Below are 57,671 nucleotides of genomic sequence, written 5' to 3' on the forward strand. Positions count from 1 at the left end.
GCAGCAGCAGGCCGGCAATCGGCAGGATCGCGATCGGCAGCATCAGCGCGCGCCCGAGGCGTTGCAGGCCTTCGATGAAAAGTTGGTACATGGCGGTTCTCCGTGGATTTTTGTTGTTCTTTAGCTCAGAGGCCAATGCTGGTGACAGGCGTGACGCACCGCGCCGGCGCTGCTCAGCTTGAGCAAGTCCAGGCTGATGCGCCGGCATTCGCTGGCGTCGAGATGACGCACGCGGTCCTTGATTTCACCGACCTGTACCGGGCTCACCGACAATTCACTGACCCCCAGGCCGATCAACACCGGCGTGGCCAACGGATCGGACGCCAGTGCACCGCACACGCCCACCCAACGGTTGTGCAACGCCGCACCGGCACAGGTCTGGGCGATCAACCGCAGCAGCGCCGGGTGCAGTGCATCGACGCGGGCGGCGAGCCCGGCGTGGTCGCGGTCCATGGCCAGGGTGTATTGCGACAGGTCGTTGGTGCCGATGGACAGGAAGTCCGCGTGTTCGGCCAGTTGCTCGGCCAGCAGCGCGGCGGCCGGAACCTCGATCATCACCCCCAGCTCCGGGCGTTGCGCCAGGCCGAGTTCACCGCACAAGGCATCGAGGCGTTGGCGGATATGCAGCAGCTCATCGACTTCCGTGACCATCGGCAGCAGGATCCGGCAGCGTGACAACGGGCGCAGGTGCAGCAGCGCGCGCAGTTGCTGGTCGAGCAGTTCAGGGCGAACCTGGGCCAGGCGAATGCCGCGCAGGCCGAGCACCGGATTGGCCTCGGCGGGCAGCGGCAGGTAGTCCAGTTGCTTGTCGCCGCCGACGTCGATGGTGCGGATGATCACCGACTTGTCGCCCATGGCATCGAGCACCGCTTGATAGGCGTGGTGCTGTTCCTGTTCGTCCGGGGCGGTGTGGCGGTCGACGAAGAGAAACTCGGTACGCAGCAAGCCGACGCCGTCGGCGCCATTGGCCAGTGCGTCTGCCGCTTCCGTGCTGGACGCCACGTTGGCGGCGACTTCGATGCGCAGGCCATCGGTGGTCAGCGCGGGTGTGTGCGCTTGGGCCTGCTGTTCGGCCCGGCGTTGTTGCTGTAGCTGTTGCAGCTGGCGCACGTCCGCCAGGCGCTGTGTGCTGGGTGTCAGTTCGAGGCGGCCGCCGTCGGCGTCCAGCACCACCGGTTGCCCCTGTTGCTGATCGAGCAGCGTCGAGCCCAGTGCGACCATGCACGGCAGGCCTTTGCCCCGGGCCAGAATCGCCACGTGGGAGGTCGCGCCGCCTTCGGCCATGCACAACCCGGCGACGCCTTGCTGGCTCAGTTGCAGTAAATCGGAAGGCGTCAGTTCATGCGCCGCGACGATGGCGCCGGCCGGCACATCGTAATGCCAGGTATCGCCGAGCAATGCGCGCAGCACCCGTTGCTTGAGGTCGCGCAGGTCGTTGGCGCGCTCGGCCAGCAGCGTGCTGCCGGTTTGCTGGAGGACTTCGCATTGCACGTCGATGGCTTGGCTCCAGGCGTGCGTCGCGGCCGTGCCCTGGGCGACGGTTTGACTGGCGGCGTCCAGCAGGGCCGGGTCTTCGAGCAGTGCCAGGTGTGCGGAGAAAATCGCCTCTTCGGCGGTGTCCTTGTGTTTTTTCGCCTGGGCCAGCGTGTGCTCGATTTCGCTGCGCACCTGGCACAGAGCTGCATCCAGAACATGCTGTTGTTGCTGCGGATCATGCTGGCCGGCATCCAGCGGCAGGCTGATTGCATTCAGGCGAAACAGCGGCCCGCCGACCAGGCCGGGTGCCGCGCAGACGCCGTGCAACACGCCGGCTTCGGCGGGGCGATTGCGTTGGGCAATCGTGGCTGGCGCGGCGGCGTGGCTATCTTCGGCCAAGGCTGTGGATAACGCGGTCAGCAAGGCTTGCAGCGCGGCTTCGGCATCTGGCCCCCGACAACTGACCTGGACCTCCGCCTGCTCGCCGACGGCCAGCCCCATCAGGCCGATCAGGCTGTCGCAGGTGGCCGACTTGCCGGCGAAATGCAGCTGCGATTTGCTTTTGAATCCTTGCGCGGTCTGACGGATCAGTGCGGCTGGCCGCGCATGCAGGCCGCCACGGTGAGCAATGCGCCCGTGACCGACAATCTCGGCGCCGGCAAAATCGGCATCAACCTGTGCGCTCGACGTCTGTCGACGAATGATGTGCAGCAGCGGCTCGCCGACCTTTACCGACTTGAGGGTGATGGGCCGTGCCTGAAAGTCCTGGCTGTTGGTGAGGATCAGCAGGCTGACCAGGCTCTTGCACTGTTGCGCGACCTTGTCGAGGTCGTAGCGCAGCAACGGTTGGCCGTTGGCGACGCGCGCGCCTTCCTTGACCAGCATCGAGAAGCCCTGGCCCTGCAACTCGACCGTGTCGAGGCCCAGGTGCAGGAGCAGTTCTGCGCCGTTGTCGGCACGCAGGGTTACCGCGTGACCGGTGCGGGCGACATGCACCACCACGCCGGCGCAGGGTGCGTGGAGCGTGTCGTTGAGCGGATCGATGGCGATGCCGTCACCCATGGCGCCGCTGGCAAACACCGGGTCCGGGACTTTGGCGAGCGTGAGCACCGGGCCGCTGAGCGGGGCGCTTAAGGTCAGCTCTTTATTGTTGTTATGCATGGCTCGGTCTCATCAGGAAATCGTTTCGAGTCGGACTCAATGGGTGCGTGTCACTTTGCTCAGGTGTCGCGGCTGGTCCGGGTCCATGCCACGGGCCACGGCCAGGCCGGCGGCCATCACGTAGAAACTCTGGATCGCCAGAATCGGGTCGAGGGCCGGGTGTTCGGCGCGGGTCAGCGTCAGGTCGCGTTCAAGCACGTCATCCGGCGCGGCCAGCAGGACACGGGCGCCGCGCTGGCGCATGTCGGCGGCCAGGCTCAACAAACTGGCCTGTTCGGCGCCCCGTGGGGCAAACACCAGCAGCGGGTAGTTGTCGCCGATCAAGGCCATCGGGCCGTGACGGACTTCGGCGCTGCTGAAGGCTTCGGCCTGGATCGCCGAGGTCTCCTTGAACTTGAGCGCCGCTTCCTGGGCGATGGCGAAACCGGCGCCACGGCCGATCACCATCAATCGCTGGCAATCGCGCAAGGCGTCGATGGCCGGGCTCCAGTCCTGTTGCGCGGCGTCGCGCAGGCCGTCGGGCAAGGCAGAGCCGGCCTCGAGCAATTCGGCGTCTTCTTTCCAGTGGCCAATCAACCGGGCGCTGGCGCTGAGGGTGGCGATAAAACTCTTGGTCGCAGCGACGCTGCTTTCGGTGCCGGCACACAGCGGCAGGCTGAATTCGCAGGCGGCTTCCAGCGGCGAGTCTTCGACGTTGACCAGCGAAATGCTCAAGGCACCGCGCTTGCGCAACAGGCGCAGGCTGTTGACCAGGTCCGGGCTTTGCCCCGATTGCGAAAAGGCGAATGCCACCTGGCCGCTGACCTTCAATGGCGCCTGCTGCATGGTCACCACCGACATCGGCAGCGACGCCACCGGGATGCCCAGCAGTTGCATGGTCAGGTAGGCGAAGTAGCTGGCGGCATGGTCGGAGCTGCCGCGCGCCACGGTCATGGCCACTTGCGGCGGCTGACGACGCAGGCGCCCGGCGATCTCGATCATCTGCGGGTCGAGTGTTTGCAACTGGGCCTGCACGGCCTGGAACGAGGACAGCGCCTCTTCAAGCATTTTTGAAGTCAATGTCTTCTCCTTCGACCATGACAGCGGTCAGTTTCAGTGAGCGATCCAGCCGCACGCAGTCGGCCCAGGCCCCCGGTTGCAGGCGCCCGCGTTCGGTGATGCCGAGGTAGTCGGCGGGGAATTGCGACAGGCGCTGCGAGGCTTCGGCGATGGACAGGCCGATCTTCACCAGGTTGCGCAGGGCCTGATCCATGGTCAGCGTGCTGCCGGCCAGGGTGCCGTCGGGCAGGCGCACGCCGCCCAGGCATTTGGTCACGGTGTGGCTGCCGAGTTTGTACTCGCCATCGGGCATGCCGGCGGCGGCGGTCGAATCGGTGACGCAATACAGGCACGGAATCGAACGCAGGGCCACGCGGATGGCGCCGGGGTGCACGTGCAGCAAGTCCGGAATCAGTTCGGCGAATTTGGCGTGGGCCAGGGCTGCGCCGACGATCCCCGGTTCGCGGTGATGCAGCGGGCTCATGGCGTTGTAGAGGTGGGTGAAACTGCTGGCACCGGCCTCCAGCGCGGCCACGCCTTCCTCATAACTGCCCAGAGTGTGGCCGATCTGCATGCGAACGCCGCGGTTGCTGAGGTCGCGGATCAAGGCGTCGTGACCGGCGATTTCCGGGGCAATGGTGATCACCCGGATCGGTGCGAGCGCCAGGTATGCTTCGACTTCAGTCATCAGCGCGGTGTGGGCGAAGTTGGGTTGCGCGCCGAGTTTGCCAGGGTTGATGTAGGGGCCTTCGAGGTGCACGCCGAGCACCCGGGCGCAGCCTTTGGGTCGCTGCTCACAGAATTCACCGACGGCCTTGAGCACGTGCAAGATCTCTTCGTTCGGTGCGGTCATGGTGGTGGCCAGCAGCGACGTCGTGCCGAAGCGCACGTGGGTTCGGGTGATGGTTTCGAAGGCCGACGCGCCTTCCATGATGTCTTTGCCGCCGCCTCCGTGCACGTGCAGGTCGATAAAGCCCGGCAGCAGGTACGGCAGATCATTGTCCGCCGGATCGCAGGGCTGGCCTTCGATCGACACGACTTTACCGTGCTCGTGGACCAGTCGGCCGCGAACCCAGCCGTGGGCGGTGAGGATGTTGTCTTCGGACATGTCTGGATCTCGGTGTTTAGCGACGCAGCTCTTTATCTACGAAGCTCTTTATCTTCGAAGCTCTGCGACAAAGTCGTAGTAGTCGTTACGGCAATAGGTGTCGGTGACTTCGATGGGCGTGTTGTCTTCGAGGTAGCCGACCCGGGTCATCAGCAACATGGCGGTGCCGGGGGCGATGCCCACCAGTGCGGCGAACTCGTCCGAGGCGTTGATCGCCTGGATGTGCTGCAGGGCACGGACCACCGGTTTGCCGATGCCGTCGAGGAACTCGTAGAGGGAATCGCCCACCGCCTGCGGCTTGGGAATGATCGAGGCGGGCAGGGTGCTCATCTCGATGGCCATCACCGTGTCGTCGGCCTTGCGCAGGCGTTTGAGGCGCGCAACCTTGTCGTTGGGCGACAGGCCGAGGCGAATCAGCTCTTCGTGGGTCGGCAGGGTGATTTCCCGCTCCAGCCATTGCGAACCGGGCACGAAACCCTTGAGGCGGAGCATTTCACTGAAGCCGGAAAGGCGCGACAACGGTTGTTCGAGGCGCGGCGTGATGAAGGTGCCGGAGCCCTGGTTGCGGCGGATCAGGCCTTGTTCGAACAACACTTCCAGCGCCTTGCGGGCGGTGACGCGGGAGATGCCCAGCGTCTCGCTCAAGTTGCGTTCCGATGGCATAGCCTGCTCGGCTTTCCACTGGCCGGCATGGATCGCCGCTTCCAGGCTGCGTGCCAGTTGCAGGTACAACGGTGTGGGTTGGGTGTCGTCGGGGCGCAGGGCCTGGAGATCGTTCATGGCGGGTGTCCGGGGCGGATATTGGAATGTTTTTGCCCGTGAATGGGCGAAAACTAATACCACTTGAATACCATGTCAACGCCAGGGCTTTACCGCAGGCGAGCAAGAACACGCCGATTATGGCCGGCTGGAGGTGGGTTGGTTTGAAGTGGTATTAGAGGTAGGGTTTAAAGCGACAAAGATCGCAGCCTGCGGCAGCTCCTACAGAGCGAAATGGTATTCACCCAGTAGGAGCTGCCGCAGGCTGCGATCTTCTAAATTTATTTTTCGAGAGCGACCAACGGTCGTGGGGAATTACGGGCGGATTTCGATCATCGTGCCGTCCGGCACCAGATTCCAGACTTCGCGCATGTCCATGTTGCGCATGGCGATGCAGCCGTCGGTCCAGTCCAGGGTGTGGAACAGGTCTTCGGGGGTGTCTTCGCTGTCCGGGGTGCCGTGGATCATGATCATGCCGCCGGGCTCGACGCCTTCACGACGGGCGCGGGCAGAGTCGCTGATGTTCGGGTAGGAAATGTGCATCGCCAGGTTGAAGCGGTCGCTGATCTTGCGCCAGTCGACCCAGTAGAAGCCTTCCGGGGTGCGCTTGTCGCCTTCCATCAGCTTCGGCCCCTTGGGACGCTTGCCCAGGGAAATGCGATAGGTCTTGAGCGGCTTGCCGTCATTGATCAATTGCAATTGATGGGAAGACTTGAGAATCAGGATTTTCTCGATGACCTTGCCGTCCAGGGTTTCCACGGCAGAAGCCTGGGATACCGTGACGAACGACAAACAGAACAGGGCAAGCAACCAGCGCATTGAAACGATTCCCCAGGAGGTGTCGCGACTATTTATTTATAATAGATGTTTTTAGTTGGCAGGCTGAGCAAGCGGCGGGATCGATTCAGACCGTACGGGATAGACCTCGGTCCGCCGGTCAGCGAAGAAGCATTCTAAGGTACGGCCCACCGTGCGGAAAGCCAGCTCATCCCAAGGAATGTCCGCTTCGTCGAATAGTTGTACTTCCAGGCTCTCGGGGCCGGCAGAAAAATCCAGGTCCGCCAGCTCGGCACGGAAGAACACATGCACCTGACTGATGTGTGGCACGTCGATCAGGGTATAGATGCTCAGGTTGCGCACCCGGGCGCAGGCTTCCTCGGCGGTTTCGCGAATGGCTGCCTGCTCGATGGTCTCACCGTTCTCCATGAAACCGGCGGGCAGGGTCCAGTAACCGCGGCGCGGCTCGATGGCCCGCCGGCACAACAACACCTTGGTGCCCCAGGTCGCCACGCAGCCGGCGACGATGTTGGGGTTCTGGTAGTGAATGGCCTGACAACTGTCGCAGACAAAACGCAGGCGCGAATCGCCTTCGGGAATGCGCTGGGTCACCGGGTTACCGCACTGGCTGCAAAATTTCATGCTGGGGTTCCTGAATGCTGCGCCTATCTTGGCGTGCGGCAGTGTCTGTCGGCAAGTTGTCGTTTCGCGACATGGGGCGGTTGCGGGGGTTGGGCGACCGCAGCGATTGGTGCATGATGCCGGGTAGGGCACAGATCGAGAACACTCATGCTGGACGAGCTACTGCATCGGGTTAGTAACCACACACCACGCACATTGGAGACCGACCGTCGTTTTCCCGAGGCCGCGGTGCTGGTGCCTATCACCCGCAGTGACGAGCCTCAGCTGGTGTTGACCCTGCGTGCCAGCGGCCTGTCGACCCATGGCGGCGAAGTCGCCTTTCCCGGCGGGCGCCGTGACCCCGAAGACCCCGACCTGATTTTCACCGCCCTGCGTGAAGCCGAAGAAGAGATCGGCCTGCCACCGGGGCTGGTCGAGGTGATCGGCCCGCTCAGCCCGCTGATCAGCCTGCATGGTATCCAGGTCACGCCCTATGTCGGGGTAATCCCTGATTTTGTCGAATACCGGGCCAACGATGCCGAGATCGCCGCGGTGTTCAGTGTGCCCCTGGAGTTCTTCCGCAAAGACCCCCGCGAACATACCCATCGCATCGATTATCAGGGCCGCAGCTGGTACGTGCCGAGCTATCGCTTTGGCGAATACAAGATCTGGGGGCTGACGGCGATCATGATCGTCGAGTTGATCAACCTGCTGTATGACGCCAAAATCAGCCTGCATCAGCCTCCCAAAAGCTTTATCAATATCTGACGCCATCGTTCGAATGGCCTGAATCCTGATTTTGCTGAAAAAAAGCCTGCCTGAGCCTTGAGGAATACCACAATGAAATACCGCCTGGGCGACGCCCGCGTCGAAACCCATCCACAGAGCTGGGTCGCACCCAATGCCGTGCTGGTGGGCAAGGTCAAGCTGGAAGAGGGCGCCAACGTCTGGTTCAACGCCGTATTGCGTGGCGACAACGAATTGATCCTGATCGGCAAGAACAGCAACGTCCAGGACGGTACCGTGATGCACACCGACATGGGCTACCCGCTGACCATCGGCACCGGCGTGACCATCGGCCACAATGCCATGCTCCACGGCTGCACCGTCGGCGACTACAGCCTGATCGGCATCAACGCGGTAATTCTCAATGGCGCGAAGATCGGCAAGAACTGCATCATCGGCGCCAATTCGCTGATCGGCGAAGGCAAAGAGATTCCGGACGGATCGCTGGTCATGGGGTCGCCCGGCAAAGTGGTGCGCGAATTGACCGAGCCGCAAGTCAAGATGCTGGAAGCCAGCGCTGCTCACTATGTACACAACTCGCAGCGCTATGCCCGCGACCTGGCCGAGCAGGAAGAATGACTGCCACCGAGCGCCCGGTAGCATCGCCCTGCGTGAATATTTGTGCGCTGGACGACGATGATATCTGCACCGGTTGCCAACGCACGGTGGAGGAGATTACTCGCTGGAGCCGCATGGACAACGACGAGCGACGCAAGGTGCTGGGGTTGTGTCATGAGCGGGCCAAGTCCAGTGGGTTGATCTGGATGCTGCCTTCCAAATCCGATAACTGAGTGGCGGAGCTTCTGTGGCGAGGGAGCTTGCTCCCGCTGGGTTGCGAAGCAACCCCAAAAATCTCAAGTGAATGTGCTGATTTCGGGGCCGCTACGCGACCCGACGGGAGCAAGCTCCCTCGCCACAGGTTATTTGTGTACCGAAGATGAAGTACCCTGTGCACAAAATTGACAGGTACTTGTACACGCCATGCTCTTCCTGATCGCCTACATCAGCAGCGTCGTGCTGATCAACTACGCCTTTTCCACCGCGCCGCACCTGGACATCATCTGGTCGGCCTGGGGCGGGCTGGTTTTTGTGTTGCGCGACATGGTGCAAGCTCGGTTCGGGCATGGCGCTCTCGCGGCGATGCTGGTGGCGCTGGTGTTGTCCTATGTCACCTCCGATCCGTCCATCGCCCTGGCCAGCGCCACGGCGTTCGCGGTTTCCGAGTGCATCGACTGGCTGGTGTTCAGCATCACCAGGCGCCCGCTGCATGATCGCCTGTGGATAAGTTCGGCCCTGAGCATTCCCCTCGATACCTTTATCTTTTTCGGCATGATCGACGCCCTGACGCCGGGGGTGATCCTCACCGCCCTGGGTTCGAAATTCGCCGGGGTCACCGCCGTGTGGCTGATCATGGCCTGGCGCCTGCGCAAACAGGCTGTCGTCGGCTGAAGTTCATGTAAAATGCCGCGCTTTCTCCCCATGGGAAGCGCGCATGGCGACGCGTCCCTCGATGATCCGCTCCTTGAGGACCTTCAGATGACCCGTATCGGAACTCCATTGTCGCCCACCGCGACCCGCGTATTGATGTGTGGCTGTGGCGAGTTGGGCAAGGAAGTGGTGATCGAGCTGCAACGCCTGGGCGTTGAAGTAATTGCCGTGGACCGCTACGCCAACGCGCCGGCCATGCAGGTGGCGCACCGCAGCCACGTGATCAACATGCTCGATGGTGCTGCGCTGCGCGCCGTGATCGAAGCCGAGAAGCCGCACTTCATCGTCCCGGAAATCGAAGCCATCGCCACCGCGACCCTGGTGGAACTGGAAGCCGAAGGCTTCACCGTGATCCCGACCGCCCGTGCTGCGCAATTGACCATGAACCGCGAAGGCATCCGTCGCCTGGCCGCTGAAGAGCTGGACCTGCCGACCTCGCCGTACCACTTCGCCGACACCTTCGAGGACTACAGCAAAGCCGTCGAAGACCTCGGTTTCCCATGCGTGGTCAAGCCGGTCATGAGTTCCTCGGGCAAGGGCCAGAGCCTGTTGCGTAGCGTCGATGACGTGCAGAAAGCCTGGGACTACGCCCAGGAGGGTGGTCGTGCCGGTAAAGGTCGGGTGATCATCGAGGGCTTCATCGATTTCGACTACGAAATCACCCTGCTGACCGTGCGCCACGTCGGCGGCACCACCTTCTGCGCGCCGGTCGGCCACCGTCAGGAGAAGGGCGACTATCAGGAATCCTGGCAGCCGCAAGCCATGAGCCCGGCTGCCCTGGCTGAGTCCGAGCGTGTCGCCAAAGCAGTGACCGAAGCCCTGGGTGGCCGTGGTCTGTTCGGCGTCGAGCTGTTCATCAAGGGCGATCAGGTGTGGTTCAGCGAAGTCTCGCCGCGCCCGCACGACACCGGCCTGGTCACGCTGATTTCCCAGGACCTGTCGCAGTTTGCCTTGCACGCACGGGCCATTCTCGGTCTGCCGATCCCGTTGATCCGTCAGTTCGGGCCTTCGGCTTCGGCGGTGATCCTGGTGGAAGGGCAGTCGACCCAGACCGCATTCGCCAACCTCGGCGCTGCCTTGAGCGAGCCGGATACCGCGCTGCGCCTGTTCGGCAAGCCTGAAGTCAACGGCCAGCGCCGCATGGGCGTGGCACTGGCCCGCGACGAATCGATCGACGCCGCCCGCGCCAAGGCGACCCGTGCTTCGCAAGCGGTTGTTGTAGAGCTGTAAGTACCTTCACGGGCCGGCCTGCATCCCTGTAGGAGCGGGCTTGCCCGCGAATGCGATCTGACATTCAGCAATGATGTCGACTGACACACCGCCTTCGCGGGCAAGCCCGCTCCCACAGGTTCGGTGCCATTCATCAGGTCTGGGTCAGCCTATAATTTGTGGATGCTCCAGACCCTTTATCAAAGTTTCAGGCCTGTACCCATGAATTCCCAAAGCATCATCGTCCCGAAAATCTCCACCCTGCCGGTGCACGAACCCCGGGCCAGGGCCGTCGTGCGCTGGCTGGTGCGCAAGAACATCATCGAGGAACAGCTGACCACTTGCGGCCGCACCGGCAATCGCATGGCCCACGCCATCGCCGAAGGTGCCCGCGCAGTGGTGCTGCACCCCGAAGCCCTGCCGTTCGGCGAACCGATCAATGGCCTGGAGATCATCACCAAGCGCTGCATCTATACGCCAGCCAAGGGTTTCCTTGAAGAGGCGGGCTGCGCCGAGTGCCGCAAGGAAGTGGGTGAAGCCCTGTTCGAAAGCCTGGAAGACTGGATGCCGGGGCGCACCGACAACTTCACCTGCCCCGAATGCGGGCATGAAGACGACATCAACGGCTTCCTGTTCCTGCAGGAATGCGGCTTCTCCAACCTCGGTTTCATCTTCAATAATTGGGCCGAAGCCGGGTTCAAACAGCGCTTTCTCGATGAATTCGCCGATTGGCTCGATCAGCCGGTCAGTTGGGTGAAAGTCGAATTGTAGGCGCCGCCAATCTCCGTATATCAGTAATGCCAATAATAGACAGAGTTTTACATTGAACCCGAGGGGGTGTCTGACTATAATGGCGCGCTTCCATTTTCCCGCTCGGGAGCCCCCGCGATGCTGCGTATCAGCCAAGAAGCTCTGACATTCGACGACATTCTCCTAGTGCCCGGTTATTCCGAGGTGCTTCCTAACGAAGTCAGTCTCAAGACCCGCCTTACCCGTGGCATCGAGCTGAATATTCCACTGGTCTCCGCCGCCATGGACACCGTCACTGAAGCCCGTCTGGCAATCGCCATGGCTCAGGAAGGTGGTATCGGTATCATCCACAAGAACATGACCATCGAGCAGCAAGCTGCCGAAGTCCGCAAGGTCAAGCGTTACGAAGCCGGTGTGGTCAAGGACCCGATCACCATCGTCGCCGACGCCACCGTGCGCGAGTTGTTCGAACTGACCCGCATGCACAACATCTCCGGCGTTCCGGTGCTGCACAATGGCGACCTGGTCGGCATTGTCACCTCCCGTGACGTGCGTTTCGAGAATCGTCTGGAAGCCACTGTCCGTGAAGTGATGACGCCTAAAGAGCGTCTGGTCACGGTCAAGGAAGGCGCCGACAAGAACGATGTGCGTGAACTGCTGCACAAGCACCGCATCGAACGCGTGCTGATCGTCGACGACAAATTCGCTCTCAAGGGCATGATGACCGTCAACGACATCGAAAAAGCCAAGGCTTACCCGCTGGCCAGCAAGGACGATCAAGGTCGTCTGCGCGTCGGCGCTGCAGTCGGCACCGGTAAAGACACCGGCGATCGCGTTGCCGCGCTGGTCGCTGCCGGCGTTGACGTGGTGGTGGTCGACACCGCTCACGGTCACTCCAAGGGCGTGATCGATCGCGTTCGCTGGGTCAAGCAGAACTTCCCTGAAGTGCAGGTCATCGGCGGCAACATCGCCACCGGCGCTGCCGCCAAGGCCTTGGCCGAAGCTGGCGCTGACGCAGTCAAGGTCGGTATCGGCCCTGGCTCGATCTGCACCACCCGCATCGTCGCCGGTGTCGGCGTGCCGCAAATCAGTGCCATCGCCAACGTTGCCGCTGCCCTTGAAGGCACTGGTGTACCGTTGATCGCCGACGGCGGCATCCGTTTCTCCGGTGACCTGTCCAAGGCCATCGTGGCCGGTGCTTCCTGCGTGATGATGGGCTCGATGTTCGCCGGTACCGAAGAAGCGCCAGGCGAGATCGAACTGTTCCAGGGCCGTTCGTACAAGGCTTATCGCGGCATGGGGTCACTGGGCGCCATGTCCCAGGCTCAAGGTTCCTCCGACCGTTACTTCCAGGACTCCTCGGCAGGCGCCGAGAAGCTGGTTCCGGAAGGCATCGAAGGGCGTGTTCCGTACAAGGGCACCCTGAGCGCCATCATCCATCAGCTGATGGGCGGCCTGCGTTCCTCGATGGGCTACACCGGCAGTGCCGACATCGAAGAGATGCGCACCAAGCCTGAGTTCGTGCGGATCACCGGCGCTGGCATGGCCGAATCCCACGTTCACGACGTGCAGATCACCAAGGAAGCGCCAAACTACCGCGTAGGTTGAGCCTTCAAGCAACAAGCTAAGCAACCGGGGCTGTTTTATTCAGCCCCGAGTTGTTTCTGAATCACGACTGTTTCTGAATGACTTAGACGAGACTGAATCATGGCCCTCGATATTCACGCTCACCGCATCCTGATCCTCGACTTCGGTTCCCAGTACACCCAGCTGATCGCCCGCCGCGTGCGTGAAATCGGCGTGTACTGCGAACTGCATCCGTTCGACATGGACGAAGATGCGATCCGCGAATTCGCTCCTAAAGGCGTCATCCTCGCCGGCGGCCCAGAGTCGGTTCACGAAGCCAACAGCCCGCGCTGCCCGCAAGCCGTTTTCGATCTGGGCGTGCCGGTCTTCGGTATCTGCTACGGCATGCAGACCATGGCCGAGCAACTGGGTGGCAAGGTTGAAGGTTCCGAGCTGCGTGAGTTCGGTTATGCCCGCGTTGACGTAGTCGGCAAGAGCCGCCTGCTCGACGGCATCGAAGACCACATCGACGCCGATGGCCTGTTCGGCCTCGACGTGTGGATGAGCCACGGTGACAAAGTCACGAAGATGCCGGAAGACTTCCACATCCTGGCCAGCACCCCGAGCTGCCCGATTGCCGGTATGTTCAACGATGCTCGCGGCTACTACGGCGTGCAGTTCCACCCGGAAGTGACCCATACCAAGCAAGGCGGTCGTATCCTCTCGCGCTTCATCCTCGACATCTGCGGCTGCGAAGCCCTGTGGACGCCATCGAAGATTGCTGAAGACGCCATCGCCCAGGTTCGCGCCCAGGTCGGCACCGACAACGTCCTGCTCGGCCTGTCCGGCGGTGTGGATTCGTCCGTGGTTGCCGCGCTGCTGCACAAGGCCATCGGCGACCAGCTGACCTGCGTGTTCGTCGACAACGGCCTGCTGCGCCTGCACGAAGGCGAGCAAGTGATGGCCATGTTCGCCGAGAACATGGGCGTCAAGGTGATCCGCGCCAACGCCGAAGAGCAGTTCCTCGGCAACCTGGCCGGCGAAGCCGACCCGGAGAAGAAGCGCAAGATCATCGGCCGTACCTTCATCGACGTGTTCGATGCCGAATCCTGCAAGCTGGACAACATCAAGTACCTGGCCCAGGGCACCATCTACCCGGACGTGATCGAGTCGGCTGGCGCGAAAAGCGGCAAGGCCCACGTGATCAAGTCGCACCACAACGTGGGCGGCCTGCCGGAAGAAATGAACCTCAAGCTGGTTGAACCCCTGCGCGAGCTGTTCAAGGACGAAGTCCGTCGTCTGGGCCTGGAACTGGGCCTGCCGTACGACATGGTCTACCGTCACCCGTTCCCGGGCCCGGGCCTGGGTGTGCGCATCCTCGGTGAAGTGAAGAAGGAATACGCCGACCTGCTGCGTCGTGCCGACCACATCTTCATCGAAGAACTGCGCAAGGCCGACTGGTACCACAAGGTCAGCCAGGCATTCGTGGTGTTCCAGCCGGTGAAATCGGTAGGCGTGGTGGGCGATGGCCGTCGTTACGCCTGGGTCGTGGCCCTGCGTGCCGTGGAAACCATCGACTTCATGACCGCGCGTTGGGCGCACCTGCCTTACGAACTGCTGGAAACCGTCAGCGGCCGCATCATCAATGAAATCGAAGGCATCTCCCGCGTCACCTACGACGTGTCGAGCAAGCCGCCAGCGACCATTGAGTGGGAATGATCGAATTGAACCTGTGAAACCAGGTTCAAATCGATAATGCCAAGCGAAGCCCCGGGTCGAGAGACTCGGGGCTTTTTGCATTTCAAGGGACGCGTGTGGGTTTCAAGCCATTGCGGCGCAATGCATCCGAAAGGTCGGCCAGGCTGGCAAATTGCTTATTATTGATGCTGCCCCACTGTGGGCGCTCGATGTACACGCCTGTGGCGTCGGCGTGGATCAGTGTGCGCACCAGTGAGCCGTCCCGGGCGCGGTGAACCAATTCGAGCTGGTTGCCGTACTTCTCGATGCTGAGCATGCCCGGTTGATTGAGTGCAGCCTCGAGTACCAGTTCCCTGGCAAGCTCTGGGGATTCCACTTGCAGGAGCAGGTCGTTCTTGATGGTGAACACGGTGCTGTCTGTTCTGCTGGTTCCGGACTCTCCCGGATCTGGCTCAATGCTCGTGGGCTGGGCGACCTCGCCACTTTTTACCCGCAGTCCGATGCCCCCTTCCAGTTCGCTGACACCCGCGACGCCTTCCCAGGTATTGGAGTGGGTATTGCCAACCAGTGCAATCCAGCGATGAGGGCCTCTAGCGGCCTGATCAGCATCGATAATGATCTTGGCAAAGTAATTCATCATTTTGTGCCGGTGGGCGTGTGCTGTCTCGAACATGTTATCGACGCGATAGCTGGCGGCACAGTCGATCGCCTGTACGCGAATGTGGTTTTTCTGCGCGGCCTTGACCACTTTCATAAAGGTGAATCGGCCAGAGGGATCGGTGTGATGACCTATATCAAGGTTCTTCAGGTAACTTTTCAGGCTTTTCGACATTACGCCGCTCTTGTTGAAAACATCCAGGTCTACCTGATGGAAGTCGTTGAGCAGGTGTTCCATGTACAAGGTTTTAACCTTTTGTTTGCTGAGTATTTCCATGTTCTCGATCAGGAACTGTTTGCTGCCAATGCTGGAGTGGCTTTCGCCGACTACAAGGGCGGGTGACTCTTCGAACAGCGTCTCGATGATGTCCTTGGTTCGGCTTACCGGGCCAAAGGTCGGAATGGTCGGCCTGGGAGGGAGTTCCGGAAGGTTTTGATAGTAGGCCTCTGCGTCTCGAAACAAGGTTTTTCTCAGGGCCTTGAACTGCATCAGAGCGCCTCCGGGATTAAAGATGTCGTCGAAAGCGTCACTGAGTTGATTGACTTTGTAAACGTCAGTGACGATAGGCAGCAACTCGGCCCGTAACGCCTGGGGCACGTCATAGACAGTGGTGGGGCTGGCTACGTTAGGTAAAGGTTCTGGCGTCCTTCCCCATGGCCAGCATCCGAAAATGCTACCGCCGCCATACAGCCCGGGCCGTGTCAGGAGTTCCCATTCACCCGCGGCGTTCAAGCGAACCGGCAGGTTGCGGTAAAACGAGAACGGATTGGCGGGATCGATGATGACCCAGGTCTTCAACTCGTTGACGTAGCGCACCAGGTAGTAGTCGCCATTGATCCTGATGTAGTTGCCGCCCGTCGCCGGCTGATAAATGTTGCGGTACTGGCCTTCCTCGGCCGCTACCTCCAGCCCATCGAGTACTTCATTGGTCTCGAACGGGGCCAGCGGGTTTTCGCCTTCCAGGACATAGGCTCGGCCAGGAGCGGCAACGGTGATTTTCGGAGGGGCGCCATTGGGGTGTTCGTTTTCGGCGGCGAGATTCTCCTGGGGGGTGAACTCATCGTTGGCTTCACCGACCTCCGCTACCTCGACCGCGCCGCCGAGCGCCAGCGCATTGAAGAGGGTATCGATGCTGCTGAAGATGGCGCCGAGTACACCGGCCTTGCGCTCCTGGGTATTCTTCCCGTTGACGGCCAGGTCGATGTTCAGGCCGATGTTGGCCAGGCCGGCGCCGACAGCCGCCAGGGCAACCGGCCAGCCCACCACGGCCATCGCCCCAAAGAGGCGGCTGAAGGTGCTCAGGTAGCCGATCCACATCTTTTCCCGCAGGTCGCCATTGGAGCGCAGGGACAGATCGGCATCGTCGAACATACGTTCCCTGACCGAGTCACGGATCCAGCTGAAGACGTCACCCTCGATGTCGGGCGCGTCCTGATCGAACAGGCTGCTGTCGTATTTGCCCCAGGTCGAGTACAGCAGGTCGATCGTGTGATTCAGGCCGACGTTGTCGCCATCCTGTTGTTGGGCCGACAGGGGAAAGTGCGCCATGAACCGGGCGCGATTATCCGGGTGGTTGTTCTGGCACAACAGCCACCAGTGCAGGTCGTGGGAGGTTTCGAATACATGGAAGGCATCTGTTTCGCCAGGGGTATACAGGATCTGCCGACCCTGGCGGTCGATGATGCGCAGTATGTCGCAGGCGAAGTAGTTGCCGATGTACAGCGGCGCGACCCGCAGGCCTTCGGCAGGCGGCTCATGGGCGTGGAGCATGTCGAGGGTGATGGGCCAGGAGAGATGGCCGGCCACGGCCTTGAGCACGGTCTTGAGGTTCTCGTTGCTCAGGCGTGAGCCATCGTGCTCCTCCAGCGCCTTGGAAATGAAATTGAGCTTGGCCAGGGTTCGGAAGTTGTCCGAATGATTGCGCCAGAAGGCGCCCATCTTGTCCCAATAGCGGTCGTGAAAATTGATGCGCCACAGGTCCTTGATGACCACGCTTGGGTACATCTTCACTTCGTTGGTTTCGTTGTAGATCCGGGCGTTCGCCCCCTCGTTGTAGAAACCGCCGTCACTGTCCAGCAAGTCGGCGTTGTCCTGGTCGTGGGCTTGAAAGCGCTGGATCACCAGTTGCGGCAAGGTCAGCGACTCAATGGGCTTGGGGTAGTGCTCCCAGAACAGGAAGGCCTTGTTGCTGGACACCGAGGTGTTGTCGAAACGGTGCCACCAGACCCGGTCCGGATCGATGTGCTGGATGCCGTATTTGTCCAGAATCCCCCGGGCTTCGATATGGGCCATGTCGTGCATGTCGGGGCATGCTTCCACGAACGGGACCACCAGGTCGTTGAGGGCCCGCACGTCGTCGGGGTTGGGAAGTAGGAATTGTGAGTTTGTATCTGAAGAATTCATTTCTCTCTCCTTGAGAAATGGATGGGTTTGAAGTCGGCACTATGCGCTGCGGACTACAGCCGGATCTGTAGGAATGACGGCGCACGGTGCCCGGTATTGATGGATCTGTGTTGTCAGAGGCAGAGCTGAACAGATTGCAGCCCCGCTGCGGCCCGTCGTCACGCCCGCTTTGCTGTTTCTTTCACAACTGCGGGTGTATCGTATTCGCCTTTTGCGGGCCCCGGGCCTGTCGCTGATACGTGAGGTAGTTGAGTTCATGTCGTTTACCCGTCGCCAAATCCTCGGTGGCCTGGCCGGTCTTGTTGTCGTTGGTGTCGGTGCGGGGGGCGCGTCGCGCTACTGGCTGGGCAAGATGGCTGACGCCGAGGCGGGCCACGATTACGAGCTGATCGCAGCGCCGCTGGACGTGGAACTGGTCGCCGGGCACAAGACCCAGGCCTGGGCCTTCGGTCCGTCGGCGCCGGGCACCGAATTGCGGGCGCGCCAGGGTGAATGGCTGCGGGTGCGCTTCATCAACCATCTGCCGGTCGCCACCACCATTCACTGGCATGGGATCCGCCTGCCGCTGGAAATGGACGGTGTGCCTTACGTGTCGCAATTGCCAGTGTTGCCGGGTGAATACTTCGACTACAAATTCCGCGTGCCGGATGCCGGCAGCTACTGGTATCACCCGCATGTGAACAGCAGTGAGGAACTCGGCCGTGGCCTGGTCGGCCCGTTGATCATCGACGAACGCGAGCCGACCGGTTTCAAGTATGAAAAGACCTTGAGCCTCAAGAGCTGGCATGTCGACGACGTCGGCAATTTCGTCGAGTTCAGCATTCCCCGTGAAGCGGCCCGTGGCGGTACGGCGGGGCGCCTGGCGACCATCAATGGCGTGCCGCAAGCGGTGATCGACCTGCCGGCCGGGCAGATCACCCGTGTACGCCTGCTCAACCTCGATAACACCCTGACTTATCGCCTGAACATTCCCGGCGTCGAAGCGCAGATCTATGCGCTGGACGGCAATCCGATCGAACCGCGTCCACTCGGCAAGGAATACTGGCTCGGTCCGGGCATGCGCATTTGCCTGGCGATCAAGGCGCCGCCGGCCGGTGAGGAGTTGTCGCTGCGCAACGGTCCGGTGCGCCTGGGCACGTTCCGTTCGGTGGCCAATACCGATGCGCCGACCGAGTGGCCGCCGGCCCTGCCGGCCAACCCGATCGCCGAGCCGGACCTGGCCAATGCCGAGAAACTCAACTTCAATTTCGAATGGGTCGGCTCGGTGTCGGTCAATGTCGACAACGGCAAGCCGCCGAGCCTGTGGCAGATTAACGGCAAGGCGTGGGACATCACCGACAAGACCTGCGCCGACCGCCCGATTGCCAAGCTTGAGAAGGGCAAGAGCTACATTTTCGAATTGAAGAACATGACTCAGTACCAGCACCCAATTCACCTGCACGGCATGAGTTTCAAGGTCATCGCCTCGAACCGGCACAAGGTCATTCCGTACTTCACTGACACCTACCTGCTGGGCAAGAACGAGCGCGCGCAGGTAGCGCTGGTGGCGGATAACCCGGGTGTATGGATGTTTCACTGCCATGTGATCGACCACATGGAAACCGGCCTGATGGCCGCCATCGAGGTGGCGTGATGCGTCAGATTCGTCCCGCCGCCATCATCGACCGCAGCCGTGATCGCGAATTCATGCGTGAGGCCCTGGCACTGGCGGCCCAAGGCGCGGCCCTCGGCGAAGTGCCGGTGGGCGCGGTGCTGGTGCAGGACGGGGAAATCATTGGTCGCGGCTTCAACTGTCCGATCACTGGCAGCGACCCGAGCGCTCACGCCGAGATGGTCGCGATCCGCGCCGCCGCTCAGGCCGTGAGCAACTACCGCCTGCCGGGTAGCACGCTGTATGTGACGCTGGAACCGTGCAGCATGTGCGCAGGCCTGATCGTGCATTCGCGGATTGCGCGTGTGGTGTACGGTGCGCTGGAGCCGAAAGCCGGGATCGTGCAGAGCCAGGGGCAGTTTTTTACCCAGGGTTTTTTGAATCACCGGGTGTTGTATGAAGGCGGGGTGTTGGCGGAGGAGTGTGGGGCGGTGCTCAGCGAATTCTTCAAGGCACGGCGCGCGAAGTCCTCAGACTGAACACCGAACCCCTGTGGGAGCGGGCTTGCTCGCGAAAGCGGTGGGTCAGACACATTAATGTTGACTGACACTCCCTCTTCGCGAGCAAGCCCGCTCCCACATTTTGATCTCCGTTGATCGGGAGATTGGGGTTTACTTGCGGGCGACAATGACGGCGCGCATCGGCGCCGGCAGCCCTTCAACGGTCTTGCTGTGATCCTCGGGATCGAGGAAATCGCTCAGCGACTGATACTTCATCCACTCCGTCCCGCGCTGTTCCTCGACCGTGGTGGTGCTCACATCCACGCACTTCACATCCGTGAACCCGGCCCGACGCAGCCACAACTCCAGCGCCGGCACCGACGGCAGGAACCACACGTTGCGCATCTGCGCGTAGCGGTCTTCCGGCACCAGCACCTGATGCTTGTCGCCTTCGACCACCAGGGTTTCCAGCACCAGTTCACCACCCTTGACCAGGCAATCCTTCAGCGCCAGCAAATGCTCGATGGGCGAACGGCGGTGGTAGAACACGCCCATGGAAAATACCGTGTCGAACCCTTCGAGGTTCGGCGGCAGGTCTTCGAACGGGAAGGGCAGGTGCCAGGCATTCGGCTCGGACAAGTAACGCTGCACCGCCTGGAACTGGCAGAAGAACAGCCAGTTCGGATCGACGCCGATCACGCTGTCCGCGCCAGCGCCAAGCATGCGCCACATGTAATAGCCGTTGCCGCAGCCGACATCGAGGATGCGCTTGCCTTTCAGGTCCAGGTGCGGAGCGACCCGCGACCACTTCCAGTCCGAGCGCCATTCGGTATCGACATGCACGCCGAACAGGTCGAACGGCCCCTTGCGCCATGGCGACAGGCCCATCAATGCAGTACGCATTTGCGCGCGGGTTTCATCGTCGCAATCGGTATCCAGCTTCAAACCATTGAGCAAATCGACTTCGCTCGGCTGGATCTTCGGCAGGGCGTCCAGCGCGCTTTGCCAGCGTTCCAGGTCGCCATGGCCCTTTTCCATTTTCTTGTCGAGTTGCGCTTGCAGGGTGCTGGCCCAGTCGGCCAGCGGGGTGCCGGCCAGACGGCGGGCGAGGGGGGACAGATCAATCATGGCAAGGCAATCAACGAGGCAAAGTTAAGACACTGGAACCACGGCACGACTTTCGAGAACCCGGCGGCCAGCAGGCGTTCGCGGTGTTCTTCGAGGCTGTCGGGCTTCATGACGTTTTCGATGGCGCTGCGCTTCTGGGCGATTTCCAGCTCGCTGTAGCCGTTAGCGCGTTTGAAGGCGATGTGCAGGTCGGTGAGCAGTGCGTGCTCCTGCTCGTCTTCGAAGCGCAGTTTTTCCGAGAGGATCAGGGCACCGCCGGGCAACAGCGACTGACGGATGCGCGACAGCAACGCCGTGCGCTGCTCCGGGGCGATGAATTGCAGGGTGAAGTTCAGCGCTACCACCGAGGCCGGCTGGAACTCCAGCGCCAGGATGTCGCCCTCGATCACTTCAACCGGCAGCAACTCCTGGAACATCGAATCCTGCCCGTTGAGGTACTCGCGGCAGCGTTCGACCATCGCCGCGGAGTTATCCACAGCGATGACACGGCAACCGTCGGTGCGCACGTGCCGGCGCAGGGCCTGGGTCACGGCGCCCAGCGACGAGCCGAGGTCGTAGAGCACACTGTTGGGCTGGGCAAACTGCGCGGCAAGCACGCCGAGGTTTTCCACGATGGTCGGATAACCCGGCACCGAGCGCTTGATCATGTCCGGGAACACCCGCACCACGTCCTCGTTGAAGGCGAAGTCAGGCACCTGGGCCAAAGGCTGGGCGAAAAGGCGATCGGGTTCTTTGCTCACGGCGGTTCCAGCGGTGTAGGTGGAAAAGGCCGGCATTTTAGCCAAGTTGGCGCGGGGATGCGCGGGTTGTCTGATAAAGCGGCGGGGGTTAGCGGTTGGAAACGCTGTTGTGGCGAGGGAGCTTGCTCCCGCTGGGCCGCGCAGCGGCCCCAATACCATTCAAACCGGTTTAATCAGATGGATCAGACTGGCCGGGGTTGCGACTGCTGCGCAGCCGAGCGGGACGGTGCGGCGTTCCGACAAGCTCCCTCGCCACAGGGGTTAACGTGATCTTTGGGGGAATGCCGAGGCTGTGATCCCCCATTGCCCCAGCCAGTAACTGAGGATGATCACATAAGGCGCGGCATCGAACGGCACCACAAACCGGCTGATGCCGATTACGCTGTCGGAGAACACAAACGCCACCGCCCCCGCTGCTGCCAAAAGCGCCGAACGCTTGGGCACCTCGGTGCCGAGCCGGGCCAGCGCGCGCCAGAGCATGGCGCTGATCGCCGTGCCATAGACAATCACTGGCAACAGCAAGGGGCCGAGGCCGTTGGAAATCAGAATCCCCAGCAGGACGGCACCGACGCCAAGGGCCAGCACCAGCGGCAGCACGGCCAGGCGTCGGCAATCGCTCAGATAAGCCTTGAGATAAGCCAGATGCGCGACCAGAAACGCACCCAGCCCAAACACGAACAAATCCCCCGGCCATGCCAGCAACACATCGCCGAGCAGGGAAAATATCAACCCCAGGCTGATCCAGCTCCGATATTCACCGGGCGGTGCGTCTTGCAGCCAGCCCAGCAGGGCCAGCACCGGCAGCGGCTTGACCAGCAGGCACAGCAGAGACGCATGCACGCTCAGGCCATAAAGGAAGGTCACCGCGCCCATCAGCGCCAGAATCAGCCAGCCCATGGTCAGTTAACCGAGATCGCGCAGTCGAACGAGTCCACCGGCAACACTTCCGGCGCCCACGGCTGTTGCGAGGTCAGGCGCAAACGCCCGGTGCCGGGCGCAAAAGCCTGAAAGCGCCAGGTCGAGACCCCGGCCGCGCCGACGATACCGGCATCTTCCGGATTTCGATAAACCTCTGGCCCCAGGGTGTGCAACACGCCGCCGGCCGAATCTTGAATCGCCCAGCGATAGCCCGTGGTCGGATTGCTCGGCAGGGTCAGGATCAGGTTTTGCCCGTTGGTGAGTTTCACCGGACATTCGCTTTGTTTTTCCACGGTCACGTTGTGTGCAGGTTGCGTGGCGCATGCGGCCAGCAAGGCGAGGGCGAGGGGGACAAGCAGGCGAATGGGGGACATGGGGTCAGGGGCTCCGGCGTTCACGACGAACGGCGAGCATAACTTAAGATGAGACAAAGTGTGACAGTCAGCCTGGGCGGTGGTGTCAGGACTGACGCCTTCGCGGGCTTGCCCGCGAAGACGGCGGTACAGGCGCTACAGGAACATCAGAACAACACCTTCGCCACATCTGCAAACTTCTTGGCAAAGTGCACGGTAATGCCTTCCTTCAGGTACTCCGGCAGCTCCTCGAAATTGCCCTGATTCGCCTCCGGCAGAATCAGCTCGAAAATCTTCTGCCGCCGCGCCGCAATCACCTTTTCCCGCACTCCGCCAATCGGCAGTACATGCCCGGTCAACGTCAGTTCGCCGGTCATGGCTACGCCTTTTTTCGGTGGCTGATTGCGCGCCAGCGAAAGCAGGGCGCTGGCCATGGTTACGCCGGCGCTCGGGCCGTCTTTCGGCGTGGCGCCTTCCGGCACGTGCAGGTGGACGAAGGCCTCGTCGAAGAATTTCGGATCGCCGCCATAGGACTTCAGGTGCGAGCTGACGTAGCTGTAGGCGATTTCCGCCGACTCTTTCATCACGTCACCCAACTGTCCGGTGAGCTTGAACCCACGGTTGAGGGTGTGGATGCGCGTGGCTTCGATCGGCAGGGTTGCGCCGCCCATGCTGGTCCAGGCAAGACCAGTGATCACGCCGACACCCGACAGCACCTGTTCGTTGCGGAACACCGGTTTGCCGAGGGATGTTTCGAGGTCTTTCGGGCCGAGCTTGATTACCGCCTTCGGCTCGTCGAGCAGTTTCATCACCGCTTTGCGCACCAGTTTGCCGAGGTTTTTTTCCAGCTGGCGCACGCCGGCTTCACGGGCATAACCGTCGATCAGCGCCTTGAGCGCGCTGTCGCTGATGCTCAGGCTGCCCTTGGACACGCCGGCTTTCTCAAGCTGCTTGGGCCACAGGTGACGCTTGGCGATGGCGACCTTTTCCTCGGTGATGTAGCCCGACAGGCGAATCACTTCCATCCGGTCCAGCAATGGGCCGGGGATCGAATCGAGGGTGTTGGCGGTGCACACGAACAGCACTTTCGACAGGTCCAGCCGCAGGTCCAGATAGTGGTCGAGGAACTCGACGTTCTGCTCCGGATCCAGGGTTTCCAGCAACGCCGAGGCCGGGTCGCCCTGGTAGCTCTGGCCCATTTTGTCGATTTCATCGAGCATGATCACCGGGTTCATCACTTCGACGTCTTTCAACGCCTGCACCAGTTTGCCCGGCTGCGCACCGATGTAGGTGCGGCGATGGCCCTTGATCTCGGCTTCGTCGCGCATGCCGCCGAGGCTGAAGCGGTAGAACGGCCGGCCCAGGGATTCGGCGATGGATTTGCCGACGCTGGTCTTGCCCACGCCCGGCGGCCCCACCAGCAATACGATGGAACCGCTGATCTCGCCCTTATAGGCGCCGACCGCGAGGAATTCGAGGATGCGGTCCTTGATGTCATCGAGGCCGGCGTGGTGTTTGTCCAGCACCTTTCGAGCGTGCTTGAGGTCGAGTTTGTCCTCGCCGTACACGCCCCACGGCACCGAGGTCGCCCAGTCGATGTAATTGCGGGTGACCGCATATTCCGGCGAGCCGGTTTCGAGGATCGACAGCTTGTTCATTTCCTCTTCGAGGCGTTTCTGCACCTGCGCCGGCAGGACTTTGCCCACCAGCCGCTGTTCGAACTGTTCGAGATCGGAGCTGCGGTCGTCCTTGGTCAAGCCGAGTTCCTGCTGGATGACCTTGAGTTGTTCCTTGAGGAAGAACTCGCGCTGATGTTCACCGATCTTGCGGTTAACTTCGGCGGAAATCTCTTTTTGCAGGCGCGCGACTTCGACTTCTTTGCGCAACATCGGCAGGACTTTTTCCATGCGCTTGAGCATCGGCACGCAGTCGAGCACTTCCTGCAGCTCACTACCGGTGGCCGATGTGAGCGCGGCGGCGAAATCGGTCAGCGGCGACGGATCGTTGGGGCTGAAGCGGTTGAGGTAGTTCTTCAACTCTTCGCTGTACAGCGGGTTGAGCGGCAGCAGTTCCTTGATCGCGTTGATCAGCGCCATGCCGTAGGCCTTGACCTCGTCGGTCGGCTCGGTGGGCTGGTGCGGGTACTCGACTTCCACCAGGTATGGCGGGCGGTGATGCTTGAGCCAGGTCTTGAGGCGGACGCGGGTCAGGCCTTGGGCGACGAATTGCAGCTTGCCGTTTTCGCGGCTGGCGTGGTGCACCTTCACCAGGGTGCCGTAGAGCGGCAGGGCCGAGGTGTCGAAGTGGCGCGGGTCTTCCTGGGGGCTGTCCATGTAGAACAGGGCCAGGGAGTGGTGTTCGGACTTGGCCACCAGGTCCAGGGTCTCGGCCCACGGCTCTTCGTTGACGATGACCGGCAACACTTGGGCCGGGAAAAACGGGCGGTTGTGAATCGGGATGATGTAGACCTTGTCCGGCAGGTTCTGGCCAGGCAAGGCCAGGCCTTTGCCAGGTTTGTGCTGCGGGGCGTTTTCCGGATCGGCGTATTCGCTCGGGTCTTCGGGGAATTCCTGCTGGTCGCTCATGGGGGCACCTGCGCAATGGGTATGGGTCTTAGATGGGGCAGGTTGGCGGTGGTTTCAACGGTCATTTTCTGCGAAGCGGTGTTTCGCAGGTGTGTTCAGCGCAGAGACAGGTTAGCTGAACCATGGCCGTGCACGGTCAAAATGTGGGAGCGGGCTTGCTCGCGAATGCAGTGTGTCAGTCGATGCAAATGTTTTCTGGTACACCGCTTTCGCGAGCAAGCCCGCTCCCACAGGGGGGGGCGGTGTGGCACAAAAAAGGCGACGCCTGTGAGGGCGTCGCCTTTGTTTTGACTGCCGCTAAAACTTACTCGGACAGTTTGTACGCAATCACATAGTCACCCATTTTGGTGCCCAGTGAGCCGTGGCCACCGACGACCAACAGCACGTACTGCTTGCCGTCCTTGCCGGTGTAGGTCATCGGCGTGGCCTGACCGCCAGCCGGCAGGCGCGATTTCCAAAGCTCGTTGCCGGTGTTGACGTCATAGGCGCGCAGGTATTGATCCAGCGTGCCGCTGAGGAAGCCGACCCCGCCGGCGGTGACCATCGAGCCGCCCATGCTTGGCACGCCGAGTGGCAGGCCGATAGGCAATGGCGAGCTGTCGCGGCTGGTGCCGTTCTTGCGTTTCCACACGACTTTGTTTGTGGTCAGGTCGATGCCGGCCACGTAGCCCCAGGCCGGAGCCTGGCACGGTACGCCGAACGGCGACATGAACGGGTGCATGATCACCGCGTACGGTGCGCCTGTGTTCGGTTGCACGCCCGCGGTTTCGCTCTCGCGCTTGCTGCCGGCCGCGACTTCGGCGCGAGGCACCATTTTCGAGACGAAGGCCATGTAGTTCGGGCTGGTGAACAGCATCTGGCGAACCGGGTCGACCGAAACTCCGCCCCAGTTGAAGACGCCGACGTTACCCGGATAGATCAGGCTGCCCTGTTCCGACGGAGGGGTGTACTGACCTTCGTAACGCAGCTCCTTGAACTGGATGCGGCACAGCATCTGGTCGAACGGGCTGGCGCCCCACATGGCTTTTTCGGTCAGTTCCGGGGCCAGCAGGTTCAGGTTCGAACGGGCCTGGGTCGGCGCGGTGTGGTCACCTTTCACGGCGCCTTGCGGAACCGGGATTTCCTTGATCGGGATGATCGGCGTGCCGTCGCGACGGTCGAGGACGTACAGGCTGCCCTGTTTGGTCGGGGCGATCAGCGCAGGTTTCACGCCGTCGGCGGTTTTCATGTCAAGCAGGGTTGGCTGGCTGCCGACGTCCATGTCCCACAGGTCGTGGTGAGTGAACTGGTAGTTCCAGCGCACCTTGCCGGTGGCCAGATCCAGCGCGACCAGGCCTGCACTGAACTTCTCGGCGCCCGGGGTGCGGTCTGCGCCCCACTGGTCAGGGGTCTGGTTACCCAGTGGCAGGTAGACCATGCCGAGTTTTTCGTCGACGCTGGCCAGGGACCACATGTTGGCCGAGTTGCGGCTGTAGTGTTCGCCCTCTGGCAGCGGTTCGGTCGCGTCGGGATTGTTGCTGTCCCAGTTCCACACCAGATGACCGTCGTGTACGTCAAAGGCACGGATTACACCGGATGGCTCGTTGGTCGACTCGTTGTCGGTGACGTGGCCGCCCATGATCACCAGGTCACGGGTGATCGCTGCGGGCGAGGTGGAGTAGTAGCCACCGGGGGTGAACGGTCCGATGCCTTGAGTCAGGTCAACCACACCGTTTTTACCGAAACCTTCGCAGACCTTGCCGGTGTCGGCGTTGAGTGCGATCAGGCGTGCATCAGCGGTTGGCAGGTACAGTCGACGCGGGCAGGCCTGGGCGACGGCTTTGCCTGCCTCGGAAATCACTGCAGAGGCAGCGTTTTCAGACTTGGCGTAGGCCGCTTCGTCGTAGTACGACACGCCACGGCAGGTCATGTGGGCGAAGCCCTTGAAGCCCACCGGGCTCTTGATCTGCGGGTCGAAACGCCACAGCTCCTTGCCGGTGTCCGGGTCCAGCGCCAGCACCTTGCTATGGGCGGTGCAGGCATAGAGCATGCCGTTGGCCTTGAGCGGGGTGTTTTCGTTGGTCAGTTCCACCGGGTCATCGGCGGTCGGCAGGTCGCCGGTCTGGATACGCCAGGCTTCTTGCAGCTTGCCGGCGTTGGCCGGGGTGATCTGCTTGAGCGGCGAGTAGCGGTCACCGAACTCGCTGCGGCCATAGGCCTGCCAGTCTCCGTCAGGCATTTGTGGCGCAGTGCTGGTCATTTCAGCCGAGTCACGACCCAACTCGCCTAAGGTCTCGCCCGGGTGAGTGAACTGGCTGGCTACGGCGGTGGCGCCGGCCAGGACCACGGCCACGCTCAAGGCGCCAGTGCCCATGGGGGCAGGGCCGTTGATCAGCAATGGACGACGGAACCACGGCAGCAGCATCACCACACCGAGGGCGAACCACAGCGCCAGACGTGGCACCAGTTGCCACCAGTCCAGGCCGACTTCCCACAGCGCCCACAGGGTGCTGGCGAACAGCACCAGTGCGTACAGACCCAGCGCCGCACGGCGGGCGGCGATCAGCAACACGCCGCTCAGCGCGATGCCGATACCGGCCAGCAGGTAATACAGCGAGCCGCCGAGCATGCTCAGCTTGATCCCCCCGGCCAGCATGGCCAGGCCCATTAGCAGAAGCAGTATGCCGAGCAGGGTCGGCCATAGACGGCTTCGACCCAAGGCACTATCAGTGCTCATAGTGTGATTCTCCGTGACGTTTCAAGTAGTCCCGCGCAAGTTCACTGTAGATGACGATCTTGCGCGGGCATGGTTCAGATAAAACTGGTGTGGTTGACGCAGTCCCTGTAGGAGCGAGCAGTGTGGCGAGGGGGCTTGCCCCCGTTGGGTTGCGAAGCGACCCCAATACCTGCAACTGCGGCGTGTCAGGCACACCGAGTGCAATGCTTTGCGACTGCTTCGCAGCCGAACGGGGGCAAGCCCCCTCGCCACATGTCGCTCCCACAGGGTTTTGTGGTGTTTGTCAGAACGACGACTGGACCTTGATCCCGCCGATCAGCGCGTCATCGACCTCGTTCACGCCACCGGGATGGCGGATGTATTGCAGGTTCGGGCGCACGGTCAGCCAGTTGGTCACGTGCACGCCGTAATACAGTTCGGCGCTGTATTCGGTGTCCTGGGGCGGCAGGAAGGACGGATTGTCGAAGTCGAAGACGGCCTTGGCCTGGTTGGTCGCCTCGGCATTCTTGCGAAAGGCCGGGTTGACGTGGACACGGGCCATGGCGAAACCAATGTCGTCCCGGGCGCGCGCGTCGAACGGGCCTTTGTAGACGAGGCCGGCCTGGACGTAGTTGTCGATGGCGTTGGTTTTCTTGTCGTGCATCGTGCCGTTGGCGAACAGGCTCAGGCCACGGGAGTGGTCGCTGGCGACGCTGGTGACTTGCTGCTGGAGGCCCAGCCACACGCCGTGTTTACTCGAGGCGCTGCGGTAGGCTTCGCCAGTCAGGGCGGCAGGTTGGCCATTGCTGTCCTTGTAGACGTCGGTGGCGTTGGCGCTGCTGTAGTAGTAACCGGCGCGATATTCACCCGGCAGGCCGTTGAGTTTCGGCGTCCACACCAGCTCCACCGGCAGGACCGCACCCTGGGTGCCGCTACCGCTGAGCTTGAAGCCGTTGTCGCGGTCAAGGTTCGACGGGTTCTGCTCGTACGCACCGACCTGTGCATAAAGCTCTGGCGTCAGGTGATATTTGACCCGCATCGCCCACTGGCTGACCGGCCAGTTGTACCAGATGTCGCCCGCCCAGTTGCCGACCTGGGAACCGCAGAACGCCAGGTTCTGGAAGTCGCAGGGGAAGCTGTTGAAATCTTCGCCTTCGCCGAATCGGCCGACCTTGATGTCGAGTTTTTCAACGAAGAACTTCTGCTGATACCACATCTGCGTCAGGCGCCAGGTCTGGCCGCGGCCCCAGACTTCCTGGGCCGAGGTGAAGCCGCCGACACGCGGGTCGTTGATGCGGTCGTTGCTGATGTTGTTGCCGTTGCGTTCGGTGATGGTCAACTGGAATTCGGCATCGTCCCAGCCGAGGATCTTCTGCAAGTCCAGGTGGGTGCCCAGGCCGAACTGGTCGCTGTAGCGCGCGGTGCGGTCGTGGTCGTAGCCACCGTGCAGATTGCTGCCCATTTCACCGGTGTAATCGACTTTGAAGTCGTAGCCTTTTTCCGCGAGCTCTGTGCGAGTGCCGTTCCAGTCACCGAGCATCCACGGTGAATCGCTATCGAAGGCCGGCGCCGCCTGAACGCAGGAGGCAAGGCCCAGCGCGGTGAGGCCACCGATCAGGGGCAGGATGTTTCGCTGGGCAGCAGTTGCAAAGACAGCGCTGTCTCGCAGGGTTTTAAAGTCGGGCATAGAGACGGAGTTCTTGATCTTTTTCTGGGGGATAAACGGAAAGCAGCAGGCGTGAAGCGAAAGCAGAAGCGTTTCAGCAGGCAGCGGGGCGCAAGGATAATGTTCTGTTACAAATAGAGAAAGTGCTTTTGCTGACATGCATCGTTTCGGATTTGGTAACAGTGACAAAAGATCGCAGCCTGCGGCAGCTCCTACATTGGAATGCGTATCCTGCCGCAGGCTGCGATCTTTTCCGTTTCACCTACATTTAACGTAAGGTGCGCGGCTTCCAATTCCCACTCTGCTCGAAGGCCCGGCATGACCGAACACAACACCGATCCGTTGCATGGCGTGACGCTGGAACAGATCCTCAACGCGCTGGTTGAACACTACGAGTGGTCGGGGCTGGCCGAGCGCATCGATATCCGCTGCTTCAAGAGCGACCCGAGCATCAAGTCGAGCCTGACGTTCCTGCGCAAGACCCCGTGGGCGCGGGAGAAGGTCGAACGCCTGTATGTGAAGTTGATGCGCACCAAACGACCGCTTTGAACATGGCCGACCCGTCTGCGTTACGCCGTCGTTTGGTGGCCATGGCTGCCATGCTTGGCTGGGCGGGATTGAGCATTCAGATGTACCTGATTCTCCATTCACGCTGGACGCTGGGCGCGAGCCTGATCGGCGGGCTGATGAGTTTTTTCAGCTATTTCACCGTGCTGAGCAACACCTTGGTGGCGACCGTGCTGACCTGTGAATGGACATCCCGCGAGTCCGCCGCGCGCCGCTGGTTCCTGCAGCCTTGGGTCAGCAGTGCGATTGCTGTGAGCATCGCCGTGGTGAGCCTCGCCTACAACCTGCTGCTGCGCCACTTGTGGCATCCCGAGGGCTGGCAATGGCTGGCCGATGAGCTGTTGCACGACATCATGCCGTTGCTGTTTCTGGGGTATTGGTGGCGTTGTGTGCCCAAGGGCACATTGCGCGTGTGGCATATCGCGCTGTGGGTGATTTATCCACTGCTGTATTTCGCCTATGCGCTGTTGCGCGGGCATCTGCTGGCGGTTTACCCGTATCCCTTCGTGGACGTGGACAAACTCGGTTATCCACAGGTGTTCATCAATGCCGGCGGGTTATTGGCTGGGTTTGTGGTGATTGCGTTGCTGGTGATCGGGCTGGATCGGTGGCGGGCTCGAAGGTGAGCGCTATGGGTGTTTTGAGCACCTTTTGTGGCGAGGGAGCTTGCTCCCGTTGCACTGCGCAGCAGTGCTAAAACCTGCAACCTGGTTAATCTGATACACCCAATGCGCAGATTTACGACTGCTTCGCAGCCGAGCGGGACGGTGCGGCGATCCGACAAGCTCCCTCGCCACAAAATCTTCAGCCTGCGATTGAGTGGATATCACTCCTCGCCGCTGTCCCCCAGTTTCCAGTACCCAACCGCCTTGACGAACTGCTCGTCCAGCCCATGCTCATCGAGCAACACCCGACGAGTCTGCCGCGACACCTTGCTCTCGGTCGCCACCCACGCATACAGGCTGCCGGCTGGCATCTGGATCTGGCGCACGGTAGCCAGCAGATTGTCCTTGCCACCTTCGCGCAGCACCCAGATCACATTGACCTCGGCCGCACTGTGCAGCACCTGCTGCTCCTTGCCGTTTTCCACTTCGACGATCACCAGCGCACGGCGGTTGGCCGCCAGGCCTTCCAGACGCCGGGCGATGGCGGGCAGGGCGGTTTCGTCGCCGATCAGCAAATAGCTGTCGAAGATGTCCGGCACGATCATCGAGCCCCGTGGCCCGCCGATGTGCAGGAACTGCCCGGGCTGGGCCTGCGCCGCCCAGGTCGAGGCAGGGCCGTCGCCGTGCAGTACGAAGTCGATGTCCAACTCCAGGGTATCGAGGTCATAGCGGCGCGGGGTGTAGTCACGCATCTCAGGCAGCGGACCGTTGTCCTTGCCGGCGCCCAGTACCAGGGTTTCCAGCGCCGCGGCCTGTTCGGCATTCTGCGGGAACAACAACTTGACGTGATCGTCCGTGCCCAGGCTGACGAAGCCCGCCAATTCAGGGCCACCCAGGGTAATCCGGCGCATGCGCGGGGTCAGGTCGACCACGCGCAACACTTCCAGGCGACGGCGTTTGATTTCGTGCATGACACGGTGAATGGTTGAGGCGATGACTTCAGTCATTCGGCGTTCTCCTGAACGGGTTGAACGGCGGGGCCGTCGACGATGGCTTTGGCGGTGTCGTTGAGCAGGTCACGTACCCGCAGGATTTCGTCCGGGCTCCAGCGTCCATGGTGCATTTGCAGGGCGTGGCGCAGGTTATGCACAGCCTCATGGATTTCCGCCGGGCGATCATGGCCGCGCAGCGAACGCTTGCTGACGTCGATGCGCATCCGCACGCCATCCAGTGCTACGGCTTGCTCTTGCAGGAATAGACGTCCGGCATCGGTGATGGTGTAGCGTTTTTTTCCGCCTTCGGCGTCGCCCAGGATCAGTTCGCTTTCTTCCAGGAACGTCAGGGTCGGGTAGATCACGCCGGGGCTGGGGCAGTAGGCGCCCTCGAACATGCCTTCGATCTGGCGGATCAGGTCGTAGCCATGGCACGGCTGTTCGGCGATCAATGCCGGCAGCAACAACTTCAGATCGCCGGGGGCAAACACCCGGGGCCCACGGCCGCCGCGTTCGCGGGCGGGACGTTTCTCAAAGCAGTCACGGTTGTCGCCGTGTTCGCGGTGGGGGGAATGATGGTCTCTCATTTTCTGCTTTCTCTCGTCGTCTTTAGATACAACTTAAGATATATCTTAACGAAAAAGCAAAGGCTCCTGACCAACGGCAATCCCTGCATCGGCCCTGGCTTGAAGGTCAAATCGAAAAAATAGAGCTTATTAGTACAGGTAAAATCTCAGAAATTAGTGTTAACTCTCTAATGTATTAGTTTGCTCCATTGTTTGCTGGGGTTGTGGTATTGGTCTTACAGAAGGTACTTTGTTAATATCTCGAATATCATTGCAGGCAGGATGCTGTTTGTAGTCTGTCTCTTACAGTCAAACATCGCTTCTGTAGTTATTTCCGTTTTTTTCTTTCTACTGTCATGGCACTCCGGCTACGCACTTGCAGGAACTTTCTTGCTTACTTTCAAGAACAATTGGTCGATCATCTTTCGGCGTTGAAAGTTCAGCTGGGCAAATAGCTGCTCGTGACAGTTTTGCTCTGTATGAACTTTCAGCCCTTCATCCTTTTAAAAACACAGGTACTGAAAGATGTTCAAGAAAATCGCGTTCGCTGCTCCCCTGGCTGTTTTGGCTCTGAGTTCTTCGATGGCGTTTGCCGCTACCGAAGCCAGGCACACCATCAGTCTGGTTGCTACTGTCAATGCTGACGACTTCTATGCGGTGCCGGTTGACTTTGATCTGGTCAACAAGGATCAGGACATGAGCTACAACCCCTCTACCGACTCCATGAGATCCGTCGATGGGCACTTTGATGTGCTTCATACCGCCGGCAAGGTCAACGCACGACTTGAAGGCGTCCCCAAGCTGATTGCCGGTAACAAAAGCATCGACTTGAAAGTCGAGCTCAATGGCAAGACGCTGACAACCACTTCACAGGAAGTTGTTGGAGATGAAGAGTCCAATACCCGTTATCGCGCGCCATTCAAAATCAGTGCGGTGACCACGCAAAAACCTGATGCAGGCGATTACACCGGCGTCGTGATGTTGGTTGTCGAGCCTTCCGTCTAAGTAATATTCGCGACGGCAAACCGTTTACTTATATCAAGTGACGTTCTCGGTCGGCAAACTTTCCGGTTTGTCGGCCGTGCTTTAACTCCTTTGTAATTAGAGAACTCGTTCATGTTCCCGATGACGCCCATCGCGGCGGCGCTTGCGCTGCTGTTATGTAGCAGTGCATTTGCGGCGCCCACTTCCGTTGATAACTCGCCGCGAAGTTTGCTGGCACAGGCCAAGGGCTTGCCGGCCGAGTTCGAGGAGCATTTCTTCGATGTTCCCTTGGCGGTTCGTGTCGAACTCGATCAACAACCACTGGGTGAGGCGATGATTGTGTTGTCCCGTGATGACCGGGTAACGCTGCTCGATTTCACCGACACCAGCGAAAGCCGCTTCACTGCAAGTGAGCGTGATACCTGGGCCGATATTCTCAAACCCGGTGTGACGCTGGGCACCTGCACAGGCCAATGCCCGGAGCAGATGCTGGCGGTTCACTACAACCTCGAAAATTCATTGCTGTCGATCGTCACTGAAAATGCCGAGCGCGACAGCGAAGCCAAGCGTTTCTACGATCAGCCCGAAGGCGGCAGCAATGGCCTGATGGTACGTAACCAGCTCAATCTCAATGGCGGCCAGGATCAGGACCTGGGCGGTCGTTTCGGCCTGGAGGCCAGCGGCAGCCTGGGCAACTGGAGCCAGACCTTCAACATGCAACTGTCCCGTCTTGGTGGTCCGGACAACAAGACCTACCACGCGGTGCACGAGCTCTATAGCCAGCGCGAACTGGAGGGCCGTTTTTTCCGACTGGGCTACTTCACCCCCAATTCCGAAGGCCTGACGCGCGAGCCCCGTTCGTTCGGCACCAGCCCCGATACGGCGGTGGGCGTGATGTTCGGCAGTTCCGACAGCCTGGCGATCGACAGCCCGAAACCCAGTGTCTATCCGGTTTATGTCACGGCCAACCGACAGGGTTCCGTGGAAATTTACCGCGACGGCTTGCTGATCAATACCCAGTCGGTTCCGGCGGGTTTGCAAACCCTCGACACCCGTCCGTTGCCCGGTGGCATTTACGAGGTGGAAGTGCGGTTGATCGAAGACGGTCAAATCACATCGACCACCCAGGAGTTGATTTACAAGCCGAACAATTGGCGCAACCACGATGAGCGTTGGCGCTACAACCTGTTTGCCGGACAGGAAAGCAAATTGATGAGTAATTGGAATGATCAAGAGAGCGGCGATGCGACGGTGGGGGCGTCATTCAACTACTTGCTGCACCCACGGGTGATTCTCGGGCTGTCGGCACGCCAGGTCAGTGACAAGCTGCAGTACGGCAGCTCCATCGACTGGAGCCTGGCCAACAGCGTCAGCCTCTATGCCAACCTGTACCAGACCGAAGACCACGGCACCGGTGCCGATTTTCAAGGCCTGTACAACTATGGCGCCGGCAGTCTGGTGATCAGCCACAACCGCAGCTGGCTAGACACCACCAACACCTTCGACACATTGCCCGACGGCACCCGAGTGCGTCAGCGCAATGTGTTCACCGGCCAGACCAGCAATTCGTCATTGGCGCTGAACCACCGGATCAGCCGCAAAAGCTCGCTCAACGCACGGGTGTCCCACAGCGAGGGCAACGTCGAAGGTATGGGGGTGGACCTGGGCTGGACGCAACGCACCGTTCTGTTCGGCAGCGATGCCAACTGGCGGCTCTCGCTGTTTGATCGCCCCGGCAGCTACAGCAGTGGTGATGCGCGTAATCGCGGGGTCGACCTGAGCATCAACATGGCGCTCGGTGGCCCGGGGCAGCAGGTTTCCGGCAGCATCGGCAGCCGCACCGCCCGTGATGGCAGCCGTGACAACAACGCCTCCCTGGGTTGGCGAAAGGACCTGCAAGACCATGTGTTGCAGAGCGTATCGGTGACCGCGCTGACCGATACCTACGGTGTCGGATTGTCGAGCCTGGCGAACTTTCGCACCGATGCCATCAATGGTGACGGGTTCATCCAGCGTTCGTCCTTCAACGACAATTTCACCGGTGGTTTGAACCTCGACAGCACGCTAGTCGTTGGAGCGCAGCGCATGGCGTTGACCAGTCAGCACCAAGGACGTGGCGCCGGGATGATTGTCGATGTCGAGTCCGACATCGACGGCATTGCCCTGCGTGCCGACGACCTCAGCGGTGGCAGCGCTGCCTTGCGTCCCGGACGCAATTTCATACCGCTCACCGCTTACAAAAACAGTTCGGTGAGCTTCGACTTCGAAGGCAACGACGTCCCGGCGGCGAGCATCGAGCCGGCACGCACGCGCTATCACCTGAACAAGGGAGGCGTGGAGTACCGCAAGGTCCGTGTCATGAAAACCCTGACCGTGCTCGGCCGCTTGCTCGACCCGCAAGGACAGCCGCTCAAGGGCCATCACGTGATCAACCACGCCAGCCGTGGGGTCAGCGAAGTCGATGGCTTCTTCTCCATGGAAATGAATGCCGGCTCGCCAACCCTGGAAGTACGTTACGCAGACCAGTTGCTGTGCCAGTTCCGCCTTGATATCGACAAGCACCGCAGTGAAAACAACGTGCTGATGATCGGTGATCTGCGGTGTTCGCCGGACACGTTGGCGGATGCCACTTCCAACCAACGCACGGCAGGTTGAACGGCCCCGATTCCGATGTTCAAGAGAGTGTGATCATGAAACTAACGTCTACATGTTCCCGCCTGCTGCGGCGCAGTCGCTGGCTGGGGATGCTGGCCGTCGTCGCGGCGCCTTCGGCACAGGCGGTGAATCAGGAGATCCGGGCGCTGTTCACCCCGGACTCTGCCAACCCGCAACGAAATCTGTTCGTTAATAAAACGCCGGTCAGTGGCTATTGTGCCGACTATCCCAGCGAATGCCGGGACAACGAGACCTTCAGCATTCGCCTGCCCATGCGTTTCGAATCGGCGAGCACCATGCAACCCAATGCGTCGCCGCGCAACAGTGCGATGTTCAGCATTCCGGCCCTGTGGCGTCCGTTAACGGTGACGAACCGGGAAACGGGCGAAACGGAAACCGTCGAGGTGCGTATTGCCGGTTTCGGTTCCAGATACATCCTCAGTGATACCGCGGTCAATCTGACAGGTGCCGCCACGGCCATTGAAGGGCACCGCGCCTTATGGGGCGGTCCGGGGGGAGGCTGGGTAAACGCGGCACCTCCCTGCGCCTACAGTGGTGTCGGGCTGTATTCGGACAACTACTACCGGTTCTTCTGGAAGACCCCGGTACAAGGGACCTGCGTCAAGACTGCGAGTTTTCCGATACCAGCCATGACTTATGACTACCTGGACTTCTCCTATGAGCTTAAAACCCCCAATCCGCTGACGATGTCATCCGGGCTTTATACGGGGGACGTGAGTTATCGCATTGGTCCCGGTGGTGACTTCGACATGGGCGATGTGATGCTGCCGAGCGACCCCGACCTGACCCTGAATTTTGTATTGGATGTTCAGCACACCCTCAAGGTCGACATCCCCCCAGGAGGCGAAAAAATCCAACTGGTCCCGGCGGGCGGCTGGCAAAGCTGGTTGCACGCGGGGCGTAAACCTGTGCGTTTGTTTCGGGACCAGACGTTCAATATCTCCGCGTCTTCGCGGTTCAAGATGCTGCTGGAGTGTGAAATCACTGGTTTCCCCTATGACTGCCTGATTCTTGATCCGGTGTCTAGACGCTCGGTCGAATTGCAAGTCAGCGTCAGTCTGCCAAACGGGTTGACCAATCTCGCGGGGCAACCGGTCAAGCGCCAGCGACTCAGAACAGGGGCTGCCAATGCGCAGCAATTTCAACCTGGTTTTTATGTAGATCGAGCACCGGGAATTCTGCACTTCGAGATCCCGCCACATCAGATGGAATTCATGATTCAACCCGGTGTGGCGTCCACCTATCGCGGCAAAGTCACCGTGATCTGGGATTCGGAAGTCTGATGGCCCGCGTATCGATGGCGCGAGTCCGATTTGTGTTCTATGTGATGAGGTTCAAGAGTATGAAACGTTTGTGGGCACTGCTGGGTTTGAGCGGTTTTTCCCTGGCGGCTTTCGCCGGACCGCAAATCAATGTCGGAACGGTTTACGACTACCTCGACAGCGACAAGAGCACGTATCTCAAACGCGTGTTCAACAGCGGAGACAGTACTGCGTTCGTCAAGGTCAACATCCTGGAAATCGTCTACGACGCCGATGGCAGCCATCGTGAAATTCCGCTCAAGACCCAGGCGGACGGCAGCGGTCGGGATGGCTTGATGGCCAGCCCCGCACGACTGATCGTGCCGGCCAAAGGCATGCAGGGTACGCGTTTGTTGCACATGGGCGAACGTGACACCGAGCGTTATTTCCGCGTGCGCTTCGTGCCGGTGGTGCCAGAGAAAGAAGACGAATTCGCGGTGTCGAGTGAAGAGCGCGATGCCTACAAACACAACCTGTCGGCGGGGGTCAACGTGATGACCGGGTTTGGCACGGTGTTTTTTGTCCGACCGAAAAACAGTCGCTTCGACAGCGTGATCGATGACAGTCCCGGTGTTTACCGGCTGCGTAACAACGGCAATACCGTGGTGCTGATCGATGAGTTTCGCAACTGCTCGCTGAAAAACGAAACCGAGTGTGAGCCGACCACCAAACACCACATTCTGGCCGGTAAAACCTTTGAGTTCGAGAAAAAGCCCGGCCGCGAATATCGCTTCAACCTGGTGGAAGGCGCATCGAAAAAAACGCTGCGCATCGCCAGCCAGTAATACCGGGAGGGGCGAGTCACCTTGGCTGGCTCGCGGTATTTTTTGACGCAACAGGTACCTGACATGATCAAGCAATCGACCATCGCCGTGTGGATGAGCGTGATGGCGCTGATAAGTACCCAGGCTTTTGCGGCCCGGGAGGAGCGCACGTTCGAGGTGTCGGTGGATATCCCGACGCTGGGGTTTTACATCATCCCCGCCGAGTCGAACTGGATACACCTTGAACAGACGTTGCCGTGGAACATCCACACCAGGACATTGGAGGGGCTGCGCAAGAATTTCGACGTCAAGCACGACACCAGCGCGATCGAAGCACGGTTGGAAGCAGAACCGTATCTGACCAACGGGCGTGACGATCAGAACATTTATTTGCGCGTCAGCTTCAATGGCAAGGAGTTGAGCCATGACCCACGATCGCGGGAAGTGCTGACCGCTGCACAAGCAATCGCCGGTGGCCGCTTTCCCTTGGAGATCGTGCCGAAAGTGCCTGTCGGCGGCTACAAACCGGGTGTTTACTACGGCAATGTGCAACTGATATTCATCGCCGCTGCGCCTTGATGTGCGGCAGCCTGACGCGTCAGGCTGCCTTTGACTTGCTTTGTGGACTTTATTGGCCGGCTTTGCGCAGCGCCTCTCGGGTCAGTTGTCTCGCCATCTGTTTCTCCTCGTCACCCAGGTCGATGAGAAAACGATCGAAGTCAGATTCGCTGATGGGCTCATCGGCAAAGACTACGGTCTCTGGAACGGGCAGAACGTTGATGAGTTCCCAGAGCCGGTTGCGCAGGTCGGCTTTCTCAATGTCTGACGTCGACTCGAGCCATTCGCGCTGCGTGGTGCGCAAGGTTTCCAACTGGTCGAACAGGCTCTGATAGCGGTGTTTGTTCGCCTCCACTTCAACCGAGTAGCGTTCAATCAGGTAGTTTCCCCAAAAGTCTTGCTCGAGCATTCTGTTCACCAGACCATCGACTTCGCCCAGGGCCAGCACCGTGTCATAGGCTTGATCGATCATGCTGTCGGTGACGCCCGAGACTGGCCGGTAGAGCATGCCTTCCGATTGCCAGGGCAAGCCCAGGCGTTGTGCCAACCCGGTCTGATAAGCCAGATAGATTTCGACCTCATCAGGGTTGCCGCCACGGCTGGCAACGTCGGCCCGGGCAATGTCGTTCACTTGTTCCAGTCGCGCCGCACCTTTGGCCACGGTCACCAGTTTCTGCTCAAGCTCTGCCGCATCGATGGAGTAGGAGTAGGCCTCGGAGGCGAGCACGTTGATGCCCATGTGGTTGAACAGCTGTGCGCCGGCATCGGCACAGTCCACCGGTGCGATTGCCATGGTGAATAGCTTTTCCCGCAAGCGGGTGTCGACGTGCACGGCATCGAGCATGCGCCAGACCCTTTGTAGCAATTGATCCTGAGCCCGGCCGCCGGCCCGGTAGTCGGCAGTGTCTTTGGTGTTGAGCAGTACAGTCATGAACCGCTCGGCCTTGGGCTCGTCGATCAGTTCAGACCAAAGGTTGGCCCGATCGACGCCCCAGCCAGGCACATCATTCCAGTGGTCAGCGCTGTAGTTCGAGCTGATCATCAGCTCTGACTGAGTATTAGAGGGCACGATAGGTTCCGGAGGCAGCGCCATTGAGCGGCGGATTTCCTGGTAGAGCAACTGGTTCGGTTCCGACAGATTGCCGACATCGAGCCGGGTACGCCCCACTACCCAGGCTTGTGGGGTGCCGGGGACCACGTTGGGAATCAGGCTGATCGGGTTGTCTCGAAGGTCCAGCAGGAAGCCGCGGGGCCTGGGATTGCTCAAAACGCCTTTGGGCCAGGTCATGATCACGGTGTCTCTCAACCCTACGACTTTCAGCCGGGGCATAAGTGAGATATCCACAGACCGTCCCAACGGATTTTCATCGAGCTTGAGTATTTCCAGATAGGTCAGGTGCTTTAGTTTCTCCACTGCTTGGGTGTCCAGAACGATCTCGTTGTCACTCAAGCGCAGGCGTTCCAGCCGATGCATGGTGCCAATGTGTTCCGGCAGGCCTGTCAGCTCGCACTGGCTGGCGCTGAGTTCGCGAAGGTCGGGGAAGTCTTTCAACAAGCCGTTCGCCTTGCCGGAAAAGCGCGTGTTGTCGAGTTTCAGGATCGTGACCTTGTCCAGAAACCTTTTTAGCTGCGGTCGTTCCGGCCACCCGGATTCCAGGTCCAGCGGCAGCAGGTCCACTGACAGATCCAGCGCATAACGGTGCGGATCGGTACGGCTACCGAGATTGGTGTTTTTTCGCTCAAAACAGTCGAGCAAGCCCTGGGCAATGTGTTGCCGGACGCCACGCAAAGGAATCGGATTATCGGCATCCAGCCCGGCGGATTGGATCTCCCAGAGATCGACGAGTTTGCGCAGTTGGTCGAGATCGTTTTCTTGTTCTTCCAGAAGCTTCATTGGCTCGCCCTTTTCGATCAGGGCGTTCGCGAACGTATCAACCTCGGCCTCACTGAAGTGCGGATGAAGATCCTGAATTCGTTCGTGCAGTGTTTTTCCTTCCTTGCTTAGGCCTCCTCCACGTACCAACAGCATGGTCTCGTGCTCGGCCACTGTACGAATCGGTGGCGTGGCCAGAACCGCCCGGCGCTCGCTCGGTGTCTCGGTCTTGGCGATGATCCAGTGCTTGAAGAACCCGATATCCCCCGCTCGATATCCCACCGCTCTGCGCCCATCCCGGCCCATGGCCTGGAGCAGGGCTGGAAGAAAATCATCGGCTGCGTGGATCTGCTGATCCTCGGCGTCACGTACTTCGTATTTTCCGGATTCGTCGCGAATCATGACCCTTACTTGTGCTGCATCTTCCGGCCCGGCGCTGCATCGCAGTTCGCCGTCGAGCGCGCCTTGGCGGATTTCGATGCGCAGGTTGCCGAAGGTATCGGTTTGCGTCCGCAGGGTGCCCAGCACCAGGCGTTCGGTATCGCGACTGACCAGCGCGTTGTCGTACAGGCCGTGGGCGGCGCGCACCGCCTGGGTCTCGAACTGAAGTTCCCGGGCCTGGCTTTTCAGGCGCAAGGGCAGGCGCTTGTGTCGGGTAGTCTGCTGGCGTTCCGAATGGGTGGCGCCGGCGAAGATTTTTTTCGCGACGGGGCCGGGCAGTTCGGGAAATTCGCTGAAAAGTGCAGCCATTTCGGGGGACAACGCAGGAGGTGGATTCACCGGTGCCCCCAGGCGTTGCAGGGTGTCGGTCAGCAAGGGCGGCGGCGGGGCGTGCTCGATGTGCATCCTGCGCAGTTCGGCCTCTTCAGTACCGCTGATCTGACGGATCCGCTCCAGTTGTGTGTCGCTGAATGCGTCGGTCGTATGGCCCAGGCGACGCATCAGGGTCGTGCCTTCCCACTCGCGCGGGTTCTCCGTTTCACTGACCCAGGCACCATGACTGTTGTGCCGCAGGTTCGGGGTATACGCGTCGGGGCGTTGTGGATGTTGAATGCGGTGTTGTCCGGTTACCGGGTCTGTTTGCACGGCGAACAATTGATCGTCCAGTCGCAGAATCTGTTGCCCTTGATGCTGGTAAATCCCCTGTGCATCGGGCCTGGCGTCTGTGGGCAAGGCCAGGTCAGATTGTTGATAGGGGGCGAGGTCCGGGTTCCACAACCGCGTCCGCCCATCGGCCGTTTGCACCGGCTTGAGTCCTTCGAAAAACGGCGAGAGCTTCGCGCGCGCGACATTGCCGATTGCGCCGCCCGCGGCAAATGCGCCCAACTGGACGACGCTTTCCAGCACGCTGATGGTCTGTTCTGCCGCCTCGGCAAAATGACCCTCGGCCAGGTCGACGATACCCTCGACCACTTCATCGGTCAGTTGATAGGCGGTGTAGGCCAGCATCAACTCGCCAAGGCCGGGGACAAGCGGCGTGGCCACCAGCAGCGCGACGTTGAGAATGTCCGACAGCATTTTTTCCAGGTTATCCCACCAGGCCCAGCGGGCCATACGATCGGCGTACTCGGTGGAAATCGCGATTTCCCGCCCATCGTTGAGAATCTTGTTGAGCTTCTGGCGGTAGTAGTAGCCCCAGAGATCATTCTTGAACACAGTCTCTCGGTCGGTCTTGACGCTCGACAGGCTGAACTTCAAGTCGGGGTTGGCCACGGGCGTTTCACGCCAACTGGGCAAGCTGGAGCCAGGTGGGACCGGCTGCCATTCGATTGTGCTCAGGCGGTCATTGAGTCCGGCGAAGAAATGCCCGCGTTGCTGATGGGGCACGAACTGGCTGAAGTACTGTTGATAACTTTTGCTGGAGGTGCCATCGCGCAGCTGGCGTGTCAGTTGCGCCATGAAATCGAGCGTCGACGGGTACAGCTTGAGCGGATGCTCCGGGTCATGGGGAACATACGCCAGGACCGGGACGGCACCTGTGGCGGTGAATACATCGGGGGCGATCAGCACAATGCCAACCAGGCGCGTGTCCATCATCGACAGGTTGTAATAGCCGACGGGCTGACCGTGCCATTGCAGTTGTGAACGATCGTCGAGCATGCCTTGCACGACGTCATAGGCCTCCTGGTCGATGTCCTTTTTCATCAGGGCCATTTGTGCCGCAACATTCAACGCGCTTTTCTGACTGCGAATGACGATGTAACGCAGGTAATTGCTCGCCACTCTGTTGGTCGACAGCAAAAACTCGTTCAGATGCTGTTGGTATCTGGCACCGATGTTCAGTTCGCGGCACAGTGATTTGAACTGATCGATGCTCAGTTTGTGCTTGAGGTGTTTGACCCCGAAATGCCCGCGAGCGTCGGGGCGGGTGATGAACTCGGAGTCTTGGTGAAATGACTCGTCGAGCGAAAAATTATGCAGGGCGGCGTCCAGTAGCGAAACGGTCCGGCTGGTGGTGCCGCCTGAAAAGTCATGCACCCACCAGGATGTTTTCACCGGTGCATACAAATGTAGCCAGGTCTGCTCGACATCGTCGTCGACGCCGAAACGGTCCTTCAGTGCCTGTTGCAGGATGGGACGGGCAAATGCGTAGACATCCTGCAGTTCGCTCAGTGCGCGATCTACTTCGTTTTGCGCAGTCCAGCTGAGCTTGATGCCGTGCTTCAGTCGTTGCTGCAGCGCCTGGGTGGCGTCCCGCAGCGGGTCTGGAAGGATCACCCTGTCGGCTTTCAGTTCATTGACGCGAGTGATGGAAGTGTCTTTCAGCCAGGAAGGGATGGCCTGTTCGACCCGTTCGAAATGGATACTTTTATCGGCCAGGTCATTGGCGAGCGAGTCTGGAGTCTTATAGGGGTTGGGCATTGTCTGATCGTCCGTTGATCAATAATGGAACGAACAGACTAGGTACGCGTGGCCCCCGAAAAAAGCTCAAAAACTGGTTCTAAAGGATGTCTGTTTTGCCCCGAGCCTCCCAAAATCAAGGAGTGAAAAATAGATAGTTACCGCCACCTCGGCACTGGTTTTTGGTAATGCTTAGCGAACAGCCGTTGCCGCGGTTGGCTGGCACATCGTGTGGGTGCCCGGTTGCAGGTACGGCGTCAGAATCGGCGCCATGCCTTTGAGCACCTGCACCGGCAACGCCGAGGTGAAAGTGAAGCTCTCCGCCGAGCGACCCGGCACGTACGCGGTCAGGGTGCCGAAGTGGGTATCGCCGATGTAGAACACGAACGTGGCCGTGCGGTTGAGCGATTTCGAACTCAGGATCCGTCCGCCGGAACCGATGGCTTCGATACGGTTGTCACCAGTACCGGTCTTGCCGCCCATGGCCAGCGGGCTGCCATCCGGCAGTTTGAAACTGCCGGCCACGCGCTTGGCCGTACCGGCATCTACCACCTGTGAAAGGGCTTCGCGCATGGCGGTCGCCACCTCGGATGGCATCACCCGTTTGCCGACGTCCGGGTCATTGATCAGTTGGGTTTCATAGGGCGTGTTCGCAGCGAAATGCAGGCTGTCGATACGCAGGGTCGGCATGCGCACGCCATCGTTGAGGATGGTGCCGATCAATTCGGCCAAGGCGGCGGGACGGTCGCCGGAGCTGCCGATGGCGGTGGCCAGCGACGGTACCAGGTGGTCGAACGGATAGCCGACCTTCTGCCAGCGCTGGTGGATGTCGAGGAACGCTTCGATCTCCAGCATGGTGCGGATGCGACTGTCGCGGGCACCCTTGTGCCTGCTTTTGAACAGCCAGCTGTAGACCTCCTGGCGCTCGAACTGGCTGGCTTTGACGATTTCACCCCACTTGGCGTCGGGGTGATTGAGCAGGTAGCCCATCAGCCACAGGTCCAGCGGGTGAACCTTGGCGATGAAGCCCTGGTCCGGCAGGTCGTAGGAGCCGGGGCCGTAGCCCTCGTAGAGCCGCACGAGACGTTCGTCAGTGAGTTTTTCCGTGAGCTTGGCACCCGTGAGGTGCGAGCGCACGAAGGCGTTGAAGCTTTCCTGAGTGGCCTGTGGCAGCAGGTAGCGGTGTACGGCGGCCATGCGGATCGGGGTCGGCCGCATGCTATCCAGGAAGGTGTCGAGCCGGTCCTGGGTGTCCTTGTTCTTGTACTTTTTCCAGAATTTGAGCAGGAACGAATTGCCCTCGTGGTCGGCGAATTCGGCCAGGTATTCCTGGCGCCGCGGGTCGCGGTCGTCCTTGAGCAGTTCGGCACTGCTGTTCGGGCCGGAGTAGGTGGTGTAGCGCACCAGGTCACGCATCAGGCGAATGAACGGCAGGTTGATCGACTCGCGCAGGGCGTCGCGCAGGGTCGGTATCCGGCCGTTGTCTTCCTTGCGGAAATTGTGGAACACATGCAGGCCACCCCCGGTGAAGAATGCCTCGCCAGGGCTGGCGGAGTATTTACGGTCCAAGGCTGCACCGAGCATTTTTTGCAGGTCGCGGTCCTTGTTCTCGATCAGGTAATCGACCGCCCAGCGGCTCAGGCGGTCCTGATCCGGCACGTCGACTTTCTTCAGTTCCGGGACAGCCATGCCGGCGTATTTGTCGTGCAGCTCGGAGATGATTTGCAGGTAGGTGGTCAGCACGCGCATTTTCGCGGTAGAGCCCAGTTCCAGTTTGCTGCCTTCGTTGATGTCGAATGGCTGGTCGGTGCTGTCGGTCTGCACCCGAACCCGCGAGCCGTCCGGAGTCAGTTCGAACAGAGTGAAGCTGTAGCGCACCTGGGTGGTGCTGGTGGTGGTCAGAAGGCGTTCGCCGATCAGGCCGATTTGCGTGGCAAACTCAGGGTCGGCCAGTTTTTTCAGGTACTCGGTGGCCTCGGCTTGCAACTCGCCTTGCAGGGTGCTGGTGGCGGAGAGGTCGAGGCGGTCGAGGTCATACAGCGGACGATTGAGCATGCCGGCCAGACGGCTGCGCGCGACACTGATGCCCTTGTTGGCTTCGATCGGTTGAATGGTCGGCTGGGTGGCCCAGTCGCGGTAGGTCACTTTGCTGGCCAGGGCTGCTGCGGCGAGCTGAGCATCGATCACACTGTTTTGCGCCAGCAGGCGAATATGGCTGTCGGTGAGGTCGGCCAGTTCATCGTGACCCTTGGTCAGGTAATGCGACGGGCGGCGCTGGGCAATCATCAACGACAGCATTTCACGCAGGGCCAGGCCTTTTTCCGCCATGGTTTTTGGATCCGTCGCGGTGCTGGAAAGAGCTTCGTTGGCCTGATTGAAGTCGGAGCCGTACCACACACGCAACCCTTCAGCCATACCGTGCACTTCACCGTGGCCCGGTACGGCCGACAACGGCACGCTGTTGAGGTAGTCGCGAACCACGTTCTGCCGGGCTTCGAGGGTTTGTGGCCCGGCCTGGTAGGCGCGCACGGTGGCGGAAATCATCTGGCGAATCTTTTCCGCGCCATTGACCGTCAAGCCATCGGGGGAATGCCGGTACTTCTCAAGTTGCGTGGCCAGGGTACTGCCACCGGCGGATTGGCCTGGCACGTGTAACAGCTTGGCCACCTGGGACCACGCCGCCATGCCGAACCGCGGCCAGTCCACCGCCGGGTTGGCCAGCGGTTGCTTGGGGTCGAGCAGGAAGCGGTTCTCGATGAACAGCAGGCTGTTGACCACCACCGGCGGGATCGAGGCAAAGCTTGAATAAAGCTGCTGCGGATAGTTGTACTGGTACAGCGGGGCTGCACGGCAATCGGTGATCGACAGCCCGGCCTGGATTTTCTCGGCATAAGGCACGAACAGGCCCTTGTCGCTGTACTTCAACAGCGCCGGGGAAAAGCGGGTTTGTGCTTCGACGACGAAATTTCGCTTGATCAGGCGCGGCAGGAACTCATCCAGCGAGCTGTAGCCCAGGCGCCGATCGAACGGACCGTCGCCCGGATAGCGAATCGCATCGCTGGGGCCGGGTTTGAGCTCATAGTTCAGGGACGCGGCGTATTTGCTGACTTCCCGGGCCTGGAACCTCGAGGTACGCATTTCCCTCGCAGCCGCCAGCCCCACGACAATCGCGATTATCAACAGCAATAGCCAGAACGCTCCCCATCCGTGCCTGGAGCGACGGGGTTTTTCAGGAATAGGCGCTTCATCCTCACGTTCATTCGGAACCACGGTTTTACTCGAATCGGTTTGCCACAAAGCGCCCATAGTCGACTGATCCATTCACGCAGATTGATCGGACTTCACTGAAGCTTAGACGGTGGTTGGCGAAGGTGAAAAAAATGTGAAGGGCAAAATGTCGGGTAATGGCCTCTTTTTGTGGCGAGGGAGCTTGCTCCCGCTGGGCTGCGCAGCGGCCCCCAGGCAGGCAAATGCGATTTGTCTGGATGATATGTTTCACCGGCTTTACGACTGCTGCGCAGTCTAGCGGGAGCAAGAGGATCAGCCAGCCATTTGACCTCACAGCCAGCACGCATCCCAGAGCGGATAGTCGCCAATTTTATCCACAAGCCCCGCCCTGAGTGGATTGGCAACGATGTAGCGAGCGAACGGTAGAAGATCTTCTCCGTCGCGGATGGCCCGGTCGTGGTAGCCGGTTTGTCAGAAGGCTCCTCTTTCGTTCAATTCCCGGTTGATCGTGAGAGTGCTGCGAGATTTTATGGCCTGCATGAGTTGCGCCAGCGTGTGCCGCTCAAGCTGTATTAACCAGTGGAAGTGGTCCGGCATGATGACCCAGGCCATTGAGTTGACCCATTTTTGATCATGGGCTCGCCTGAGCTCCTCAACCAACAGGCGTCCAAGCCGCCAATCCGCGAATAATCGGCGGCGCTGATGTACGACTGCGGTAATGAGATAACCCCTACCTTGTTCCGAGTAACGTCCACGGCGCAATAGATGTGAGTTTGGATGGGGATGCATTCCGTTGCTTCCTTTGGCGTTTGTCTAAATACGCTAGCTCCTTGTTTTCTTACTTGTATCTGCATTGGCTGAATGAAATTTCCCCGGTTATTGAAGGATTCAAAGCAACGAGTGGCGAGGGAGCTTGCTCCCGCTCGGCTGCGCAGCAGTCGCAAAACCAGAGGTCTGGATCAACCCGACAAATCATGGTTGCTGAATTGAGGACTGCTTTGCAGTCCAACGGGAGCAAGCTCCCTCGCCACAGTAGGTAGGAGGGCTGAAACACTTGAACTAGAGCTTTATAGACTTTGGCAGGGGCATGACGATGCACCATTGTTGTGCAATACTCGGCGCCGTTTTTCCCACTGATCTTGCGGGTTTTTCCTACAAGACGACTCTGCCCACGAAGCAGAACCGGTTCGGGAGGCGATGGCTTATCGGTCAGCGCTTCGCCACTCGGTGGTCATATCCAATAACAAGACGAGGATGTCCCCCATGCCCGTAGGCAATCACCTGCCCCAAGGCGAGACCGCTCAGGGCGGTTCGCTTAAACGTGAACTCGGCGAGCGGCATATTCGCCTGATGGCACTCGGTGCCTGTATCGGTGTCGGCCTGTTCCTGGGCTCGGCCAAGGCCATCGAAATGGCCGGCCCGGCCATCATGCTGTCTTACATCATCGGCGGTCTGGCAATCCTGGTGATCATGCGCGCCCTCGGCGAGATGGCCGTGCACAATCCGGTCGCTGGCTCGTTCAGCCGTTACGCCCAAGACTACCTCGGCCCGCTGGCGGGCTTCCTGACCGGCTGGAACTACTGGTTCCTGTGGCTGGTGACCTGCGTCGCGGAAATCACTGCCGTGGCGGTCTACATGGGTATCTGGTTCCCCGATGTGCCGCGCTGGATCTGGGCGCTCGCTGCTTTGATCAGCATGGGCTCGATCAACCTGATCGCGGTCAAGGCCTTTGGTGAGTTCGAGTTCTGGTTTGCCCTGATCAAGATCGTCACCATCATTGCAATGGTGTTCGGCGGCATCGGCATCATCGCCTTCGGTTTCGGCAACGACGGTGTGGCCCTGGGGATTTCCAACCTGTGGACCCAGGGCGGCTTCATGCCCAACGGCGTGCAAGGCGTGTTGATGTCGCTGCAAATGGTGATGTTCGCCTACCTCGGCGTGGAAATGATCGGCCTGACCGCCGGTGAAGCGAAGAACCCGCAAAAGACCATCCCCAATGCCATCGGCTCTGTGTTCTGGCGGATTCTGCTGTTCTACGTCGGCGCGTTGTTCGTGATCCTGTCGATCTACCCGTGGAACGAAATCGGTACTCAGGGCAGTCCGTTCGTGATGACTTTCGAGCGGCTGGGCATCAAGACCGCGGCGGGTATCATCAACTTCGTGGTGATCACCGCGGCGTTGTCGTCCTGCAACGGCGGCATCTTCAGTACCGGGCGCATGCTCTACAGCCTGGCGCAGAACGGCCAGGCCCCGGCGGGGTTCGCCAAAACGTCGAGCAACGGCGTACCACGGCGTGCATTGCTGCTGTCGATTGGCGCGTTGCTGCTGGGCGTACTGCTGAACTATCTGGTGCCGGAAAAGGTGTTTGTCTGGGTGACGGCGATTGCCACCTTCGGCGCGATCTGGACCTGGGCGATGATCCTGCTGGCCCAACTGAAATTCCGCAAAGGCCTGAGCGCCAGCGAAGCGGCCGGCCTGAAATACCGCATGTGGCTGTACCCGATCAGCTCTTATCTGGCGCTGGCGTTCCTGGTGCTGGTGGTCGGCCTGATGGCGTACTTCCCGGACACCCGCGTGGCGCTGTATGTGGGCCCTGCGTTCCTGGTGCTGCTGACCGTGTTGTTCTACGTGTTCAAGCTGCAACCGACCAATGTTTCGCAAGGTGCGGCGCGTTCGGCTTCGTAAGTCGTAATGCCTGAAAGACAAAAGCCCCGGTCGAAATGATCGGGGCTTTTTGGTTTTGAAGATCAATGGATCGCAGGCTGTGATCTTTTGATTGTCTGGTTCAACCGCTTGTTGAACTCCAGCCACGCCGCCAGCAACGCCATCAACCCGGCACCCACCAGCGCCGTGAAGATCTGCATGGCAAAAGCATCGTCGGTCAACGCATTGATCATGTCCGCCAATGGTGCCAGCAGCACGCCCAGGCAGAAAATCTCCAGCGAGAAACGGCCCATTCGGCAACTTTGCTGCGCGAGCCAGTTTTGCGTCCATCCGCTGTCGGGAATCAGTTTCGCCGTGATGTAGGCCAGTGCGAGGAAATGCAGCAGGCGCACCGGGGACAGGTCGGTCTTGCTGATGGGGTACAGGAAGTTCTGCAGGCTCGCCGGCACCACGGCATCGTGTATATCCGGCCAGCGCCACAGCACGGTCAACACACCCGCGACCACGACATACAGCGCCGCACTGACAAACAACGGCTGGCGTAGCAATGGGCGCGTCTCGGGCAGGCGCGGGCGCTGGCTGTGAATCGCAGCGGCACCGCCGAGCACGAACAGCAACTGCCAGGCGACCGGGTTGAAATACCATACGCCGTCCTTGATGGCCGCCAGGTTCCAGCCAGCCAGCGGCACCATCAGATACAACGCCAATGACATCGCGACCACCACCCAGGCCTTGTGCACCAGCAGCGGCAGCACCAGGGGCAAGCCCGCCAACAGCACGATGTACAGCGGCAACGGGTCCATCAGGTTCGGCTTGAAGCGTAACAGCAGTTCATCGATCAGAGCCTGCTGCGGGTTGCTGATGAAGTGATGCATGCCCATTTCTTCCACCAGATCCCGTGTTTCCACGTGGCTGTTGGCAAAAAACACAATGCCCATCAGCATCGCCAGCAGGAAGATATGCACCACGTAGAGCACCCACGCCCGGCGCAGGATTTTCACGCAGGCGATCAGAAAACCTTCGCGCGCCAGGACTTTGCCGTACGCCAGTACGGCCGCAAAACCAGCCAGAAACACGAAAACCTCGGCCGCATCGCTGAAACCGAAGTTACGCAGGGTGATTTGCCCCAAAGGGTTGTGGGGCACGTGATCCCAAAAGATGAAGATCAGTGCCAGACCACGAAAAAAGTCGATCCGGTGATCGCGTGCTAACGTCATGACAGCAGACTCGTAACAGCGGGTAAAAATGGGATTGGTGGCGGGCGCAAAGGCCACGCGCCCGATCGGCGGCGCGCAGGGTGGACTGATTCGCGGGCAATTGCAAAGTCGGGATATTTCCGGATGTCTCGGGCGTTGCTTCAAGGCTCAACCGCTGGTCTGAAAGGTCCAAAAACCTGCGATTTCTGACAGCAGACAGGCTCAAATACTAATGAATGCAACGTTCTGAAACGGGAGCCTCACATGAGACTGTTGTGGAAAGGGCTGTCCAGTTACACGGCGATCGGGGTCGCCAACACCCTGATCCACTGGCAGATCTTTTTCCTGCTGAGTGTGGCGGCCGGCCTCAGCCAGGCAATCAGCAACCTGGCGGCCTTCTGCGTGGCTGCGTCGTTTTCTTTCTACATGAACGCGCAATTTACCTTTGCCGCCAGTGCCACGGTCGCAGGTTACCTGCTGTTTCTTTTGGGCATGGGGGCATTGAGCCTGGGGGTCGGCCATCTCGGCGATGTCTGGCGATTGCATGGTTTGCTCACCGTGGCCCTGTTCTCGGCGTTGAGCCTGGTATTCGGCTTCCTGTATTCCAAATACGTGGTGTTTCGCGAGCGTGATCAATGAAAGTGTCGCTCATTGTCCCGGTGTTCAACGAAGAACAGGCGATCGACCTGTTTTATCAGGCGGTACGACGGGAGTTGAAGCTCAGCGGCACCGACGTCGAGATCGTGTTCATTAACGACGGCAGTTCCGACCGCACGGCCGAACAGGCCACGGCACTGGCCCAGGCGGATGATCAGGTGCTGCTGATCAATTTCTCGCGCAACTTCGGCAAGGAACCGGCACTGTTTGCCGGCTTGGAACACGCCAGCGGCGATGCCGTGATTCCCATGGATGTCGATCTGCAAGACCCGATCAGCGTCATTCCGTTATTGGTCGAGCAATGGCAAAAGGGCGCCGATGTGGTACTCGCCAAGCGCCGCAATCGGGACGTCGACGGCTACCTCAGGCGTCACAGCGCGTCGATTTTCTACCATGTGCTCAATCGCATCGCCTACACCCGCATCGAGGAAAACGTCGGGGACTTCCGGCTGATGGATCGCAAGGTGGTCGATGTGATCCGTTCCCTGCCCGAGCACCAGTTGTTCATGAAAGGCGTGTTGTCGTGGGCCGGGTTCAATACCGTGGTGGTGGAGTTCGAGCGGGCAGGAAGGGTGGCGGGGAGCAGCAAGTTCAATGGCTGGAAGCTGTGGAACCTGGCCCTGGAAGGTGTGACCTCGTTCAGCACCGTGCCGCTGCGTTTGTGGACTTACGTCGGTGGCGGCATTTCGATTTTCGCGGTGCTCTATGCGGTGTATATGGTGCTGGACAAGATTTTCTTCGGCAACAGCGTCCCCGGTTATCCATCGCTGATGACCGCGATCCTGTTTCTCGGCGGTGTGCAACTGATCGGCATCGGCATCCTCGGCGAGTACATCGGTCGCATCTACATCGAGGCCAAGCACCGGCCGCGCTATGTGATCAAGGACATCGTCGGCGGTAAAGACCGGGGTAGGCGTTAGCATGGGCCGGTTCAGCGACTTCTTCGTTCGCGAGCTCAGCCGGCATCAGGTCTGGCGGTTTTTTCTGTTCGCGACCTTGGTGTATGTCCTGCCATTGATCCTCGTGGACTACCCTTACATCGATGACAACTGGCGCTCGCTGTCGGCGGGCATGGCCTGGGCCGAACAGGGCCGACTCTTCACTCAGCTGTTCTACAACGCGCTAACCTTCAGCCATGCCGCGCCGAACATCTTTCCCTTGCCCTTGTTGATTGCCACGCTGGCCATGGCGACGGCGCTGACCAGCCTGACGTTCCATTACTTTTGCAAGCCCACCATCGCTTGTTGCCTGGTGCTGTTGCCGCTCTGGTACAACCCGTTCTTCCTGCAAAACCTGTCCTATCAATACGACGGTCCCGCGACGGCCCTGAGCCTGGTGGCGGTGATCTATGCGATCACCTTTCGCCACCCGTGGCGCAGCGTGCAGTGGCTGGTGCCGTCGTTCCTGATTGCACTGGCGTTGGGTTTGTATCAGATCAGCCTGAATGTGTTTCTGGGCCTGTGTTGCCTGGAGTTGCTCAGGGCCGCCAACGATAAAACGGCCCCGGTGCCATGGCGCGACCTGCTGGGCTGGAAAGCCGCCCAGTTCATACTTGGCGGGTTGATCTACAGCGTCAGTGCTTATCCGTTCATGGACTCCAATCGCACATTGCTGCTCAATTGGGCGGCGAATCCTTTATTGCAGATCCAGATCAACATTGCCCGGGTCCTGGAAAAAGTCGTGCTGCTGTTCCATGGCGGATGGCTCTGGGTGTTTGGCGGGTTACTGCTGCTTGCGATAGCCGGGGCGGTGCAGTTGGGATTAAGCGTAGCGGCGCGTCAGGACAGCGGACCGAAGAAGCTGTTGATCGGCCTGATGTGTTTGCTGACATTGCCGGTGGTGACGCTGCTGGTGTCCGGTGTCGCGCTGTTTTTCCGCGACTTCAACGAAGGCGCCCGCACCTTGATGGGCTTCGCCGTGCTGTTGGTGTTGCTGTGCTATTTGAGTCATCTGGCGCTGGCGTCGATCCATGAGCGGCTGCCGCTGCTGTTGATGATTCCCCTGCTGGCCATGTTGTCGCTGTCGTTCGCCTATGGCCGGGTGCTGACGGTGCAGAAAACCTTCGCGTCCACGGCGCTGGCCGGTCTTGCTTACGACATCGCCAGCCACCAGTCGCTGCGCGAGGCCAGGCGGATCTACATCTCGGTGAGTTATTCCGACTACTGGTTAGCGGCGGCGGCGGGTTCATTCAAGCAGTTGCCGGTGCTGCACTACCTGCTCAACACCGACTTTTACATGCTGGCCGAGAACCTGCCGAAAGCGGGGATCACCAACGTGGTGGCGGAGCGGGAGCGGCGTAACGCGACGCGGGTTGGTTATCAGGGCTATCCGGCGCTGGTGGAAAGCCAGTTCTACCGGATTTACCTGATCGGTGATTACGGTTTCATCGTGATGAAGGAACCGGCCCCGATCACTGCTCTGCGTTGGTGAGTCTGAAGGGGCGTGAAAAGTGTCGACATCGTCAGTATGACCGCTGGTCTGAAATCCTTACCAGCCTGTTATTTCTGTCAGTAGACCGCTGTGGCGGCAACACTTAGTTTGAATGCTCCTGAAACAGGGATCTTGGCGGGCGTCGGCATGAATGTTTTGTGGAAGGGATTTTCTACCTATGCGGTCATCGGGCTGGTCAATACGCTCCTTCATAGGCAGGTTTTTTTATACTCATCAATGCTGCCGAACTCACCCAGGCAACCAGTAATTTTGCAGCGTTTTGCGTCGCTGCATCATTCTCCTTCTATGCGAATGCCCTTTATACATTCGATACAAAGGTGACGATATTGCGATACCTACTGTTTGTTTGCGTCATGGGTGTATCGAGTTTCGGCGTCGGTTTTTTTGCTGACAAGTGGCGCATTCACGGATTGGTGACCGTTGCCTCGTTTTCGTTGTTAAGCCTGACTTGCGGGTTCCTTTATTCGCGTTTCGTAGTATTTCGCGAGCACAAGGTATGAAGGTTTCACTGATTGTCCCTGTGTTCAATGAAGAGCAGGCTATCGGGGTGTTCTACCAGGCCGTGCGTCAGGATCCGAGCTTGCGCGAGTACCAAATTGAAATCGTGTTTATCAACGATGGCAGTACAGACGGAACATCCGACCTTGCCAATACGATTGCCTTGGTCGACAGCAGTGTGGTGGTGATCAGTTTCTCACGCAACTTCGGCAAGGAACCGGCTTTGTTTGCCGGGTTGGAACATGCAACTGGCGATGCCCTCATTCCCATGGATGTGGATCTGCAGGATCCAATCAGTGTCATTTCGCGGCTCATCGAAGAATGGATCAATGGGGCTGATGTGGTGCTGGCAAAACGACGAAACCGTTTGGCCGACAGTTATTTCAAACGTCATTTCGCAAGCCTGTTCTATCGGCTACTCAATCAGATTGCATCGACTCGCATCGAGGAAAACGTTGGCGACTTTCGCTTGATGGATAGAAAGGTCGTTGAAGTCATCAAGAGCCTTCCCGAGCAGCAGTTGTTCATGAAAGGTGTGCTGTCATGGGCAGGGTTCAACACGAAAGTCATTGAGTACGATCGTGCTCCACGGGTGGCTGGAAAAAGCAAGTTCAATTTCTGGAAGCTATGGAATCTGGCACTTGAGGGCATCACTTCGTTCAGTACTGTGCCGTTGCGCGTATGGTCCTACATCGGCGGCATCATCTCTCTGATAGCGCTTATGTATGCGGCTTACATGGTTCTGGACAAGGTGCTGTTTGGCAATAACGTGCCGGGGTACCCGTCTCTGATGGCCGCCATTTTGTTTTTGGGGGGGGTACAGCTGATTGGCATTGGCATTCTGGGTGAATACGTCGGGCGTATTTACATGGAGTCCAAGCATCGACCCCGGTATGTGATCAAGGAAATCACCAGAAGTATTAATGAACCGGTAGATCGAGCCTCAATGGAGAGAATCCCATGAGCGCAATGGATCGCTTGGTCGATGCTCAAGTGCGGCGGCAACGCCTGGTTGTCTACGGTCCAGTCCTCATTTTGGTCATGCTGGCCCTTGTCGCTCGCCTTCACGGAATTTCAGTGCCAGTGATCTGGTATGACGAAGCATATAGCCTGCTGTTGAGCGAGCGTTCGCCAGCGCAGATCTGGGCAATTACGGCGGGGGATGTTCACCCTCCGTTGTATTACTTGATTCTCCACTACTGGACTATGGTGTTTGGCAACAGCACCTTTTCAGCGCGAAGCCTGAGTACGCTGGCCGATATCGGCACACTGGTGCTGTGTATCAAACTGATGAGTCTAATTGCTACGCGCAGGGCGGCTTTGATCGCCGGTGTGTTACTGGTGTTGCTGCCGATTTCGGTGCGTTACAGCCAGGAAGCGCGCATGTACGCCTTGCTCGGATTCTGGCTGATGGCCGCCACGGTCGCGTTGGTATGTTGGAGCCGGCAACCGCATCTCAAACGTTACCCCGTGATGTATGTGCTGCTGATGACATCGGCTTTTTACACGCACTACTTTGCGGCGTTGTGTGTGCTGGTGCATTGGGTGTATTGGTCGGGGGTGGGCAGCGGCGAATCGGCATCATTACCTGGGCGGAAATGGTTGGCGGCCAATGTAGCGATTGTCACGTTGTATTCGCCCTGGTTACCGCATTTCATTGACCAGGCTTGGAAAATGAAAGGACTCGAATGGATCGCGCCCACCACATGGGAAATATTGCCGAGCTTTATCGCGCAATGTGCGGCGATGATATCGGCTTCGGATGGCGGGTTACGGGGGGCGCTGATTGTCTCGGGCTTGATGATCGCCTGCTGTGTTGTGTCGTTGCGGTATCGGCGCCGCGATCGTCGTTCAACCTTGCTGCTCATCGCTTACTTCTTCGTGCCAGTTATCACGGTGTTTTTTTTGTCATGGGCCGTTCCGATCTTCGTTCCCAGGTATCTGGTGTTTGCAGCAGCCGGTTTGCCCCTGATCGTCGCTGTTGCGCTGGATCGATTGGCTGAGCACCGGCCTGTCATTGCGTTCCTCTGCTTGAGCGCTTTTATCACAGGGGAAGTGCATGGATTGCTGAACGTTTATTCGCAGCAAGACGGGTTGAACGGAACCTTTATTCGTAAAATGGCCAGGTTGGACACTTTGGCCGAAGGCATCAAGCGTCAGGCCGAGGCTGGCGACGAGATCGTGGTTGACGGCATTTACTGGTATTTGCCGTTCAGTTATTACAACAGCACGGGGATTCAACCGAGGCTATATATCTCCAGTTCGCCGACCGGTGGACCGAACGGTCCCCTCGATTTTGGTGGCTGGCTTCTGATCCCCCAGCGTTTGGACTGGATTTTTTTCAACAATGTCTCAACGGTGAAACTCAGCTCTAAAAGAGTCTGGTGGGTGACTGGCAGGCCCCGCCCTGAATATGTACTGACCTTTCCTCCGTGGTGGAAACAGACGCAGACGCTCAAGGGCGAGGAGGTTGAGGCGCGTCTGTACATTCTGGACGGTGAGCGCTGAAGTCGTCTCAGTCTTTCAGCGCTGGCACAGGTTCAAGCCGCAACCACGTCATTAGGTTCGAAACTGTCCGCCTGCGCCATCTGCCACATCCGCGAATAAAACTCGCCATTCACCTCACCGGTCAGCAACTCGCCCGGCTTGAGGAACACGTGCAATTGCGAGAACAGCTTGATCTCGGTCGCCGACATGCGTCGCACCAGGTGCTTGGCCGACAGCTGCGACGGGTGTTCGAGGCCGGCGGCGGCGAGCATTTCCGCCAGGGCCTTGAGGGTGTTGCGGTGGAAGTTGAATACGCGCTGGGCCTTGTCCGGCACCACCAGCGCGCGCTGGCGCAGGGTGTCCTGGGTGGCGACACCGGTGGGGCATTTGTTGGTGTGGCAGCTCTGCGACTGGATGCAGCCGATGGCGAACATGAAGCCGCGCGCGGAGTTGGCCCAGTCGGCACCGATGGCCAGCACGCTGGCGATGTCGAAGGCGCTGACGATCTTGCCGCTGGCGCCAAGTTTGATCTTGTCCCGCAGGTTCAAGCCCACCAGGGTGTTGTGCACGAACAACAGACCTTCGCGCATCGGCACACCGATGTGGTCGGTGAATTCCACGGGCGCGGCGCCGGTGCCGCCTTCCTTGCCATCGACCACGATGAAGTCCGGGAGGATGCCCGTCTCTAGCATGGCCTTGGCGATTCCCATGAACTCCCACGGATGGCCGAGACAGAACTTGAAACCCACCGGTTTGCCACCAGACAGTTCACGCAGCTGTGCGATGAAATGCATCATTTCGATCGGCGTGGAAAACGCGCTGTGGCGCGACGGTGACACACAGTCTTCACCCATCAGGATGCCGCGGGTTTCGGCGATTTCTTTGGTGACCTTGTGCTTGGGCAGGATGCCGCCGTGGCCCGGTTTGGCGCCCTGGCTCATCTTGATTTCGATCATCCGCACCTGCGGCGTCCGGGCTTGTGCCGCAAAGCGTTCCGGGTCGAAGCGGCCGTCGCTGGTGCGGCAGCCAAAGTAACCGCTGCCCAGCTCCCAGGTCAGGTCGCCGCCGTTTTCCCGGTGATAGGGGCTG

At 60.0% G+C, this 57,671-nt stretch carries 44 protein-coding genes and 2 pseudogenes (2 of these 46 cut by a window edge); 24 read left to right on the forward strand and 22 right to left on the reverse strand.

What is annotated here, in order from left to right:
• From nagE to KGA85_RS01680, 7 genes are all read right to left on the reverse strand, one after another.
• A protein-coding gene (gene nagE, locus KGA85_RS01650; RefSeq protein ID WP_223458636.1) for an N-acetylglucosamine-specific PTS transporter subunit IIBC crosses the window boundary here: on the reverse strand, positions 1-91 show its 5' portion. It extends 1,625 nt beyond the left edge of the window; the window shows 91 of its 1,716 coding nt (coding positions 1-91); the start codon lies at positions 89-91; its stop codon lies beyond the left edge, outside the window.
• Positions 92-120: 29 nt separating this feature from the next.
• Positions 121-2,637 carry a phosphoenolpyruvate--protein phosphotransferase gene (ptsP, locus tag KGA85_RS01655; RefSeq protein ID WP_223533078.1) on the reverse strand — a complete coding sequence of 839 codons (2,517 nt, stop codon included), beginning with the start codon at positions 2,635-2,637 and terminating at the stop codon, positions 121-123.
• A gap of 36 nt (positions 2,638-2,673) precedes the next feature.
• Positions 2,674-3,696, reverse strand: coding sequence for an SIS domain-containing protein (locus tag KGA85_RS01660; RefSeq protein ID WP_223458640.1), 1,023 nt, complete (start codon positions 3,694-3,696; stop codon positions 2,674-2,676).
• Positions 3,677-4,783 carry an N-acetylglucosamine-6-phosphate deacetylase gene (nagA, locus tag KGA85_RS01665; RefSeq protein WP_223542854.1) on the reverse strand — a complete coding sequence of 369 codons (1,107 nt, stop codon included), beginning with the start codon at positions 4,781-4,783 and terminating at the stop codon, positions 3,677-3,679. The genes KGA85_RS01660 and nagA overlap by 20 nt, the downstream gene beginning before the upstream one ends.
• A 48-nt stretch (positions 4,784-4,831) precedes the next feature.
• Positions 4,832-5,563 (reverse strand): GntR family transcriptional regulator, encoded by a 732-nt coding sequence (locus tag KGA85_RS01670; RefSeq protein WP_223533085.1) that lies wholly within the window; start codon positions 5,561-5,563, stop codon positions 4,832-4,834.
• Between the two features lie 294 nt (positions 5,564-5,857).
• A complete protein-coding gene (locus KGA85_RS01675; protein ID WP_007982819.1) occupies positions 5,858-6,361 on the reverse strand; it encodes a murein L,D-transpeptidase family protein in 504 nt (167 codons plus the stop codon).
• 51 nt (positions 6,362-6,412) lie between these two features.
• Positions 6,413-6,961 (reverse strand): NUDIX hydrolase, encoded by a 549-nt coding sequence (locus KGA85_RS01680; protein WP_223458644.1) that lies wholly within the window; start codon positions 6,959-6,961, stop codon positions 6,413-6,415.
• 147 nt (positions 6,962-7,108) lie between these two features.
• Here KGA85_RS01680 and KGA85_RS01685 point away from each other — a divergent pair, with 147 nt between their 5' ends.
• From KGA85_RS01685 to guaA, 8 genes are all read left to right on the forward strand, one after another.
• The gene (locus KGA85_RS01685; protein ID WP_223458646.1) at positions 7,109-7,708 is read left to right on the forward strand and encodes a CoA pyrophosphatase; all 600 of its coding nucleotides are present in this window, start codon (positions 7,109-7,111) and stop codon (positions 7,706-7,708) included.
• Positions 7,709-7,780: 72 nt separating this feature from the next.
• Positions 7,781-8,305 (forward strand): gamma carbonic anhydrase family protein, encoded by a 525-nt coding sequence (locus KGA85_RS01690; protein WP_223458649.1) that lies wholly within the window; start codon positions 7,781-7,783, stop codon positions 8,303-8,305.
• Positions 8,302-8,517 (forward strand): DUF1289 domain-containing protein, encoded by a 216-nt coding sequence (locus KGA85_RS01695; RefSeq protein ID WP_223458651.1) that lies wholly within the window; start codon positions 8,302-8,304, stop codon positions 8,515-8,517. The genes KGA85_RS01690 and KGA85_RS01695 overlap by 4 nt, the downstream gene beginning before the upstream one ends.
• A gap of 190 nt (positions 8,518-8,707) precedes the next feature.
• The gene (locus KGA85_RS01700) at positions 8,708-9,175 is read left to right on the forward strand and encodes a VUT family protein (RefSeq protein ID WP_095943066.1); all 468 of its coding nucleotides are present in this window, start codon (positions 8,708-8,710) and stop codon (positions 9,173-9,175) included.
• Positions 9,176-9,262: 87 nt separating this feature from the next.
• Positions 9,263-10,444: a formate-dependent phosphoribosylglycinamide formyltransferase gene (gene purT / locus KGA85_RS01705; protein ID WP_223458652.1), complete on the forward strand. Its 1,182-nt coding sequence runs from the start codon at positions 9,263-9,265 to the stop codon at positions 10,442-10,444.
• Between the two features lie 201 nt (positions 10,445-10,645).
• The gene (locus KGA85_RS01710) at positions 10,646-11,194 is read left to right on the forward strand and encodes a sugar ABC transporter ATPase (protein ID WP_223458654.1); all 549 of its coding nucleotides are present in this window, start codon (positions 10,646-10,648) and stop codon (positions 11,192-11,194) included.
• A 117-nt stretch (positions 11,195-11,311) separates the two neighbouring features.
• Positions 11,312-12,781 (forward strand): IMP dehydrogenase, encoded by a 1,470-nt coding sequence (guaB, locus tag KGA85_RS01715; RefSeq protein WP_008053208.1) that lies wholly within the window; start codon positions 11,312-11,314, stop codon positions 12,779-12,781.
• 99 nt (positions 12,782-12,880) lie between these two features.
• Positions 12,881-14,458 carry a glutamine-hydrolyzing GMP synthase gene (guaA, locus tag KGA85_RS01720; RefSeq protein ID WP_223536089.1) on the forward strand — a complete coding sequence of 526 codons (1,578 nt, stop codon included), beginning with the start codon at positions 12,881-12,883 and terminating at the stop codon, positions 14,456-14,458.
• A gap of 82 nt (positions 14,459-14,540) precedes the next feature.
• Here guaA and KGA85_RS01725 read toward each other — a convergent pair whose 3' ends face one another.
• Positions 14,541-17,498, reverse strand: a complete 2,958-nt coding sequence (locus KGA85_RS01725) for a membrane-targeted effector domain-containing toxin (protein ID WP_223542855.1) — start codon at positions 17,496-17,498, stop codon at positions 14,541-14,543.
• Positions 17,499-17,754: 256 nt separating this feature from the next.
• Between KGA85_RS01725 and KGA85_RS01730 the strand changes: the two genes are divergently transcribed.
• Both KGA85_RS01730 and tadA read left to right on the forward strand, forming a co-directional pair.
• The gene (locus KGA85_RS01730) at positions 17,755-19,131 is read left to right on the forward strand and encodes a multicopper oxidase family protein (protein ID WP_223458662.1); all 1,377 of its coding nucleotides are present in this window, start codon (positions 17,755-17,757) and stop codon (positions 19,129-19,131) included.
• Positions 19,131-19,628: a tRNA adenosine(34) deaminase TadA gene (gene tadA / locus KGA85_RS01735; protein ID WP_223458664.1), complete on the forward strand. Its 498-nt coding sequence runs from the start codon at positions 19,131-19,133 to the stop codon at positions 19,626-19,628. Before KGA85_RS01730 ends, tadA begins: the two co-directional genes overlap by 1 nt.
• Before the next feature lie 132 nt (positions 19,629-19,760).
• Here the strand turns inward: tadA and cmoB are convergent, their stop codons facing one another.
• From cmoB to KGA85_RS01770, 7 genes are all read right to left on the reverse strand, one after another.
• On the reverse strand, positions 19,761-20,717 hold the full coding sequence (cmoB, locus tag KGA85_RS01740; protein ID WP_223458666.1) for a tRNA 5-methoxyuridine(34)/uridine 5-oxyacetic acid(34) synthase CmoB: 957 nt from the start codon (positions 20,715-20,717) through the stop codon (positions 19,761-19,763).
• Positions 20,714-21,493, reverse strand: a complete 780-nt coding sequence (gene cmoA, locus KGA85_RS01745) for a carboxy-S-adenosyl-L-methionine synthase CmoA (RefSeq protein WP_223458669.1) — start codon at positions 21,491-21,493, stop codon at positions 20,714-20,716. Before cmoA ends, cmoB begins: the two co-directional genes overlap by 4 nt.
• A 225-nt stretch (positions 21,494-21,718) precedes the next feature.
• Positions 21,719-22,354, reverse strand: coding sequence for a lysoplasmalogenase (locus KGA85_RS01750; RefSeq protein WP_223458671.1), 636 nt, complete (start codon positions 22,352-22,354; stop codon positions 21,719-21,721).
• A 2-nt stretch (positions 22,355-22,356) separates the two neighbouring features.
• Positions 22,357-22,749, reverse strand: coding sequence for a protease inhibitor I42 family protein (locus KGA85_RS01755; RefSeq protein WP_223458673.1), 393 nt, complete (start codon positions 22,747-22,749; stop codon positions 22,357-22,359).
• 146 nt (positions 22,750-22,895) lie between these two features.
• Complete coding sequence (gene lon / locus KGA85_RS01760) at positions 22,896-25,313, reverse strand: endopeptidase La (protein ID WP_223458675.1); 2,418 nt, start codon at positions 25,311-25,313, stop codon at positions 22,896-22,898.
• Between the two features lie 304 nt (positions 25,314-25,617).
• Positions 25,618-28,029: a glucose/quinate/shikimate family membrane-bound PQQ-dependent dehydrogenase gene (locus KGA85_RS01765; protein ID WP_223542856.1), complete on the reverse strand. Its 2,412-nt coding sequence runs from the start codon at positions 28,027-28,029 to the stop codon at positions 25,618-25,620.
• Between the two features lie 283 nt (positions 28,030-28,312).
• On the reverse strand, positions 28,313-29,695 hold the full coding sequence (locus KGA85_RS01770) for a carbohydrate porin (RefSeq protein WP_223458680.1): 1,383 nt from the start codon (positions 29,693-29,695) through the stop codon (positions 28,313-28,315).
• A gap of 297 nt (positions 29,696-29,992) precedes the next feature.
• Here KGA85_RS01770 and KGA85_RS01775 point away from each other — a divergent pair, with 297 nt between their 5' ends.
• Both KGA85_RS01775 and KGA85_RS01780 read left to right on the forward strand, forming a co-directional pair.
• A complete protein-coding gene (locus tag KGA85_RS01775) occupies positions 29,993-30,223 on the forward strand; it encodes a VF530 family DNA-binding protein (RefSeq protein ID WP_007985772.1) in 231 nt (76 codons plus the stop codon).
• Positions 30,224-30,225: 2 nt separating this feature from the next.
• Entirely contained in the window at positions 30,226-30,867 is a 642-nt protein-coding gene (locus KGA85_RS01780) for a Pr6Pr family membrane protein (RefSeq protein ID WP_223458682.1), read from the forward strand.
• A gap of 200 nt (positions 30,868-31,067) precedes the next feature.
• Here the strand turns inward: KGA85_RS01780 and KGA85_RS01785 are convergent, their stop codons facing one another.
• Positions 31,068-31,853 (reverse strand): siderophore-interacting protein, encoded by a 786-nt coding sequence (locus tag KGA85_RS01785; protein WP_223542857.1) that lies wholly within the window; start codon positions 31,851-31,853, stop codon positions 31,068-31,070.
• Positions 31,850-32,425, reverse strand: coding sequence for a PadR family transcriptional regulator (locus KGA85_RS01790; RefSeq protein WP_223458686.1), 576 nt, complete (start codon positions 32,423-32,425; stop codon positions 31,850-31,852). The genes KGA85_RS01785 and KGA85_RS01790 overlap by 4 nt, the downstream gene beginning before the upstream one ends.
• 504 nt (positions 32,426-32,929) lie before the next feature.
• Between KGA85_RS01790 and KGA85_RS01795 the strand changes: the two genes are divergently transcribed.
• The 5 genes from KGA85_RS01795 to KGA85_RS01815 all read left to right on the forward strand — a co-directional run bounded on the left by KGA85_RS01795 (position 32,930) and on the right by KGA85_RS01815 (position 38,708).
• Positions 32,930-33,409: a CS1 type fimbrial major subunit gene (locus KGA85_RS01795; protein ID WP_046041008.1), complete on the forward strand. Its 480-nt coding sequence runs from the start codon at positions 32,930-32,932 to the stop codon at positions 33,407-33,409.
• A gap of 111 nt (positions 33,410-33,520) precedes the next feature.
• Entirely contained in the window at positions 33,521-36,043 is a 2,523-nt protein-coding gene (locus KGA85_RS01800; protein WP_223542858.1) for a CS1-pili formation C-terminal domain-containing protein, read from the forward strand.
• Between the two features lie 89 nt (positions 36,044-36,132).
• Positions 36,133-37,347, forward strand: a complete 1,215-nt coding sequence (locus tag KGA85_RS01805) for a hypothetical protein (RefSeq protein ID WP_223542859.1) — start codon at positions 36,133-36,135, stop codon at positions 37,345-37,347.
• A 59-nt stretch (positions 37,348-37,406) separates the two neighbouring features.
• Positions 37,407-38,150: a molecular chaperone gene (locus KGA85_RS01810; RefSeq protein WP_223542860.1), complete on the forward strand. Its 744-nt coding sequence runs from the start codon at positions 37,407-37,409 to the stop codon at positions 38,148-38,150.
• Between the two features lie 63 nt (positions 38,151-38,213).
• The gene (locus KGA85_RS01815; protein WP_223542861.1) at positions 38,214-38,708 is read left to right on the forward strand and encodes a CS1 type fimbrial major subunit; all 495 of its coding nucleotides are present in this window, start codon (positions 38,214-38,216) and stop codon (positions 38,706-38,708) included.
• 49 nt (positions 38,709-38,757) lie between these two features.
• Here KGA85_RS01815 and KGA85_RS01820 read toward each other — a convergent pair whose 3' ends face one another.
• The 3 genes and pseudogenes from KGA85_RS01820 to KGA85_RS01830 form a co-directional block, all read right to left on the reverse strand.
• Positions 38,758-43,422, reverse strand: coding sequence for a dermonecrotic toxin domain-containing protein (locus tag KGA85_RS01820; RefSeq protein WP_223458697.1), 4,665 nt, complete (start codon positions 43,420-43,422; stop codon positions 38,758-38,760).
• A gap of 171 nt (positions 43,423-43,593) precedes the next feature.
• Positions 43,594-46,707: a transglycosylase domain-containing protein gene (locus tag KGA85_RS01825; protein WP_223458699.1), complete on the reverse strand. Its 3,114-nt coding sequence runs from the start codon at positions 46,705-46,707 to the stop codon at positions 43,594-43,596.
• Between the two features lie 252 nt (positions 46,708-46,959).
• Positions 46,960-47,418 (reverse strand): annotated as a pseudogene (locus tag KGA85_RS01830) (REP-associated tyrosine transposase).
• A gap of 474 nt (positions 47,419-47,892) precedes the next feature.
• On the opposite strand from KGA85_RS01830, the gene KGA85_RS01835 reads away from it, so the two are divergent.
• Entirely contained in the window at positions 47,893-49,314 is a 1,422-nt protein-coding gene (locus KGA85_RS01835) for an amino acid permease (protein ID WP_223458701.1), read from the forward strand.
• A 62-nt stretch (positions 49,315-49,376) separates the two neighbouring features.
• Here the strand turns inward: KGA85_RS01835 and KGA85_RS01840 are convergent, their stop codons facing one another.
• Positions 49,377-50,510 carry an OpgC family protein gene (locus KGA85_RS01840; RefSeq protein ID WP_223458704.1) on the reverse strand — a complete coding sequence of 378 codons (1,134 nt, stop codon included), beginning with the start codon at positions 50,508-50,510 and terminating at the stop codon, positions 49,377-49,379.
• A 243-nt stretch (positions 50,511-50,753) separates the two neighbouring features.
• Between KGA85_RS01840 and KGA85_RS01845 the strand changes: the two genes are divergently transcribed.
• From KGA85_RS01845 to KGA85_RS01870, 6 genes and pseudogenes are all read left to right on the forward strand, one after another.
• Complete coding sequence (locus KGA85_RS01845) at positions 50,754-51,128, forward strand: GtrA family protein (RefSeq protein WP_223458706.1); 375 nt, start codon at positions 50,754-50,756, stop codon at positions 51,126-51,128.
• Positions 51,125-52,066, forward strand: a complete 942-nt coding sequence (locus KGA85_RS01850) for a glycosyltransferase family 2 protein (RefSeq protein WP_223458708.1) — start codon at positions 51,125-51,127, stop codon at positions 52,064-52,066. The genes KGA85_RS01845 and KGA85_RS01850 overlap by 4 nt, the downstream gene beginning before the upstream one ends.
• A 1-nt stretch (position 52,067) precedes the next feature.
• Positions 52,068-53,576 carry a glucosyltransferase domain-containing protein gene (locus KGA85_RS01855; RefSeq protein WP_223458709.1) on the forward strand — a complete coding sequence of 503 codons (1,509 nt, stop codon included), beginning with the start codon at positions 52,068-52,070 and terminating at the stop codon, positions 53,574-53,576.
• A gap of 147 nt (positions 53,577-53,723) precedes the next feature.
• Positions 53,724-54,097 (forward strand): annotated as a pseudogene (locus tag KGA85_RS01860) (GtrA family protein).
• On the forward strand, positions 54,094-55,059 hold the full coding sequence (locus KGA85_RS01865; protein ID WP_223458712.1) for a glycosyltransferase family 2 protein: 966 nt from the start codon (positions 54,094-54,096) through the stop codon (positions 55,057-55,059). Before KGA85_RS01860 ends, KGA85_RS01865 begins: the two are co-directional and overlap by 4 nt.
• Positions 55,056-56,603 carry a glycosyltransferase family 39 protein gene (locus KGA85_RS01870; protein WP_223458714.1) on the forward strand — a complete coding sequence of 516 codons (1,548 nt, stop codon included), beginning with the start codon at positions 55,056-55,058 and terminating at the stop codon, positions 56,601-56,603. The genes KGA85_RS01865 and KGA85_RS01870 overlap by 4 nt, the downstream gene beginning before the upstream one ends.
• Before the next feature lie 32 nt (positions 56,604-56,635).
• Here KGA85_RS01870 and KGA85_RS01875 read toward each other — a convergent pair whose 3' ends face one another.
• On the reverse strand, positions 56,636-57,671 hold the 3' portion of the coding sequence (locus KGA85_RS01875; protein WP_223458716.1) for an FMN-binding glutamate synthase family protein. It continues 584 nt past the right edge of the window; 1,036 of the gene's 1,620 nt are visible here — the last part of the coding sequence; the start codon falls outside the window, past its right edge; it ends in the stop codon at positions 56,636-56,638.

Source organism: Pseudomonas sp. GL-B-12, from assembly GCF_019955895.1.
Lineage (GTDB): Bacteria > Pseudomonadota > Gammaproteobacteria > Pseudomonadales > Pseudomonadaceae > Aquipseudomonas.

Excerpts from the sequence above, each read along its gene's own strand:
- KGA85_RS01770 (WP_223458680.1), bottom strand. The coding sequence starts at position 29,695 with ATGCCCGACTTTAAAACCCTGCGAGACAGCGCTGTCTTTGCAACTGCT.
- guaB (WP_008053208.1), top strand. The coding sequence starts at position 11,312 with ATGCTGCGTATCAGCCAAGAAGCTCTGACATTCGACGACATTCTCCTA.
- KGA85_RS01810 (WP_223542860.1), top strand. The coding sequence starts at position 37,407 with ATGAAACGTTTGTGGGCACTGCTGGGTTTGAGCGGTTTTTCCCTGGCG.
- tadA (WP_223458664.1), top strand. The coding sequence starts at position 19,131 with ATGCGTCAGATTCGTCCCGCCGCCATCATCGACCGCAGCCGTGATCGC.
- ptsP (WP_223533078.1), bottom strand. The coding sequence starts at position 2,637 with ATGCATAACAACAATAAAGAGCTGACCTTAAGCGCCCCGCTCAGCGGC.
- KGA85_RS01780 (WP_223458682.1), top strand. The coding sequence starts at position 30,226 with ATGGCCGACCCGTCTGCGTTACGCCGTCGTTTGGTGGCCATGGCTGCC.
- KGA85_RS01850 (WP_223458708.1), top strand. The coding sequence starts at position 51,125 with ATGAAAGTGTCGCTCATTGTCCCGGTGTTCAACGAAGAACAGGCGATC.
- purT (WP_223458652.1), top strand. The coding sequence starts at position 9,263 with ATGACCCGTATCGGAACTCCATTGTCGCCCACCGCGACCCGCGTATTG.
- KGA85_RS01845 (WP_223458706.1), top strand. The coding sequence starts at position 50,754 with ATGAGACTGTTGTGGAAAGGGCTGTCCAGTTACACGGCGATCGGGGTC.
- KGA85_RS01755 (WP_223458673.1), bottom strand. The coding sequence starts at position 22,749 with ATGTCCCCCATTCGCCTGCTTGTCCCCCTCGCCCTCGCCTTGCTGGCC.
- KGA85_RS01855 (WP_223458709.1), top strand. The coding sequence starts at position 52,068 with ATGGGCCGGTTCAGCGACTTCTTCGTTCGCGAGCTCAGCCGGCATCAG.
- KGA85_RS01800 (WP_223542858.1), top strand. The coding sequence starts at position 33,521 with ATGTTCCCGATGACGCCCATCGCGGCGGCGCTTGCGCTGCTGTTATGT.
- lon (WP_223458675.1), bottom strand. The coding sequence starts at position 25,313 with ATGAGCGACCAGCAGGAATTCCCCGAAGACCCGAGCGAATACGCCGAT.
- KGA85_RS01695 (WP_223458651.1), top strand. The coding sequence starts at position 8,302 with ATGACTGCCACCGAGCGCCCGGTAGCATCGCCCTGCGTGAATATTTGT.
- KGA85_RS01730 (WP_223458662.1), top strand. The coding sequence starts at position 17,755 with ATGTCGTTTACCCGTCGCCAAATCCTCGGTGGCCTGGCCGGTCTTGTT.
- KGA85_RS01840 (WP_223458704.1), bottom strand. The coding sequence starts at position 50,510 with ATGACGTTAGCACGCGATCACCGGATCGACTTTTTTCGTGGTCTGGCA.
- KGA85_RS01670 (WP_223533085.1), bottom strand. The coding sequence starts at position 5,563 with ATGAACGATCTCCAGGCCCTGCGCCCCGACGACACCCAACCCACACCG.
- KGA85_RS01750 (WP_223458671.1), bottom strand. The coding sequence starts at position 22,354 with ATGGGCTGGCTGATTCTGGCGCTGATGGGCGCGGTGACCTTCCTTTAT.
- KGA85_RS01690 (WP_223458649.1), top strand. The coding sequence starts at position 7,781 with ATGAAATACCGCCTGGGCGACGCCCGCGTCGAAACCCATCCACAGAGC.
- nagA (WP_223542854.1), bottom strand. The coding sequence starts at position 4,783 with ATGTCCGAAGACAACATCCTCACCGCCCACGGCTGGGTTCGCGGCCGA.
- KGA85_RS01815 (WP_223542861.1), top strand. The coding sequence starts at position 38,214 with ATGATCAAGCAATCGACCATCGCCGTGTGGATGAGCGTGATGGCGCTG.
- KGA85_RS01825 (WP_223458699.1), bottom strand. The coding sequence starts at position 46,707 with ATGGGCGCTTTGTGGCAAACCGATTCGAGTAAAACCGTGGTTCCGAAT.
- KGA85_RS01765 (WP_223542856.1), bottom strand. The coding sequence starts at position 28,029 with ATGAGCACTGATAGTGCCTTGGGTCGAAGCCGTCTATGGCCGACCCTG.
- cmoA (WP_223458669.1), bottom strand. The coding sequence starts at position 21,493 with ATGCCGGCCTTTTCCACCTACACCGCTGGAACCGCCGTGAGCAAAGAA.
- KGA85_RS01865 (WP_223458712.1), top strand. The coding sequence starts at position 54,094 with ATGAAGGTTTCACTGATTGTCCCTGTGTTCAATGAAGAGCAGGCTATC.
- guaA (WP_223536089.1), top strand. The coding sequence starts at position 12,881 with ATGGCCCTCGATATTCACGCTCACCGCATCCTGATCCTCGACTTCGGT.
- KGA85_RS01835 (WP_223458701.1), top strand. The coding sequence starts at position 47,893 with ATGCCCGTAGGCAATCACCTGCCCCAAGGCGAGACCGCTCAGGGCGGT.
- KGA85_RS01805 (WP_223542859.1), top strand. The coding sequence starts at position 36,133 with ATGCTGGCCGTCGTCGCGGCGCCTTCGGCACAGGCGGTGAATCAGGAG.
- KGA85_RS01700 (WP_095943066.1), top strand. The coding sequence starts at position 8,708 with ATGCTCTTCCTGATCGCCTACATCAGCAGCGTCGTGCTGATCAACTAC.
- KGA85_RS01790 (WP_223458686.1), bottom strand. The coding sequence starts at position 32,425 with ATGAGAGACCATCATTCCCCCCACCGCGAACACGGCGACAACCGTGAC.
- KGA85_RS01725 (WP_223542855.1), bottom strand. The coding sequence starts at position 17,498 with ATGAATTCTTCAGATACAAACTCACAATTCCTACTTCCCAACCCCGAC.
- KGA85_RS01675 (WP_007982819.1), bottom strand. The coding sequence starts at position 6,361 with ATGCGCTGGTTGCTTGCCCTGTTCTGTTTGTCGTTCGTCACGGTATCC.
- cmoB (WP_223458666.1), bottom strand. The coding sequence starts at position 20,717 with ATGATTGATCTGTCCCCCCTCGCCCGCCGTCTGGCCGGCACCCCGCTG.
- KGA85_RS01785 (WP_223542857.1), bottom strand. The coding sequence starts at position 31,853 with ATGACTGAAGTCATCGCCTCAACCATTCACCGTGTCATGCACGAAATC.
- KGA85_RS01685 (WP_223458646.1), top strand. The coding sequence starts at position 7,109 with ATGCTGGACGAGCTACTGCATCGGGTTAGTAACCACACACCACGCACA.
- KGA85_RS01870 (WP_223458714.1), top strand. The coding sequence starts at position 55,056 with ATGAGCGCAATGGATCGCTTGGTCGATGCTCAAGTGCGGCGGCAACGC.
- KGA85_RS01680 (WP_223458644.1), bottom strand. The coding sequence starts at position 6,961 with ATGAAATTTTGCAGCCAGTGCGGTAACCCGGTGACCCAGCGCATTCCC.
- KGA85_RS01820 (WP_223458697.1), bottom strand. The coding sequence starts at position 43,422 with ATGCCCAACCCCTATAAGACTCCAGACTCGCTCGCCAATGACCTGGCC.
- KGA85_RS01775 (WP_007985772.1), top strand. The coding sequence starts at position 29,993 with ATGACCGAACACAACACCGATCCGTTGCATGGCGTGACGCTGGAACAG.
- KGA85_RS01795 (WP_046041008.1), top strand. The coding sequence starts at position 32,930 with ATGTTCAAGAAAATCGCGTTCGCTGCTCCCCTGGCTGTTTTGGCTCTG.
- KGA85_RS01710 (WP_223458654.1), top strand. The coding sequence starts at position 10,646 with ATGAATTCCCAAAGCATCATCGTCCCGAAAATCTCCACCCTGCCGGTG.